Raw genomic sequence first — 46,534 nt, 5'->3', positions numbered from 1 at the left:
TCCTGCTCCACGATTCCGTTCCTGCTTCCTGCTTCCTGCTTCCTGCTTCCTGCTTCCTGCTTCCTGCTTCCTGCTTCCTGCTTCCTGCTTCCTATTTCAGAATAGACAATCCTTGCTCCGTCTGCAACCAAAACATGGAATCCTTCCTACAAGCATTCAGGGATACTTGTTTACAGAAAGTGCTGCCTCAGCCTCCCGCTGCGGACGGGCATTGCGGGACTGCATAGAGACAAGGCCGGAAGGAGCTGCTTCTGGGCGATCTGCACCTGCCCGCAGTCTATGACTCCGGTAGGCGTAATAAACAACACCAAGCCCAACCCATATCATGCCGATCGTCAAGGCGTTGCTGTCGAGCAATGACAACAGCCAGCCAATAAAAGCGGCTCCGACCAGCGGAAACACAAGATACATCAGCGTTCCGTTGAACGAGCGCCGCTTCTCGCGAATATATTTCTCGGCAATAACAGATAAATTAACGAATATAAAGCCTGTCAAAGCACCGAAATTCACGAATTTCACAGCCATATCCAGGCTGATCACCAAGGCCAGGAGCGACACGGCGCTGACCAGAATAATGTTGAGCGCCGGTGTCTTATACTTGGGATGAACATAGGAGAATATGCGCTTCGGGAGAATGGATTCCCGCCCCATCACATACAGCAGACGCGATACGGTGGTCGTCGAGGACAGCCCTTGTGTAAATATGGCCATAATGAGCACAGTGATGAATACCGAGCTCAGTGCGGTCCCGCCAACAAGCTTGACCAGCTCGAAGCCCGCAGAATCCACATCCGTGAAGGTCATACCCGGAAAAGCCATCTGAGTCAGGACGGACGGCCCCATATATAAAGCAATGGCGACGAGAATAATGATCATGATGGCTCTCGGGATATTTTTCTTGGCATTGATCGTTTCTTCCGCCATAGTTGTAACCGAATCGAAGCCGAGGAATGAAAAGCAAATAATCGAAGCTCCCGTCAAAATGACCGGCAAAGGCACATCCGTTTGAAGCACGGACGGCATCGGCCCGCTAGAATCCCAAAGCTGGATCACCAGCACCGTGCAGAATACGGCAATGAATACGATTTGGATAAGCACGAATATTTTGCTGATATGAGCCGAAAAGTTGATCCCTTTAATATTAACCACAGCGAGGATAATGTTCAGCGCAATGATGCATACAGAAGGAGGAACCGCAGGGAATTGGGCGTGAATATAAATACCGAACATGAGACAAGCAATAATGGGTGAGAACAAATAGTCCAGCAGCAGCGCCCATCCGACCAAGAACCCGACATACGGATGGATCGCTTTCTTCGCATAGACGTAGGCCGAGCCCGAGGTCGGATGCGCTTTGGACATCACACCATAGCTGTAAGCCGTAAAAAAGATCGCAACAAAAGCAGTAATGTACGCTTGAGTCAACATACCGTGTGATGTTTCATAGGCGATCCCATAGACCGAGAAATAAATCATCGGCGTCATCCAGGCTAATCCTAAAAACACAACTTGAAATAAGGTTAAAGTTTGGCGGAGCTTCGTCGTTTCCTGCATCTGTAAGCACCCTCTCGTTGGAATGATCTGCAAAAAAAAATGAAGCCCGGGCGATATCAGCAAACGATATCCTCCCGGGCTTTTATCCCTCCGTGAACACAGCTGCAGCTGTGCGTTTTCTCTCGGTCCGGACGGATCCATATCCGCGGAACCCTAGAAAACTTATAAATGAACCCTAACGAATTCAGAACTACCGCCATCAAACACTTAACATCCACAAGACTTTACGGCATGTTATATCCTAGTTATTGTTAGATAATATAACATAAAAGAGGTTTTGTGAAAAGTTTTTATTCATTTCGCCGCTCTCACGTCAGTTATATTGACTTAATCGTTATCAAATAGGCCAGTCAACTCACCCGCAGCGGCAGCGGCAGCGGCCTGGTGTTATTCTCATAAAAATCGCATTTACGTTTTGCATCAAACCGTCTATACTATTTTCAATGCATAGAAAGAGGTGACAACATGGCAACGATTTATGATTTTACAGTACGCAAATCCAATGGCGAACGCATACCGTTATATGCATTCGAAGGTAAACCCCTTGTGATCATCAACACGGCCAGCAAATGTACATATACTCCCCAATTTACCGATCTGCAGCGCCTTTACGATCAGTATCATGCCTCCGGTGTGGAGTTTATAGGTTTTCCATGCAATCAATTCGGTGGGCAGGAGCCTGGCAGCAATGAGGAGGCAGCCGCTTTTTGTCAGATCAATTACGGGGTCAAGTTTCCTATCTTCTCGAAAATCGAAGTCAACGGTCATGACGCCCACCCTTTATTCGACTACTTAAAGAATGCCGCCCCATTCAAAGGCTTCGACGAAGCAAATATTAATGCAAAACTGTTAAAAATGATGATAACCGAGAAAAATCCGGAGTGGCTCCTAGGAAACTCCATCAAATGGAATTTCACCAAATTCCTTATCGATAAACAAGGGCAAGTTGTCGAGCGATTCGAGCCTACCGACGAAATGGACATGCTCTCGAGAAGCCTTGAAGCACAGCTGAAAAGCTAGAGAATGAGAAAAAAGCTGACGCCAATAGGTGTCAGCTTGCTTCGTATTTCGATTAATAAATGTAAGTATTCTTCACTCTTTTTGAATTTATAAAGTAAGGAATCCATATTAAACACGTTATCAACGATTTAACAATATTTCTCCCCTGCTCACTCATAAACTCGTGGGTTGCCATATCCTCAATGGAGTTAGTAATTAAATAAAGGCTAACATTATAAGCAAAGTTAATCAAATATAAATTTATTACCATATTTCTTAATAGTTTCTTTTTTTTCAATGCCAGATAAAAAAGGAATACGGGGAAGATTACAAATAATATATGAATTGCCGTTTCGTATATTATCGCAACGGCATATTTCCAGTTTTCCCCATAAAGTTCGAATAAAAGTCCATTTTGGTAAATGGGCAATAGCGTATCAATCAAATAAAATAAAGAGCTCCCGAAAGTTAATAAGAAGCCTAAAGCAACCAGATAAAGCCAGCCACCAAAACCACAAGGCTTAGCTCGTTCCTCTATCGGAGGCAAAATTTCAGTTGTTGCACTATCCTCCTGTTTTACTGCGAGGTCATTTACTGAATTTGACATGAAGTCCACCAATTTATTTTCTCCATCGGCTGGAGGATTTGCTGTTATGCTGAGCATTATAATTATTCGTCACTCTTGCAAATATTTCCTCTGGCAGTCCTGATGCTCGCAATTCATATGGCAATATTCACTCATTTTCGGTTGGATTCGCTTTAATCCATACACGAAGGGGGCCAAGCGTTGTCCATCCAGATTGGAGCGCGGCCGCGAGCGCTTCGCCTTTTTCATATCCCACCATGGGTACCCCGGGAAAATAGGCCGAAACAATTCGAACAATATCCGGCCAAATCATTTTATTCTCATTTGAAAATACATTGGATATTCCCACAACATGGTCACTAAGATTAGCTACGAAGCCTGATTTCTCACCATGGATCTCGTACATAAAGATTTTTACGTCTTTTTCCTCTAAAAGCGCGGGTTGTAACACTTTCTGCAGCCCGCTGGCAAATGTCCACTGTGCAAAAGCTTCCGCAGTAGATACAACGATCCATCCTCTTAGGTGATCATCAAGGTCAACAACCGGGGGATGATAGATCCATTTCGCATCAAAAAGTACTCTAAAACCAAAGGGCAGCATATCCAGGTTAGCAAAGCTATCTTTTATACCGAATACTTCCCTATTTCCGATAAAATCATTTACTTCATCACTTGTTACTTGCCTTCTGAAGGTGATGATATCAGGGTAATACTCGGGCGCTTTGGAGCAAAGTCCCCATATACCTTCGCCGGAAATTGGGGTCAGTCCGTGCAGCCTACAAACAATCCCGCACCAAGCAATATTATTGAACACCGCATGATCTGCATGAATCAAATAAATCCCCCCATCGCGTACAACATATCTTGTGCTGTTCAACACAGCCTCTATTAGCCCTACTCCTTAAAACTTGGGTTGCTCCAATGTTATTCGTCCGTTTATTCTTGCCATTCCGCAGCCAAAATTCCATAAATAATATGGTCGACAAAATGGTCATATAGCCATTCTGCCTGTCTTATTCTACCTTCATTCACAAAGTTTAGCCTTTCGGGAATTCGCCTGCTTTTCTTATTCCCTGCCGCAGCCCTAATTTCAACTTTATTCAGGCTCAAATCATGAAAAGCATGATCAGTCAGTGCCTTAGCCACCTTGGTCATAATCCCATTTCCTTGAAACTCTTCTGCAAGCCAATATCCTACGTCTGCTGTTTTGGATAAACCCAGAGTATCCTCAAGCATTAAATTATTATTCAGCCAAGGAAGCCATTCTCTTAAATAGCTTCTTGACTTATTCGTTAATTCGAAAATTCTCTCCGCATCCCTTAATTCAATTAACCTTAGAGATAGTTCCTCATCGATTTTATAAATAAACATTACATCTCCTCCGAATGGAAAAAGGTCATCATACAGATAAAAAGTATCGTAGGGCTGGAATTCAGCATTTCGAATCTTAACACTCCAGGCGTCTGCTGTAATTATATGAGGATAGGTTGAAGCCTTTGATGATCAGCCATACTGCAAGGATCATTTCGTTAGCTGCTACGGGCAGCGACAACATTGCTCCCCAAACCGAAAGCTGAGGAATGACACCGAACATTTCCAACAAAGCTGCAATAAAAACAAGGGTTGCTCCTGTTATACCCAAGCTGGAAATAAACCGGGGCACGAGCTTGGTTCTATAAAATATATAACTGTACAGTATCGTATTTATACCTAACATGAAATTGGGCCCCAGCATAAATGTCCAGTCGTGTACTGCTTTTAATAATGTACCTGAGGCACGAAAAGAGGCGGCATCCGGAGCTGTGGCGGTTGTGAAATCCCGACTTAAGGTCAACAGGGACAGCACACTGATGATGCCGACAGTAATAATAACAGCCTCAAGAAACCTAAAGCAAACATGCCCAAGAGCCAGTGTCTCGTTATACTTTCTTAAAAACGGGAACATTGTAATCGATGTACCGACAGCTGAAACGACAAGAATTAACTCCATAAGCGCCCCCAGGATCACCTGGTTAGCGTGAGCCGAGCCTTGAATAAGGTAATCGGGACCGTTCAGGATCGGACCATATAACATAAGACCTATGATCGAGGATATCGCCGCAAGTATGAACAGAACTCCCACAATGGTTGCGGCTATTTTGTTTGAATTCATTCTTTATCTCCCTTCACCTCATCAAGCATCAGCAGCAAAAGGTGATCATCATCCAACCCCTACTCCTTTGGGTGATCCCCGTAAAAAAATACCTCCTCCAGAGGCAAGCCAAAGGCAAGAGCAATGCGAAAAGCCAGTTCTAAAGACGGGGAGTAGTTGCCCTTTTCCAGAGCTACAATAGTTTGCCTTGTTACGCCCACCTTGTCAGCCAATTGCTGCTGTGTCATTTCATGATGGTTGAATCGTAATTTTCGGATGTGGTTGCCGACAAGATTTTTACTCATGTTAAACTCCTTTCCGATAGTGATAAAGTTTCGTAACGGAGCCGGTCACATCGGAAAGGAAGCCGAAGGCAATCAGGATCAAGAACATTACCTGTGATGGCTGATCGATGACCAGCGATCCCATGGCAGCAAGAAAGCCCGCGACAAACACAAAGAAAGAATTTCGGGTCGCTTTCAAATCAATGAGTTTATCCAATTCATCCGCAAATGTCGGTTCTTTTTCTCCGGTCGTAATCCTAAAGACGATGTTAAATACAATGCTGATCACAATATGCGCGACAATGGAAACTAGAGTTAAGCCAAGAACGAAGGAACCCCAATAATGAAAGATTTCCGTCGGCTCCAGACCTCTCGTAGGATACCGCGGGTACTTGTAAGCACAATAAGAGCCAAAAATGAGTATTGCACTGATCAAGGATACGATGCTCTTCTTTTCTTGATAGGTCATCGACTACACCACCTGTAGGTTCATTTTTAAAGTTAAGTTTGATGTACATAATGTAATCAATATCATACATCATGTCAAGTTTATTTTACATTCAAAATCCGAGTGAGAACACGAATTTATTTTGCCCAAAATAGAAAAAAATGGTTGACACATTTGAAGCCTTACAATACTATAATGAATGAATGGTTCATTCATTATTTTTTTAAAAGGGAGGCTCACTATCATGAGTGAAATTAATACGAAATGGTCAGTAAAAGGAAAATGGGTTGTCATTACCGGGGCGACCAGCGGCATTGGTTTGGCGGCGGCGAAGGAGCTTGCCAAGCGCGGAGCCATACTGGGACTCATTGCACGTAATCGTGCAAAGGCCGATGAGGTTGCCGCTCAGCTCGTCACGATAACTGGCGGTAGTGCGATAGTCGATATATTTGAGGCAGATATGTCTTCCCAAAATTCGATCCGGCGGGTTGCCGCGGATATTGGGGAGAAATGGCCTCGAGTGGATATTTTGATTAATAATGCCGGAGCGATGTTTACGGAGAGAGAATTAACGGAAGACGGGATTGAGATGACTTGGGCGGTCAATCATCTGGCTCCTTTCTTGCTAACTTCGCTCCTGCTTGATAAATTAAAGGAAAGCGGACATTCCCGAGTCATTACGACGGCCTCCCACGGCCATAAGATGGCTCGAAACGGAATCCGCTTCGACGATATAAGGGCGGAGCGGTTGTACCGTTTTCCGCAAAAATATATCGGTGGACCTTCCATTCGGTACGGGGAAACGAAGCTAGCCAACATCTTGTTTACCGCTGAGCTGGCGAGGCGGCTTGAGAAGACAGGTGTTACAGCCCACTGCTTCGATCCCGGACTCGTGTCTACGAATTTTAATAGCAACAACAAAGGATTATCGGTCAGCATGACCATGGCCCTGATGAAACTGTTGTCCCGAAGCCCCGAGAAAGGAGCCGAAACGTTGGTATGGCTCGCCGACTCGGATGACATTGCCGCACGAAGTGGAGGTTATTACACCGATATGCAATTGACTCTGCCCACCGTGCATGCTCAGAACATGGATGCAGCCAAGCGATTATGGGATATCAGCGAGAATCAGACCGGGCTTCGATAACTAGTTAAGCATAGCCGAAACACTTAAACGCCTAAACGGGGAGAATGAACGATGTTGAAGAAAGCCAATGAGGAACAAGCCGCACAAAGCTATGATGAACGCCGAGAGCAAATTAAAAAAGCCGCGCTAAAAGTATTTGCGAACCGGGGCATCGCCGGAACGAAAATGAGCATGATCGCTGCCGAAGCCGGCATTAGCCAAGGGCTCTCCTACCGCTATTTCAGTTCCAAAGAAGAGATCTTTACGATCCTTGTCCAGGAAGCGATGGAACAAGCCGAGTCGGCGATCAAGAACGTTGGGCAGCTGCCCGGGACGCCGACGGAACAGCTCCGGGCCCTAACGATCAATATGCTCGATCCTGACCACAAGCTTGTTTTTCTATTGCTTCAGCAGGCGCGAACGTCGGATGACGTGCCGGAGAAAGTACGTCTGCTTTTGGAGCAGTATTCGCCGAAAAGCATTATCGACCAGCTGATTCCTACTTTTGTCCGAGGGCAGCAGGCGGAAGAATTTTGCATAGGCGACCCCTACAAGCTTCTATTCCTTTACTTTACTGTCATTACCGGCCTGATGCTGCAGGACGTGCAAGTCGAGGAAGACTATTGGCGCAAAGAGGTCGACCAGTTAATGAAGTTGATTACGAATTGACCGTGAATTAGCATAAAGCCCCACATTTTATATAATGTGAGGCCCTTCATTTTACTTGATTTTTCTTCAAGCCGTTATAGTTTTACCATGGAAGCCGGTCTTCCATGTAGTAGAATCCGCCCGTCGGACCGTCCTCAGGCAAAGTCGCCAAGCGAACCGCCGTTTGAGCCCCCTCTTCCGCCGAGAGCTCCGCCTTTTCTCCACCCATTTGTGTTTTAACTAAACCGGGGTGCACGGAATTGACTTTCAGGCTGGTCCCTTTCGTTTTTTGCGCCCAGTAGGCGGTCAGCATATTCAAGGCTGCCTTAGAGGCCGAATACGCCGGTGTGGCGATCCGCTGGGCAAGTTCATTGGACAGAATGAACTCGATGGATCCCAACGCACTGCTTTGGTTGACGATCCTGCCTGCCTCGCTCTTTAGCAGCAGCGGCAGCAGCGCTTCCGTTATGAAGAAAGGAGCGAATGTGTTCACTTCGAAAGTATCCCTGAACGCGTCCCCGTCGTAATCCGATTTTTCCGCCCAGACTCCTGCATTGTTTACCAATATATCCAATCGACCGTAGGTGTTCTCGATAAATCGAGACACTTCCGCGATATGTCCGGCATTGGTTACCTCTAATTCCACTCCAATGGCTTGAATGCCCTTCTGCTGCAGCTCACCTGCCACAGCATCCGCAGCCGCTTTCGTGCGTGCAGCCATCAACACGGTTATTCCTTGCTGCCCCAATTGCTTTGCGACTTCAAATCCGATTCCTTTATTTGCACCGGTTACCAACGCTATTTTGTTTGTCATTGTTTGAATTCTCCTCGTTTGGGACTTTTTTGGGAACGATCATTCTAATTGTCTCAAAAAAATTTGGTGTTTCAAGGCTCTAAAATACGTATTGTTAATCCAGCAATCCGCTGAAGCTTTTCTTTTGCAACCGAAGTCCGAGCCATGACCCTCAATCCCGTTAAGGCATTATGAATATATTCGGCCAATTCCTTTGCTTCGTATAACTTCGTGAATTCACCGTTCTCCTGCCCCCATGTAACGATTTCTACAAGAAGCTGCTCCGTCCTTGTAAAAGCCTCCATCGTTTTCGCGTCGACATCCGTATCACGAATCGCTAATTCGACGGTTGAATTTACAAGCATGCAGCCGGGCGGCGCGTCTTCTTCACCGTTGATCATGAAGCTGAAGATAAACTGGAGTGCTTGCACAGCCGTCTGGGATTGCTTGACCCCTGAAGTCAATTTATCGGTAATTCGCTCTTCGAATCGATCCATTGCTTTGAGGAACAAAGTGTGTTTATCCGTAAAAGTATCGTAAAGGCTTCTTCGATGGATCCCCATATTCTCGACAAGATCATTCATCGAGGTTTTCTCGTAACCCTGCTCCCAGAACAGCTTCATTGCCTTTTCAAGTACAACGTTTTCTTCAAATTCTTTGGATCTGGCCATATTATTCCCCTCCAGTACCCATCATAGCACCCTGAGAACGATCAGTAAAGAATAAGATGAATCATCTTCAGCCGATTGTATTTCTCAGCCGATAGCTCGGAGCACCGGTATCGGATCGGCCAGCCATTGTACGGCTTCGTTCCAATCGGTGAAGCTTTCCTGCCGGTACGGCAGCGTGCCGAGACCTGCTACCGTGCGATTCACGCTCAGCTTGGCGACGACGCTGTTCGGCAGCAGCATGGCCAAATGTCGAAGACCGTTTTCAAACGGATTTTGTCCCAGCTCCTTTTGTTTTTGCCTTTTATTTCGAGAACGATCATTCTAATTAAGTGAAAATGTATTGTTTCGTTCTTTCTGAGTTCATCTTATCATATCGGGAACGATCAGTAAAGAATTATTTTTACCAATCGTTCTCAATTCTATAATTGCGCAGGTAAACCCAAAAGATACATATGTATGCAATCCGTATTTTGTTTTAATGTATTAATGGTTTTTGCATTTGGATTCTTATATATTATTGCGTAATCGACTTCGTTGTATTCTTCGCGCACAACAAATGCCAGTCTTTCTTCATCCAGAGAAAATTCAGCATGAACGCCATTTTTATTTCCGCGCGCATCCAAACGAATCCATTTTTGTTGTGATTTCAGAAAAACTGCATTTAAGGCATGGATGCAATAACCTGTGTCAGGTGTGTCGCCTATTGTAAGCTTTTGATAACAAAATCCGGTTGGTATCCCTTTGCTCCTTAATATGGCACACAATAAATTTGACTTGGCATAACAAATACCTTCCTGAAAATAAAGCACCTCCGAGGCCTTGCATGTTATTTTTGTACTTTGAATATCCCATGAATGAGATATTTCATCTCGAACAAATTCATATGCTTTTTGCACAAACTCTTCCTCACTTGCCGACACAGAACTTATCTCCGCTGCTTTGTCCTTAATAGAGGAGTGACTAAAATCAACTTCTTCTGATTCTACCAAATAATCCTCCAAGGAATTTGACTCGCAAATCAACATCATCCTGATCTCCTTCATATGTTAGCTGCCTAGCCTGTATAATTATGCATATTTTTTCATTATTATTCAACTGTGTTATTAAATTGTTTCCGCCATCAAGAGGGGAACTTGACTTCCCGTCTCACTTCCTCGAGGATCGCCTGGACTCCGTCCTCGATTAGCTCCGGCCGCGCCCGTGAGATGCTGATCCGTAAAAACTTCTCCCGCTCCTTATAATCCGATAAATAAAACCGCTTGCCGGAGGCGACCGCAATATCCTTTTCCGAAAGCCGCTTGATGAGACGCTCGAGATTCACGGCTTGCGGAAGCTTGAACTGAACATACACACCGGAGCGGATATCCGGAATTTCAAGTAATCCTGCATCGTTATGCCGTCGCACCGCTTCGTTCAGAGCGTGAATCCGCGCTGCATATTGATTGCATATTTTGCGCTTGTGCCGCTCGTACATACCGTTTTTGATATACACTTCGAGCGCAGCCTGGGTCAGCTGTGAGGCATCCGGGTATCTTTTGTATTTGTCGAACGTCTCCAGCAGCTTTTCCGGCAAAACGGCGGCACCAAGCCGGAGTCCCGGGAAAATGATTTTCGAGAAGCTTTTCAAATAAACGACGTGCGAAGTACGGTTATAGGCATAAATAGGATCCGCGCCCGGTTCTTCGCCCAAATCGGCCATGTAATCGTCTTCTACGATGTATACGTCATATTTGCTCGCCAAACGGGCGATCGCTTTCCTCTCCCCCACGCTGTACGAGGTTCCGAGCGGACTGTGGTACCTCGGCATGGTGTAGAAAAACTTGATTTCGCCATGTTTGAATCTGGCCTCCAGCTCCTGCAAATCGATGCCTGCTGCCGTACGGGCGATTCCGATGACCGGAATTCCCTCCGCCTCGAGAAACCGCAAATAAATATCGTAGCTCGGCTGTTCGACCAGGATGACCGAATTCCCGTTGGGAAACGGCATTTTCGCCAATAGATCGAGCGCCGGCTGGGCACCTGACGTGACGACGATCCTTTCCGCTTTGGCAAAGACCTGGTCACCGGCCAAATGGGAAACGAGTGTATGCCGAAGCGTTACCAGTCCTTTTGAATCGCCGCAGGTGAACAGATCGGATTTATACGTGTCTAAGGCTTTGTTCATACAGTGCCGGAAATCCAAATACGGAAACACACTCGGATCCGGTGACGAAGAAGCGAAATCGACCCCCTTGCTCTGTGTGACATCAAGCTGGGTCCTTGGTTTTCCCACTACGTAATAGCCGCTTTGGGCCATTGAGTAAATCGCGTCGCGCTTCTCCAATTCCGCATATGCCCTTGTAATTGTGCTCACACTGCAGCCATACAGCTTCGCTGCATTGCGAACGGAGGGCAGCTTGTGACCCGAAAGGAATTGGCCCTCATTGATTTTGTGCTCCATATCGGAGAGAATATCCAAATATTTTCTCATTCCGTTCCCCTCACTTCCTTTGGAGCCATTATATTACACAGACCAACTGTATCGATACACTTTTGGAAAATTGCAATTGTTCACGACCGCAGGTCGGCATATCATCAAGTAGTCAGAACCACTTACATTTATACAATCAAAGGAGTCGATTGAGACATGTCAACCGCTGCGCAATCCGAGTTTATCACCCTATTCCGCGAGCGTCATTCCGTTAGACATTTTGATGCATCGCACAAACTCAGCGAACAAGAAATCAAAGAGCTCCTGGACATTGCGGGATACGCCCCGTCATCTTGGAATCTTCAGCATTGGAAGTTCGTAGCGATAACCGGGGCGGCAGCCAAGGAAAAGCTGCTTCCTATTGCAAACGGCCAAAAGCAAGTCCTTGACGCTTCCGTTACCATCGCCGTACTCGGGGACCTCCAGGCCAATCGGAATGCCGAAGCGATATACGGGCCCGTAGTTAAGGAAGGACTCGAGGACGCTTATGCAGGCTATGCTTCCTATCAGGCCATGATCAGTCAAATTGAAGGTGCTTACGCAAACGCTTCTTCCACCTATCGGCGCGATGAAGCGATTCGCAACGCATCGCTGGCCGCCATGCAGCTTATGCTCGCCGCGAAAGCGAAAGGTCTTGACTCGGGCCCGATGGCCGGCTTCGACGCCGAAGCCTTCGTCCAAGCGTTCCATGTCCCGCCGCGTTATATCCCGGTCCTGCTCGTAGCCATTGGCAAAGGTGCAAGACCTGCCCGGCCTACCTCCCGCTTCCCGGTGGAGCAGACGGTCATCTGGAACGGGTTTGAGCCCGATGTCGAAGCTCATTGAAGCCCTTGGAATATCTGCCACCTGCAAAATCTTTTTTTGCTGAAAGCAAGCTTTTTCCCCATGAAAAAACGCAGCCAAATCCGGCTGCGTTTTATTTTAGGCCTGCCTGCAAGCTGTTTTAATGAATATTCGGTGTACCGATGACATAATCGTCCGGCCAGTAGAAGAAATCCCGCCCCAGTGTCAGGCTGGCGGACGTGCGCACCAATGGATTCGTCAGCAGCGAATGCATCAAATCCTCCGTCATAACCAGCTCGTTCTCCCGGTCTCCCGACTTTAAAAATAGCCGGATTCTACGTTCGCGTGCTCCGTCCGTCTCCTTCACCAAATCAAGAAACGGTGCCGAGAGCTGCTCCGGCTTCTCGCCGTATTGGAGCTTACGGTCCACCCTGTACGTCGCCTGATCGTTCTCGATGCGATCCACGATCAAATCAGGCACTCCGTCCGTATCCGACGATAATTTCATCACCAGAACAGGATGGTCCATCGGATGGATCGGCCTTATATCTTTTAACATCGCCGTATAAGAGCCGGGATCCCAGGTGACTTGTATCCCCAGCTTTTCTGCCGTTTCTCGAAGCGGCACAAATACGACTCCGTCGTAGGTAAAAGGCAGATGCTCCGGAGCATATTTCCCGCCGTCCACTCTGGCCTGTACATTGGAGTAAGTCACCGTCGCTTCAAATGGCTCCGTTCCGGCCGGGATCCCCTTGGAATCTGCTTTGAAGGCTGACTGTGCCTGATCCCCTTGTGCTGCAATGCCTGCCCATTCCGAACGCAGCAAGATATCGTACCGGTTTGCTTCCGCATTCCACACTGTAACATAGCCTAAGGTATCCCGGAAAAAGGTGAGCGGGACGTATAAAATATTTTTATAAAATAACGAGCCCGGCTTCACAGGTGCTTGCTGTCCATCCAAAGTAATCGTTGCGTCCGTTCCAGGGTATAGCGTGACCCTCTGCTCCCCCGGTTCGGGGACAGGCACGCTGGCAATCAAGCTTTGGGCTTGCTCGAGACGTCTTGCCGCTTCGTCTCCCGAGAAAACATCAAACACACTGGCTGAAGGCGGGCCCAGCCGATTATTCGCATATACCAGGTAGCTGCGCCCCGCTTCAAAGGCCATTCCGCATTGATCGCTATCCGGCCGCGTAAGCACGGTCCGCACATATTCGCCTTTCAGCTTGGCATCCACGACGAAAGTAGCCATTCGGTACATTTGTCCGTTGAAATATACGTTCTCCACCTTGTTGACCATACCGTAAAATACATGGCTTGCTGTTGAGTAATCATACTCCGGTGTCGTAATCTCTCCCTTGGAACAGGCATAGGCCTGCTGCGGAACAGAAGCCACACCAGCAGGGACAGCGGACAGAGTCATCACGGCGGCAACCGCATAACCCAACCATCTTCTGGTACGCATGAACACACTCCTTTACAATCTTCTCCAACGAGTGAAGGATGTGGAATCTATTCAATAGTATATTAGAAAATCGCAGCTTCTAGAATTCAAACTCAATGAACCGGTCTTTTTCGATGCCTTCCCTTTCTTTGGCGGTTAACACGGTCACGAATACCGTTTGATCGAGGTGCACCACTGCGAATTGATAGCCGGAATCAGCGATCAGCGCATTCAACTCCTGAACGATACCCACGTCGATAAAATCATTCTGATAGAGCGGATGGATTGTCCGCTTCTCCCCGTTCAGCATAAAGGAGACGGTCACAGGCCCTTCCATCGAACCCCATTCCTCCCGAATGTCCGTCGGCATGAAGGCTCCTCTTGAGATTTCGCTCCACCGCTTCAAGGTTTCAACATACACCTCGTTGCCCATACCCACGTCCGCTTCGGTATCCTCCAGCCATACTCTGCTTTTGTCCTCGCCAAGCACGTATAAATCCGCAAAGCTGCCATACCGCATCCAGCAGCCGGTCCGTCGGCTCCATAGCTCCAAACTTCTCCTGGTTCCCCTCAGAGACGGTTTTCAGCTCTTGAAACGATTGGAGCATTTGCTGAAGCTCCGGCTCCAATGCCGGAAATTTATCTTCCTCCACCATGAAAGCGACGCGGAAAAAATTGTATTTGCCTTCAATGATCGTTGCCAAAATTTTAACCGTCTTGCTTGAATGGGATACGGAATAAACAAATTGTCGGGCAGGCATACCGTTGACCGTTATTTTTTTCGGTTCGCTGTAATCCTTGTAGCCTCTGGTGCTCAAATTCCCTAAGACGGCCTGCTCGTAGCTGTCCAAGGATTCAACGCTTGGCAAATACGCTTTCGGGTCGCTGTTGGTCATCAGCATACTGCCATCATACATAGCATAGCTTTGGATGCCACGGACAGGTGCGTTCAACGATCTCCATTTCCCGCTAACATGCATTTGCGCACGACCGTCGGGGCTTTTCAAATCGTAAGGCTGCGCAATATACACCGTTTTGGTTGCCTGCTCCCAAGTGACGTCATATTTGGAGGCTTCTCCTACGAAACGAACAGGAACCAGCGTGCTTCCATTCACAATCTGCGGGGCAGCTTCCAAAGCATACGGTTTCCCATCTACAAAAGCCTGCTTGTCCCCTGCCTTGAGTGTTAGCTTCGTTCCCTTTTTCTCTCCGGTCACCGTCCTCGATGCTTGATCCCATTGGATGGTGTAGCCCAGCTTCTCAAACAAGGGGCGGAACGGCACAAGTGTATTCCCGTCCTCCACAACCGGGGCCTGCTCGAACAAAACACGCTGCCCGTCCAGCATGACGGAAATGCCCGATCCATGCTCCCCATCCTTCTCGAATCGATTCACCATCACACCTGATTGGTCCAATCGGGAGAGCAGCGTCTGTGACGACTCGTTCAGCGGCTTCGTATCTACATTAAGATGCGTCAGCGAATTCATTCGGCCTACAGGCGTTATATCCGTAATGGGATTGCCTTCGAGATTAAGCCACCTGATAGGAAGCTGTGACAAGGCGCTGATATCCTTAATCTGATTATGGTCCGCCAGCAGATCCGTCAAGCCGGTTAATCGGGACAAGCAGTGGATATCACTGATCTGATTATCGTAAATTACAAGCCGGTCGATTTGATTCAACCCGGCAATCGGACATACATTCGTTATTTGGTTGCCGTTCAGCCCAAGAAAACGGAGCCGGTACAAATTTTGCAGCGGCGATAGATCCGTGATTTGTTGATCCGGCACCATCAGCGAGGTCAAGTTCGTGGCCCATTCCAGCCCTTTCAAACTCTTCATTTTCTGTTCCGTCTGCGGGTAAAGCGACGTCAGCTGCTGTAGATCCTGGTACTGCAGCGGTCGATCCTCAATGTTCAGCTCATGACGGATCGCCTGCTCCAGCACAGGATCCTCGATCTTGACCGTGAACGTTGTCACGGCGTCTGCAGCGGACGTCGAGTCGGATTCCCCCGCTTCTGCATACATTCCTGCAGGCCCTAACAGGCTGCACATCAGCAGTAATACAATAAAAGCAACCCCTGTTTTTTTCATTACTTCCTTCCTTTCAACCCTAAGTTTAATCGCGTACGCGTTCTTTTCTGCGCCGTCTCCTTTTCCTTTCTACCTCATTTTGGAATTTCCTTCATGGCTTCGACAAAAACATACAAAAAAAGCCATTGCCCCGTCGGGCAACAGCTTCATTTTCAAATGAAAATTAATCGTCCTCCGCTTTCGCTTTAAACGATCTGGCCATATATAAAACCGGTGTTCCCGCTACGGAAATGACGAATTTCAGCACATAGGTGGTCAGCAAAATCTGCCACCATACATCCAGCGAATAGACGCCGTAGAAGGCAATCGAACAAAATACCAAGGAATCGATGAACTGGCTCAGCCCTGTACTTCCATTAATGCGAAGCCAAAACTGCCCCCGCTCCGGATAGCGCCGCTTTAACACGCTGAACACACGCACGTCCAGAAACTGGCTGACCAAATATGCGCAAATGCTGCCGAGGGCGATCTGTGGCGCCAAACCGAAAATGGTCTTCAGCGCCTCCTGTGAAATATCCGCCTCCTGCGGCACGAAGGCCAGCACCATCTGCATCATGACCGTGGACGCGATAAGACTGAAAAATCCGAACCAAACGGCTTGCTTGGCCGCCTTGGCCCCATACTTTTCGTTCAGCAGGTCGGTGGTCATATAGATCGATGCGTAGATGGAGTTACCAAGCGTCATCACGATTCCGAAGACCTCGATCGTCTTGACGACCTCAATGTTCGCCAGCACGGTGGCGAAGCCGACCCAGGCATAAAGACCCTTGCGGCCAAAGAACCGGTAGCTGATCAGAAACAGCACAAAATTGACGATGACAAACGCAGCGCCCCAAACAAAATTAAACATATGCCTCTCTCCTAGTTTTGATCACGCGGGATGGTTTCGAACCGCGATCGGCGACGGAACGGCCCGCCGATTAAGCCGGATCGGTATAGTTGCATACCGAAGCCCCTATTGTAGCACGCCCTCTCTCATTCGGCAATCATAGGCAATAACTATGAAAATGATAGATTTTCCATCTTGGACGGCAAGCGGCAGGACAGGTAGAGTTAGAATATTCATGAATAGATGAGAGGAATGCCCGTTATGATGCAATCGGTAATAGCCACACTGCTTCAGGTCATCGTACCGTTATCCATCCCGGTCATCGTGGGAGCCCTTCTGGCACGGTACAAAAATTTGGAAACGAAGCCTTTGCTGACACTGTATTTGTACTTCCTAAGCCCGGCGATCATCTTCGAGACGTTGACGACAGCCCAGCTCTCTTTCGATGAAGTGTACAAAACGTTCGTCTTCTCCCTGTTGAATCTGGTAGTCCTCTGGGCCGCTGCCAACGGTTTAGGCAGGCTGCTGAGGCTGCCGGCGACGGAAACCGCAGGGCTGACGCTTGTATCCACTTTTACGAACAGCGTCAATTATGGACTCCCTCTGGTGCTGCTGGCCTTCGGCAAGCTGGGACTGGACAAAGCGTCGGTATATGTCATCGCGCAAATGGTCATTGTCAATACGGTAGGGGTCTATTTCGCCGCCAGATCGCAGTTTTCCATCCGCGGTGCGGTCAAATCCGTCTTTTCGCTTCCGGCGATTTATGCGGCCTTGACGGCCATGCTCCTCCGGGCACTCGATATGCATTTTCCCGCAGGAGTGGAAAAGGGCATCGCCATGATCTCCCAGGCGTATTCGCCCGTCGTGCTTGCGATTCTGGGAGCGCAAATGGCCAGTGTGAAAAAGAGCGATTTCGACCGAAGCATCCAAACCGCGTTCTGGTCAGGTATGTCGGTACGGCTGCTGCTTTCCCCTTTGCTAGCTTGCCTGGTTTTATACGTATTGCAGGTTCAGGGAACCCTGTTCTCCGTATTGCTGATCCTGGCTTCCATGCCCGCGGCTGTCAACGCCGGTATTTTGGCAGAACGGTTTAACGCGTCCCCGCATATGGTGACCAAATGCATTTTGTGGACAACGCTTGCTTCGTTCATCGTGCTGCCCGTTCTTATCGCCATCGTGAAGTAAACTCGGGTCCATGGGCTACAGGCCGTTTAGATCCTTCAGCAGCCATTCGGATGAACCGTCCCGGGACAGAAACCATACATGCGTAAACTTGCCCTGCGGCTTATAAATCAAATGCTTTTCCCGCAAAATCTCCGACATCCCGAACGCCGGTGAGGCGTTGCGAATCAGCAGGGCAATCGGATACTCGGACGAATACGTACTGATCTTCGCCTCCTTCACTTGAATCCGGTTGTTCAGTTCCTTCACCAGCAGCTCAATCAGCTCCATGCTGTGGCTGCTCGCCTTCGAGCGCCCAAGCAGCATCTTGGCTTCTTCCGAATCGTAGAAAAGGTGCGTAATCTCGATCCCGATCGGCCGCAGGGTCGCATCCTGTACCTGAACGACAGCATCAGGACGTTCCCGCTGGTACAGCAGACGGAGCTTGGGATCATGATTGTTGTTGTAAATATCGATAAAAATTTGGGCCGCGGCCCGCTCCAAATCACGTTTTTCCTTATTATTTCTTAGCATCGGTCGCCTCCAGGTCATCCTGTCTCCATTCCATCAGCCAGCAGTCCCGCTTCGCTCCTTCATGCCATTCCTGCTCAGGCAGCAGCTTCACCTTGCGAAAGCCGCTTTTTTCATAACAAGCGATAGCCCGTTCGTTCCAAGCCTGGGGATCCATGACGACCCGGTCCGCTTGATGCTGCTCCGCCAGATGACGAAGCATAGAGCTCATCAGGTGTTGGCCGATCCCCCGATTCCAATACGCCGGCTCCCCGATGAACTGGTCCATGCCGAATATCCGCTCAATGGCAGAGGCATCAGCCAATCCGTAATATTGCATTCCTTCCTCATCCAGCAAATCATATTGGATATAACCGATCGGCTTTCCGTCATACTCTACAATACAACGAAACAACACATCTTCCTCCGGGTAAAATTGCTCCTGCACCCTCTCCATCGTATGGGCTTGATCCCGCCCTCCGTAAAACTGCAGCACCTCGGGCTCGTTCATCCATGTAAAGAGCAGCTTCGCATCCCCCGGGACAAGCTTCCGTACTGTCAGCGGATTACTGCGATACAAAATCCCACTGGTGCCGGTCGCCACATATTCCAGCAAAAAGGGCCGATCCTCAGGATACGTCAGATCCAGCTTCCCAATGTCCTCAGCCGATTTCCATGCGATATCGCAGATCAGTTCGTCCGGATCGTGCAGTGTCGGCGTGCCCCCTATAATATCGATCTCGTAATATTTCACCTTGTACAAAATACCTCGGCTGACGCCGCCCTTCTCATGAAGAAACCGGCCGACCCCCGCTTCGTAGCCTGTTTCCTCCCATACTTCACGCGCACAGCAAGCCTCATAGGTCTCGTCATCATTTGCTTCTCCGGATGGGACGGACCATCGTTTCTCCTCATCAGGTCTCCCTTGCAAAATCATCAGGAGCTCTCGTTTCTCGTTTATGCACATCGCTGCCGCGCCTCTCCACACGCTCATTCTCGTTAGCTCCTTTGGTCCACAGGTTGGGATACTTTTATTATAGCCTTTCATTATTTACCGTTTCCACCTGCATTCTTGGTAAACTGATGATAGAACACGGTAAGCCATACCATCCCGGCGTGTATTCACCCGATTGGTATGGTCCGTAGATTGGGGTGAGGACAATGAGCAGGAATATAACCATCCAGCCGGTGCAGCTGCCGGAGCATTACGAACGAATGGCGCAGCTGTTGAACCTTGTGTACACGGAGCCTACCTCAGCGGCGATTTTAGCCGAGGAAGACGGAAAGCTGTACAAGAAGGGAAGCACTTCACTTGATGAGGAAGGCAGGCTGATCGGATATGATCGCATCCGTTTAGCCGCTCTTTCTGCGGATGGCCATGTGCTTGGGTATGCCAACGGTTGGCGTGCCCCCTGGACCGAACCCGGTACCCTTCACAATACGGTTGTCGTCGATGCGGCATACTGGAACCAAGGTGTCGGGACTCGGCTTGTGCAGGCATTGGAGCAATGGGCACATGATCTGAATGCCTCTGAGATGACCGTCATGGTCTCCGATGAAGACGAAGCGGCCCAAGCCTTTGCCGAAAGACGGGGCTATGTAAAGGATCGGCATACATTCAAATCAACGATCCTGCCGACCCATTTCAACGAGGACACGGGCAAGCGACGTAGAACAACAGCTTCAGGCTGAAGGAATCCGCTTCACCACATGGCTGGAGGAGCAGGGAGAGGTTAACGAATTAAAGCTGCATGAGCTGTACAAGCGGACCAATGAAGACATCCCTGGAAACCGGGAAAGCTATCCGAATCTTTCGGAATGGAAAAAATGGGTGCTTGAGCGGGATGGCTCACGCCCGGAGCTCGTGCTGATTGCCGCCGACGGCGACCGGTATGTTGGTGTCGTTCACCTGCTGCATAACAGCCAAACCGGCGGCATGTACCATGAGTTTACCGGGGTCGACCGGGAATACCGCGGCAGACACATCGCACTCACGCTCAAAATCCAAGCTATCCGTTTGGCGCAGTGCCTGAACGCCCCCTACATGAATACGCATAACGATTCGGCTAACGCTCCCATGCTGACCATTAACCGAAACCGATTAGGTTATGTCGCCTCGCCGGGTCATTATCGGATGATTAAGACGCTGCAGCCCTATTGAAGCCCTGACCGAAAAAAGAAAAACAGAGCCCGCTAACCCTTCGCGCGGCTCTGTTGCTTTGTTTCAATCCCCTATCTGTTCCTTACGGCTTCAGCTTCAGCCAGCTTTCCCATTCATGTACGCCGGTCCCTTTAAAAGAAGGATGGCTCCCTAATACAGCCGGCAGCTCCCCCAAAACCTGTTCCATCCAAGCTTCACCTTCACCGTAGAAGCTGCCTTCCTCCCCGCTGTCTACTGTGTCTACCGCCACAATAGCGGAAGCTCCGGCCCGATCCGCTTCATCCAATTCCGTCTTCACCGAGTCGGTGATGTCATCCGTCTGATCACGGTAAGCCATCAGCGTCACTTCATCCATCCGGCGAATGAACCAATCCGACAACGTCGTTCTGCCTCCCTGGCCGTCCCCTACCTGAAAATATTCCAGCCACACCGGCATATCCATCCCTACCTGGAGGCTGGAATCACTCTTGACCTCTTCCTGGAATCCGCTGACCGTATCCATCCAAAGCCCGATGGTCGTATCCGAATCCTGCCCCCACTCGGGCAGAACATAAGGCTCCACATCCAGATGAATGCCGGAGAACCTTTCTTCAGGCTGCACGGCATTGTTGTACCTCTTGACCCAGTCAATGAATACATACAGCTTCTTGTTATATTCCGGAAGCACCCAGTTCGGCGCCCCGCCTAACGCTTCAACCTGAATACCCATGGCATGGGCTTTACGAATAAATTGACTGTAATAGTTGGCCGGATAAGACAAATCGATAAAAATATACACGCGATTCACCTGCTTATCGGCTAACTGCTGCAGCGTGCTGTCCGCTTCCTTATCTATGATATAGGGATTCCACAGCCATGTGCTTTTTACCGGCGGCTCCCCGGCAGCAGATGCGTAATTGCCGGCTCCGCCGAACAATGAAAACCCGGTCAAAGCCTGACCGGCGATAAAGCACCCTAATACGACTTTGACACAACGGCTTCCGAAAGGTGAAGCTTGCTTTGTAAACCAACGATGTTTTGTCACGTCTGTTCTCCTTCTCTTCAAAGTCCAATGAAGCATTACCCGCTTCGCGGGAGGCCGCTGAAAAAGCTACGGGCTGCATGGACGGATCCTTCTTCCGATCGCTGTTGTCCCCGGATTTTGTTCATTTCAACCCGCTTATAGCGGTTCAAATCCGGGGACAAAGGCGAACGCTTACGCTTCTGCAGACCGATTCCGTCCACTCCGCCCGTTTTTCAGCGGCCTCCTTCGCAGGCGGAGCCTTCTTCTTTTCGGACGGATGGATTTGTCATATTTTGTCGAAGATGAAACCTGTGAACCATGGCAAATGCCCCTTAAGACTGCGTATAATAAAGATATTGTTCATAACCATTCGAACCATAAGGAGGCTCATACGATGGTCGCCATTCTTATAGGGCTTCTGCTCAGCTTACATTCTCTTCCTACCTCCACCCCGGCCTGGCTTCCCGCGCCCTCCAAAGCGACATGGCTGTGGGATACCTCCCTCCTGGAAACAAGCTCAGGACGAGCCGAGATTGTGCAATTTGCCCGGGAGCAGCAGCTCCAGCGCATCTATGTGCAGGTGAACCGCAATCTCGCCCCAGCCGCCTACCGGCAATTGATTCAGGCCGCATCCGACTCTCGTATCGAGGTTCATGCACTGGACGGCGCACCCGCTTGGGCGCTTCCCGAGGAAAGCCGGCGCATCACCGAATTGGTGCAGTGGGTGAAGACCTACAACCGCTCCGCAGCGGAAAACGAAAGGTTCCAAGGAATCCAGGTTGACATCGAGCCGTACCTGCTTCCGGCATGGACAACCGATGATCAGAGCCGCCTTGCGAAGGCGTGGCTGCAAAGCGTCACTTTGCTCCACAACGAAGTGAAGAAGGATTCTTCCCTGACCACCTCAGCCGTCCTGCCCTTCTGGCTCGACCAGATCAAGCTGCCGGATCGTGAGATGAGCTTGTTCGAGGCTATCATGACAAAGCTGGACGAAGCTGCGCTCATGTCTTATCGGGATCAAGCGCAGGACGTGATCGACCTGTCGGCTGCGGAAATGAATATTGCAGAACGGCTCGGCAAAAAGGTATGGATCGGGCTCGAAACGAACCCTTCTCCTGATACGCCGTACATTACTTTCTTTGACAAGGGCCAGGAAGCGATGATGTTTCAGCTGGCCGTCATGGACGGCGTGCTAAGGCTGAATCCCTCCTATGCCGGAATCGTGATCCACGACTATACCGGCTGGCGCGCCCTGCGCGATTAATTCGAAGCTGCCGGGACAGCGTTCTGCTGCCCTTTCGGCGGCTTGTTCCCTTGCTCTCCGAAGGCGGCCTGCAGGATCGGATAGCTTTTTTTCAGACGCTCATGATAAGCAACCTTGTCCCAGTCATCCCACTTGTAGACGAGCGGCTCCTGCTTCTCCACCCCTCCCGGCGCCGTCCCCCCATGAGGCTCCACGCGAATCGCCTTGACCTCATCGAATTTCAGCGCCCCTGCTTCATAAGGATAACGCCAAGCCTTGTGCTGGCTCGGGTCTGTGAAGCCAAGCATCATCCAGGGCACCCGAATTTCAATGACAGACCCGGACACATACCAATCAGCCAAATTATTGAATTCGTCACGGGACGGGTCTGTGGTGCCTTGATGCAGCAAACCAATTTCGACATCCTCGAAAGGCACCTTCTCCTGTGTCTGCGGCAGTGTAAAGCCTTTATTAACGGGCAGCTTCCATGGCAAAAAGATGCCATTCTCCGCACGGGCCCAGCTGTCCTGCCAAGGCAGCTGCTTCTTCTTGGAGCCATACAGCCATGTATGGTAGTCATAGGCGCTGCCGACATAGAGGGCTGAATTTTTTTGCCCCTGAAGCTTCATCACGAACTCCTGCCCGCTGCTGAAGCTGACGCCCGGTGCTTTGTCCGCCGTCGTACTGCCTCCATTCAGCGTATCGAAGCCCAAATACATCGGATTGTCGTCCAGCTTCCAATCTCCTTTCGTATTTTTCAGCAGCATATACACATAAGCCTCGTCATGGGATGTGGTTAGGGTATAATTCGGGTACGCCTTCGTGACCGTGTGCTTCCTGCGATCCCAATCGTCTGTTTGGCCATCCAGGACTATCGTATCCTCCGGTGATTTCCCGGGCTCTACGGCCAGCACACCGAAATGCTCCTCATTGGTAAGCATATTGCGCCAATAAGGCCGCCTGCTGCTGGGCGTATCCAGCTCCAATGTGTTCCACGTAATTTTGAACCATTCATCCTGCCACGAAAACAGCATGGCGCCATCGTAGCTCTCATTGTAGATGCTTTGATACAGCGATGCGTTGATTTCGCCCTGCTCCTGCTCCGTATGAAGACCCTGATTGCGATTGACGGGACCGTAATGCGCGAGCCCCCTTGAGCTTGGAACTCCGTACTCTGCGACTATTAACGGAATCCCCTGATGATGCTCTCTCAGATCGCGAAGATAGCCTGCATAAGGATTGACTTGTCCGGTACGATCCTTGTACGTCTGGTACTTATCCTCATAGCTCAGCAGGTCCGGGTAATACGGATAAATATGATAGGAAGCAAAATAGCCTGCCTTCCACGTTTCCAGAGGACGGATATGCATCGGATCGACCGAAACCATGTCTTCATTCTCCGCCGGCTCGTTCGGATGGTTCAAAGGATCGGTTGTGACCCAGTTGGTAAAAGAGACCGGATGCTGCCATCCGTATTTCATCTCCTCCTTCGCTGCCGTCTCGAGCATTTGTGCCAGCCAGCTTTCGAACGGATTCGCTTCAGCCTTTGCCTGAAAATACGTCCCTTGGAACGGCTTCAGGCCCGCATTCGCATCATTGGTTGCTTGGACTGCATAAGGATCCCATTCCGTCCCTATAACCCAGCCGAGCAAATAAGGCGATATGTCCGCATCATAAGTGCCGGAAGCATGCCCCGGCATTTCTTTGCGCTTCAAATTCCCATGCACGGCATGAACCGCATCGGTAATTTCCTGCTTGAATGCGTCTACGGTATCCCTCTGATAGGCATCCCTCCCTTCTCCGCCGTTTCCGACCAGCTGATCCTCGGGCGCCCAGATCCCGTGCAAAATATACAGCGGGTCTTTTCGCCCGCCGTTAAATTCAGCCAGCGCCTCATAGAAATACGGCGGCAATATGGTATACACGCGTATCACATCCGCATGCATATCCTTAATTTGTTGAAACCAGCGCAAATAATCCTCCTTGGTCGGACTGAGTTCGCCGGGAGCATGACCAGGGGTGGTTGCCCCCAGGTTCACCCCCGTCCAAAATTGAGGGGTCCAATCCTTGCCGTTATATACTTCCAAATGTCCGTCACGGACCGAGGACGTTTGTTTGATCCCCTGTTCCTCATACACCGGCATCACTGATTGCGGGAGGCTTTTGCTTCCCCCGGCAAACCAGCCCCGCAGTCCCCCTCCGTAGAACAACGCAAGTGCGATAACCGCAAGCGCCGCAATAACGGTGAGGCCCAGCACCCATGTTTTGTTAACCGAATTAGCTTGCATGATATCCTCCTTCGATCAGGCACTCTTCTCTCGTCTCTACTTCAAGCATAAGGAGGTCCCCGAGCTGACCAGCGTCAGCTTCCCGGCCGTGCAGGCCAGCGGGCTTTCTTCTTTAAAAGCGATGCCCAGCGATTTCAACCGCTCCTGATTCGACCAGCTGTAAGTAAATTCGGCCTTCACCGGCTGCCCGGCGGCTTGCAGCTCTGCGAGCTGCGCCTTCAGCTCCTGAGTCAGGGCCAGCTGCTTCTGCGTATACGTCCCGCCGACCAGCAGCGTATTGACCATGATGACAAGCGCAAGGGTCCATCCGGCAGCGTTCAGCACGCGGTGCCCCTTCAAGCTCAGCGCCAGCCAGACGCAAATGAGCGGCACGAACCACAGCTGAGGCACATAGCGTGCCCACCACGCCGCCGGATTGACGAAGGCCGAGGCCGCCAGCAGCACGATAATACCCAGGGCTGCCAAGGTTAAGCCGCTGCGCCGGCGGAATGCGAGCACCAGCACCGCGAGCGAGAGAAGCAGTATGCCGCTGAACAGCGGCCCGAAGCCGGATACGGCTACATCGGGCTCTCCGTAGACGGCAAGCTCCCGGTCCGTAAACGTGAACGGCCATTTGAACTCGGTCGGTCTTTTCTCCGAGCTGTTGCCGACCGTTTTGGCAAAATAAGAGGCACCCGCCTGCTCGAAGCGGTTCATCCGCTCCAGATTGCGCGGGATGAAGTTTTTCACCACATCGATGGCTTCGTCTCCGGCCAACGGATACAACGGGTGACCGTCGCGTACGGTATTGGTGACATAAGGGTTATAGCCCACTAACAGAACCCCTGCGATACCGCCAATGGCAGCGATGCGAAACACCCGCTTCAGCAGGCCGAACTGCTCGCTCATGTACAATACGATCAGCAGGCCGATCGTCAGCAAGCCGGCATAAGCGATGGCCGTGAATTTGATGTTCATCATCATCATCATCGTCAAGGTATAGATAAGAAGCAGCATGCGGCTCGCCTGCACATAGATCAGGCAGCCTATAGCTGCCAGGCACAGCAGCAGCGAGGCCAGCAGACCATCCACGTAAAAGCTGAACGCCTGATACACGCTGACAGGATTCAGCGCCAAGAGCAGGGCGACAACCCAGCCTTGCAGCTGCTGATGAGGACGCAGCGCCAGCAGGGCGGACAGACTGAGCAGCCCGGAAGCGAGAATCAATAGCAGGTTGATCGCTTTGCCCGCTTCCAGCACCCCGGTAGCCATGAAGATCGAAGCGGAAGCCAGCTCCGCCGCTTTGGCATAATGATTGACCCAGATGCTGTTGCCTGTAGGCATGGATAACGGCGCATCATAGACCGGGTTCCACCCTTCCGCAAGCTGGATGATCGCCTCCTGATGGTAGGCTTGTCCATCGTAGGATACATCGTAAAAATAACTGCTGATCAAGAAGCAGCAAACAAAAAGCAATGCCGCTCCCGACAAAGCTACTGCCGGCAGCCAAGCGGGCTGTTGTTCCCCCATCGAGTGATACAACAGCCACACTATAGCGCCGGAAGCCGCAGCTGCCAGCCAAAAATGCAGCGGAAGCAGCGGAACCTTCACTAAAAACAGCAGGGACGGAATGACGAAAGCAGCGACAACCAGCATCAAGAGCGCTGTTCCCGTCATGAAACTAATTGTTGCCAGTCGGTTTTTCATAAGGCCACTCCTCACATCCGTAGTTTCCATATCTGTCGTATGTATTTTATGGTTTCGGCTATGCGAGCCATGGTGAGGCCGCCCATGCCAGCAGCATACCTACGGCAAGCCCCCCAAGGAGCTCAAGACGGGTGTGCCCCTGTCTTTCGCGCAGCCCCGCTTCAACGGCGGCAGCACTTTCGCGGGTGAGCGCATTGATCCACTTCGCGTTCTCCCCAACGGCCCGGCGGATCCCCACCGCATCGATCATCACGATGTAGGTCAAGGCCACCCCGAGGCCGAACATCGGCGTTCCCCAGCCTTGATCGAAGCCGATAAGCATGGTCACCGACGAGACTACCGAAGTATGTGTACTGGGAAAGCCGCCGTTGCCGATCAGCTTGTTCGCTTCTCGGCCGTGACGGATGCGGTTGACCATATATTTCAAAGTCCCCGATACGAGCCATGCGATAAACGGCATTGCCGGGTATAAGAATCGGGCGCTGATTTCCATGTTTGCTTTCTCACCTCCTGGTCCGGTCATTACCCTGCCCGTGCGATAACCAGCACTCCCGCTGAAATCAAGGCGGCGCCGGCCCATTTTTGCATAGATAACGATTCTTGAAACAAATAGAAGCTGAGCACCATGACCACGATATAGCTCACGCTGACCATGGGGTAAGCGGTGCTGAGCGGAAACCTTTTTAAAGCCAGGAGCCAAAAGATCGAGCTGAGCCCATAGCTCCCGATTCCCGCCATGACGGGCCAATACGCCTTCACGCCTGCCCAGGTAAGTAAGGCCGCTCCGGCGGGCTTTGCGGCACTGACGCCCCATTTCATGAGAACCTGCCCCGCTGCTCCCAGCAGAATCGAGGCGATCAACCATATGTATTTGATCACACGCTTGTTCACTCCCTACATTATTTATTGAAGAACAGCAGGATGCAGCCTACGGAAAACCCGTACAATACGACCGTGAGCAGGATGTGCTTGTCCTCCAGCAGCAGCTTTTCGGGACGGCCGCCCTTGTCCTCCATATGAATCAAATACAAATACCGAAACATACCGTACAAAACAAAAACGAGCGTCCACATCAAATGAATCGAACGGCCCGAGGTGAAGGTGAATAAGGCATAGCTCATGATCGTTGCCGTTGTGGCGATCGCCGACATTTGGTCAAGCATCCCCATAGAATACGACTCCAGCACTTTACGGTGCGCTCCCTTGCCCCCTTCAAGAAGCGACAGCTCATGTCTCCGTTTCCCGATGGCCAGGAACAAGGCAAGCAGCATCGTACAAATCAAGAACCAAGGCGTTAGTGAGACGCCGATGACCAATCCCCCGCCGACGGCACGCAGGACGAATCCGGACGCAATAATAAGAAGATCCAGAATGACCACATGCTTAAGCCTCAATGAATACAGCACATTCAGGGAAAAATAAGCGGACAGCACGCAGCCGAACAGCACGTGGAACCGGAACGCCGCCAGGATACAGCACGTCAGCAAAATAAACCCAAACGCCAGCGCCGTCTGCGGATGAATTGCGCCGGAGGCGAGCGGGCGAAATTTTTTCTCCGGATGCATCCGGTCCCTCTCCCGGTCAACATAGTCATTGAGAATGTACACACAGCTGGAGACAAGACTGAACAGAATAAAACCGGTAAAGGCCCGGATCAGCATATTCAGGTCCGCCTGTTGAATGGAAAAAATAAGGGCGGCGAACACCAGCAGGTTTTTGGTCCACTGCCTGGGGCGCATCAAAATAAGGTATTGAATCGGCAGCGCGCGATCTCCCCCCCTTTTCAGCTTGATGTGAGCTTTGGTTTGAGCCATTCCCCATTCTCCTTTACATTAGGATTTTGTGGTGCTTCCGGGCAGATGGGTGCATAGGCTTCCTTCTGTTCCGGCATTCATTATATCGAACAAATCATTCTATATAAAGAACAGAATCATGCCGGTTTTTGGAGAATAACGGAGGTATTTAAAGGATTTTGTTCGCTAAAACGAAATTATCCGCATTTTTCGATTTTTATTTTCTGTTTCTTTGCGCTATACTGCACTTATCGTTCTGTATATGGAACATTCCCTCCGTTCTGTATATAGAACGTCCTCTGGGACACCTGCACTTACAAGGAAGCTACAACTAAGGATCGATGGCACATCGACGCATTGAATGCCGGAATCAGCCGGGAAGAGCTCAAACGTATGATTGAAATGAAAAAAAGATCAATCCCATCAAAATGATCATGAGGAGGAGTAACTGATGTGCGGTATTGTAGGTTACATCGGCAACAGAGATTCACAATCTATTCTTTTGGAAGGATTGAAAAAATTGGAGTACCGGGGGTATGACTCGGCCGGCGTGGCCATTTATACCGAAAACGGTCTTCAATTAAGCAAAGCGAAGGGAAGAATTACGGAGCTGGAGCATCGTCTGCAAAACGAGCCCCTGACCGGATCGGCCGGCATCGGCCATACGCGCTGGGCGACTCATGGGAAGCCTTCGGATGAAAATTCCCATCCCCATACCGATCAAGACCGAACGATTTCCGTTGTACATAACGGCATTATAGAAAATCACTTGCAGCTTAAAGAGGAGCTGGAAGCGCTAGGCTACCGGTTCGTCTCGGAAACCGACACCGAGGTGCTGTCCCATCTCATTGCGCATCATTATGAAGGAAGCTTGATTCAAGCCGTTCGCCATGCGATCGGCCGAATCCGCGGGGCCTATGCTATCGCCGTTCTGTCCGAGCATGAACCGGACAAGCTGGTCGCCGTCCGCCATGCAAGCCCGTTAATTATCGGCGTCGGCCACGGGGAGAACTTTATCGGGTCCGACATTCCGGCGATTCTGGAATATACGCGGGATGTCTACATTTTGAATGACGGAGAAATGGCCGTACTGACCCGTGAGGGCGTAGACCTGATGACGCTGGAAGGCAATTTTATCGCGACCCAGCTGTTTCATATCGATTGGGACCTCCTGATGGCGGAAAAGAACGGCTTTGATACCTTCATGCTGAAGGAAATCCACGAACAGCCGCGTGCCTACCGCGATACGATGCGGGGACGGATCGACGAAGCCAATCAGAGCGTCGTTTTACCCGGGATGCATTTGACCGACGAACAGGCTCGGGACGTACGCCATATTCAAATGGTCGCATGCGGAACAGCCTATCACGCAGCCCTTGTCGGGAAAACGGTCATCGAACGGCTGACACGAATTCCGGTCGAGGTCGATCTGGCCTCCGAGTACAGATACCGGATGCCTGTCGTTCCGGACCATACCCTTGTGATTGCCGTCAGCCAATCCGGTGAAACGGCGGATACGTTGGCCGCCATGAAAGAAGCCAAGGAGCGCGGAGCCCGCGTGATGGCTATTACCAATGTGGTCGGGAGCTCTGTCGCCCGGGAGGCGGAGGATGTGCTCTTCACCCTTGCAGGACCCGAAATCGCGGTCGCCTCAACCAAAGCCTATACTTCCCAGCTTATCGCGTTCTATCTGCTGGCCTTACGCATGGCTGAAGCCCGGGGAACGATCGATAAGGTAATGCTAGTCGAAATGCTGGCCCTGCTGGAGCGGCTGCCTGTGCAGGTAGAAGAGATGCTGCAGCGGCTGCAGCCGATTGAACAGCTGGCTCATCAAATCACACGGCATGAGCACCTGTTTTTTATCGGCCGCGGCCTGGATTACAGTGTCGCTATGGAGGCCTCCCTCAAGCTCAAAGAAATTTCCTACATCCATTCGGAAGCTTACGCCGCTGGCGAATTGAAGCATGGGTCTCTTGCTCTGATTGAGGAGGGAACGCCGGTCATCGCCCTGGCTACGGACGAGCGGCTGCTGGAGAAAACGATCAGCAACATAAAAGAAGTGAAAGCACGCGGAGCGTACGTCATCGGGATTGCCCTCGAGGGCAATATGGAGCTGGCCAAAACCGCGGATCACGTGATTTACGTACCGCATACCCACGCCCTGCTGACGCCTGCCGTAGCGGTGATCCCGCTCCAGCTGCTTGCCTATTACACGGCGACGCTTCGCGGCAATGATGTAGACAAGCCGCGTAATTTAGCCAAAAGCGTAACGGTCGAATAAGAGACCTATTGTTGCGGAAGGAGAGAAACGTATGGAGATGGAGCCATTACAAGAAGCGGCTTCCGTGTTGTACGTCCTGGGAGCCGCAATAGCGGGCGGGTTCACCGTCTTGGGGCTGCTGCGATTCCGCAATCAAAGGACCGCCGAGCAAATGAAGCAAAGCCTTGCCAAGCATCAGGACTATTTCACTTATTTGAGCATCCAGATGGATGACCACGATGCCCTTCAGCCTCCGCCCGGCCCTTTAACCGGGATGGAGCTCAGAGCGGTGCAATCCAAGCTGCTTGAATGGATCGAAACGATCCACGGACGGCACAGGGATAAGCTTACGGCGCTGTGCCGGGATATCGGCCTCGTTGAGGCCGAGCGAAAGCGGCTGAGCAGCCCATGGCATTGGGTCCGCGTCGAGGCGGCCCATCTTCTGGGTGTGATGAGGGCCGCTGAATGCACAGAAACGCTGCTCGCGCTGCTGGAGCGCGAGACGGCTGAATCGACCGCCTTCGTCATCGGGCGGGCTGCCGCCAAATGCGCGCAAAAGCCGGAGGAGCTGCACAAGCTCATCGCGCTGCTCGCGAAGCAGCACCCGCAGGCCCGGCAGCTCATTGCCGACATCATCTCGTCTTCGTCCGTGGATGCCGTACCCGTCTATCATGAAATGCTGGATACGGAGAGTGATGAGACACTGCTTCTGCTGGCGCTGACCGGCTTATCCGGCAGCAATCGGCCCAGCAGCGTGACATCGCTGGAGCGGCTAATTTCATCCGATGCCAAGGAGGTCCGCGTTCGTGCGGCCAAGCTGCTGCTGAACGACCCCCATCTTCTCCTGCCCGGGCGTGTCAGCGAGCTGCTGGCACACCCCGACTGGGAGATCCGGGCTGCCGCCGCCAAAGCCATCGGTGCGCATCAGCTGCTATTCGATATGGAGCCGTTGAAAGCCTCCTTAACCGATGAACAATGGTGGGTTCGCTACAACAGCGCGCAAAGCCTGGCCCGTCTCGGGCTCGAAGGCTTCAAAGCGCTATGCGAAACGGCCCACGCCGCCCCATCGGAATCGCTCTTGGACGCAACATGGGATGCCATTCATGAGAAAATGGATCAAGCCATCGCGGCCGCAGCCGAAGAAGTGCGGCACATTCCTTTTCTGAACGAAATGTCCCATATGTATCGGACGATTTTTCAACAAAACTACACGAGCCTTCAAAATGAGTTCAGTCCCCATCGGTTCGTAGAAAGAGGAGCCGGATGAGACCATTTTTACTGGATTATGGCGTCGTCGCCACTTACTTGATTATCGGGTCCAGCATCCTATATTTTTTCATTCTGGCTGTGTCCCATCAAAAAATGCTGTCCTTGGTCAAAAGCACCATGTATTCCCGCTTCCGCGAGCTCGCAGGCTCGGAGCATGTTCCGCCCGTATCGATTCTGGTTCCCTCACACAATGAGGAGCTGACCATTATTGAAAGCGTCCGTTCCTTAATGCTGCTGGAATTTCCCGTCTATGAGGTCGTCGTGATCAATGACGGCTCCAAGGATCGTACCCTTCAAGTGCTGGTGGAAGCCTTTGACCTGAAGCCCTGCCGGTTCACTGCGTTCCGGTCGTTGGTGCCTTCAAAGCAGATCAAGCAAATGTATCACAACCCGCAGTATCCGAAGCTTATTGTTATCGATAAGGCGAACGGAGGTAAGGCGGATGCGTTGAATGCCGGCATTAATGTAGCCAAATACCCGCTTGTCGCAACCATTGACGCAGACAGCTTATTGGAAAAAGACGCACTGATCCGCTTGGTGAAGGTATATATGGAAAACCCTGAGGAGCATATCGCCATCGGCGGCAATGTCCGCATTGCCAACGGAAGTACTGTAGAGGATGGACGGGTTACCTCCATTCGCTTATCGAACAAGTGGCTCCCTGCCATTCAATATGTAGAGTATATGAAGGCCTTTCTCGGCGGACGGATCGGCTGGAGCTCCATGAATGGATTACTGATCGTGTCCGGCGCCTTCGGGCTGTTCCGCAAGGACTACTTGATCGAGGTCGGCGGCTACGAGGAAGATTGCCCCGGCGAAGATATGAATATCGTCATGAAGCTGCACCGGTATATGCTCGCCAGAAATTTGCCTTACAAAATCATCTTCTGCCCCGATGCGGTCTGCTGGACGCAGGCTCCCGATACGCTAAGTATTCTGGGGTCCCAACGACGCCGTTGGATCCGGGGAACCTTGTGGAATGTGATCCGATTCCGCTCCATGCTGTTTATTCCGAAATATAAGGTGATCGGCTGGCTATCGCTGCCTTACACCATTTTGTACGAAACGGTCAGCCCCTACATCCGGTTATCCGGCTTGGCTGCGCTGGCTGGCTATGTGCTGATGGATATGACTCAGCTGCCTGTGCTGCTCGTCTTCCTGCTGGCCAACCTGCTGATCGGGCTCGTATTCACGCTCGGGTCGCTTATCATTGAGGAAATAGCCATGGGACGCCGGGTCAGCGGTCCAAGCCTGCTGCGCATTCTCGGTATTTCTATCGTCATTTCCGTTTATTATGATCAATTAAACGCCTTTTGGAAGCTGCTTGGCCACTGGGATTACGTTCGGCGCAATAACGGCTGGGGGAACATGGTACGGCGCAGCTGGAAGGAAGATACTGCCGCGAACACCGGATCCGCCGCAACCGGCACCAATGCTTCCAAGGCTCAAGCGATCTCATAAGAACAACGGCACAGGTTACACAAACGAATCGAAATGGAGTGATTACACAGATGAATTCTTCGCTGCTATCCGAATCCCTATTGTCAGAGCGTTTGTACCATCAAATTCAACAGGTGCTTCAATCACCCGCAGGATGGCAGAGCTGCGGCATGATTGCCGCGCGAACAGGGGTTTTGCGCTCCATCGTGCTTCAGGATCTGGAAACCAGATTAAAAATGGAAGACTTGAATCTGAAGGTGATTGGCGCTTATGATGCTGACGATGCCGTCTTGACGGTACTGCTGCCGGGACAATCCCTGTCGTTTACCCACTTTCTGTCTTTAACGGTAAAAGCATTCCTGCAGGACGCCGGCTTCCTCTCCGGAGGCATTGCCGTCGCAAGCTTTCCAGAAAGCGCGCCGGTCGCGCCGGAAGCGCTGAACGATTTCATGTCCCATCTCGGGCCATCGGAGGGAACGGAGCATGAGATAGCTATTTATTCCGGTCAGCCGCGTACAATTTCCGCGCCGAGCATCGTTATGGTCGAACCGAATGCGGATTTGCAGGAATTTCTCCACATTCGTCTTGGCCATCAAGGCTACGACGTCCATCCCGCCCAAGACGGCTTGGAGGGGCTGCGGCTTATTGAAGCCGTGAAGCCGGACCTCGTCCTTACGGAGCTGATGCTCCCTGCGATGGACGGGTACCAATTGATCCACCGCGTGGCCCGGTCTGAGCAAGCTCCTGACTGCCAGGTTGTCGTTCTGACGGACCTTAGCGTCGAGCAGGATATATATAAGTGCTTTGAGCTCGGCGTCGCCGATATTATCAAAAAGCCGTTCTCTCCCGTGGAGCTGGAGGCTCGCCTGCGGAGGCTGCTCGCATAAGCCGGACGCCGGTTTTCTCCGAAAACGTTTAAGGAGTTCATGCCATGAAAAGGGCCCATCTATCCGTTACCTGGATCGTGCGGCTGCTGGCCGTTGCGCTCGTCGGCTTGCTCCTGTGGCATTATTGGCCTGCCAAGAAGGTTGAGAGCATGCAAAGCTCCGACGGGTCGCACATCAAGTTCCGCACCCAGGGCGATCACCTGGAAATATACAACAAGCAACAATGGTCTCCCTTCTTCGTCAAGGGGGTCAATGTAGGCGCAGCGCTGCCGGGACATGACCCCGGTGAGCTGCCTATCGATAAGGAAACGTACCTGAAATGGTTCCAGCAAATTCAAGAGCTCGGAGCTAACACTATCCGCGTCTATACCATTCTTTCCCCGGTCTTTTATGAAGCCTTGGTGGAATACAATCAGAAGCATGCGGAGCAGCCGCTTTATTTTATCCAAGGCGTGTGGACTCCTGAGGAAGAATTGATTGAGAAAAAAGACGCCTATCTCGATGAAATCTACAAGCAGTTTGAAAATGAAATTACACTGGCCGTAGGCGCAGTATATGGCGCTGTTGAAATCCCCGAACGCTTCGGCAAAGCCAGCGGCGCGTACCGCTTTAACGCAGGCCCCTACCTTCTGGCTTGGCATCTGGGCACAGAATGGGAGCCCAATATGGTGAAGAACACCAATGAAAAGCATAAAGACAAAACCGGCTTCAAAGGCTCGTATATTTCAGCAAAGCCTGAAGCGAGCCCGTTCGAGAACTGGCTTGCCCGGCTGCTGGACCATCTCGCGGTGCAGGAGGAGCAGAACGGCTGGAAGCATCCGTTAACCTTCACCAACTGGGTTACAACGGATCCTTTGAACCATCCGGGTGAAATTCTCATTCAAGAGGATATGGTCAGCGTTGATGCCACGCATCTGGACGCAGCCGGCTGGCAGGGCGGGTATTTCGCCTCGTTTCATGCTTATCCGTATTATCCCGATTTTTTCCGGCTGGATACTTCGCTTCAGCATGTGAAGGACGCGGATGGTACTCCTAACACGTACCGCAGCTACTTGCGCAGCCTGAAAGCCTATCACAAGGATTTGCCTGTTATGATTACCGAATTCGGCGTTCCCTCCTCTTTCGGTGTCGGTCATGTAGCGAACAAAAACCGGAATCAAGGCGGTCACGATGAAGCGGAGCAAGGCCGGATTAACGCCTCCCTGCTTCAGGACATTCACTCGGAAGGCATGGCCGGAGGCATTGTTTTTTCTTGGCAGGATGAATGGTTCAAACGCACCTGGAATACAATGCAGTTCGAAATTCCTCAAGCACGGCGCAAATACTGGCATAATGTGCTGACGAACGAGCAGTATTTCGGGTTGGTGGCGGAGCTGTCAGGTAAGGACGGCATCCTCCGCATGGATGGAGAGGACAACGACTGGAATGCGCTCCCGGCAAACAATAAGCAAGTGCTTCAAGGGACTTATCCCGGCTGGAAGTCGATCACCATGACACACGATGAATCTTATGTCTACATCCTGGCCGAGCTCGATAAGCCCTTCAATCCCGAGCAGGAGCTGCTGAATCTGGGCGTCGATACCGTTCCAGGAGGAAATAAGCATGCGAGCGAGCTCGGCGGCCGTCAGCTGGACGAAGGCTTGGAAACGCTGATTACTCTGGGGAAAGATAATGAAAGCGAAGTGAAAATCGCGTCCAATTACGATTTTCATACCCGGTTGTATGGAAAGCAATACGGGATGCTTGAAGAGAAGCCTGAGGAAATGAAGGACGATTCCGGCTTATTTAAACCATGGAAGCTGGCTGTCGGCTTGGAGATGATTCCTCCCGATTCGACCCAATATTATCCGTTCGAGGACGTCCCGGCAGGCCGCTTGCTGCGCGGGACGACCGACCGCTCCTCTGCCGATTTCAATTCGCTCGCGATGTGGCAGGCCAAGGGCAATAAGGTCGAGATGCGCATCCCTTGGATGCTGCTTGGATTTACCGATCCCAGCTCTCTGCAGGTCATGAGTTACGGCGACAAGGACGGCAAGCTCGCAGCCATGACGACCAAAGGCATCCGGCTGGTCCCATGGATAACGGAACGCGGCAGCACCGTCTCGGCAAGCGGCAAAGCAGCCGACGCCCGGTCCATAGCCGTATCCAAGCTGCCTGTTTACAGCTGGCCTGCTTGGAACAAGGTCCAGTACCACGAAACGTTGAAGCAAAGCTACAACCTGATGAAGGAAGCGTTTCAAAAGCTAAAAAGCCCTTCCTGATCCTTACGGGAGGAAGAGCTTTCAGAAAAGCGTGAGAAACCAAGCGGCAGCACCGTTGTTACTTTTGGCTGTTGCGGCTATTACGCCACTTATTGAACTCCAGGAATTCCGCAAATTGCTCCTTGCTGATGCCGGAAGCCATCGCTTCCCGCACCAGCTGCAACCACTCCTCATCAAGCTGTTCTTGAGGGGTGGTTGTGTTATGTAGGAAGGTTTCTACCGGAACCCCCAGCACATGACTTATTTTTTCGAGAAAATGGATGGACGGATTCGATCTCAAATCTCTTTCCATGGAGCTCAAATAAGATTTGGCAACCCCCGCCTTCTCCGCCAGCTCGGATAGAGAAAGACCTTGCGCCAAACGCAATTCCTTGACTTTTTTGCCAATCATGGTAGTGACCCCTTTTATGTGCCATCTGTTTGTATCCATTTGTATAGTATAAATTCTATTTTAACAAACAATTAGCTGTCTGTGCATGGTTATTTACATGTAAGCGCTACCATTTTTTCCAAAAAAAGAAGAATCCGCAGATTCCAATAAAAATGCCTATTCTTCTTCTTTCTTGCGAGTCGCTTTTAATGGTATGTTTGTTTTTTTACATTCGTGGAAAAATTGCCGGACTTCCTCAGTAGAAAGCCCCGAATCGCGGGCGGCGATCATCAGGTGGATCCAATTCTCATCCAGGTTGTTATTATGTACCGTTGTGAACAATGACATAGCCCAATCCCTCCTGGCTCCGGAAATTTGGCACACTATACTCTTCGTGCTTTTACCCCGGTTTGGGTCGGTATGAATCAGAGGTTTGGGATATTTTACCTTTCCATTCCACTTGGGCGGATCTTGTTTACAGGTTGTATGACGGGCTTACCTGTTGATTCTTTGTACCCGGTCCTGTCCGCCCTACCAGCCGTTGCGCGCCGCCAGTCTGAACGTTTGGGTCGCCACAAGCGACATCGCATACACCAATAAAGAAACAACGATGGAAACGGCCGCCACCCAAGGCATCGAATAGCCGGCATGATTCATGAATACAAAAGCACCCTGTCCGCATATGGCCATGATGAGCAGGCACAGCACGGTTTTCATATATTTGCGGCTGTCCAAAGAAAAGCCGATATGCGTCGCAATCGCCAAAAAGTTAAGCACAGTAATCATACAGATCCCAAAGTTGATCCCCGTTGCTACCCCGTAAATCCCCCACTCCGAGCCCATGATGAAGATCGCCGCCGCCTGCAGCACGGTGCTAATGATGAAATTCCACATCACCGTCTTTACCCTGCCGACACCAAGCAGAATGGCATGAAGCGGCTCCTCGAAATAATGCAGCAGGAAAAACGGCGCCAGCAGCTTGAGCAGGTGCCCGGCCTCCGGGGCATGGTACAGTACGGTCGTCAGCGGAATCGCCCACATATATAAGATCAAGGTGCATGGGGCCCCCACGATAAAAGCAAGCTGAATCGCCTGATCGATTCGCTGATGGATCAGCCTGCGGTTGTTGCCCGCATTCGCTTCACTGATCGAGGGAATAAGTGCAGTGGACAGCGAGCTCATAATGAACGTAGGGAATACGAGCAGCGGGAACGCGTAACCCATCAGCAGCCCGTACTGCTTCGTAGCCATTGCGGTCCCGATCCCGGCTATGGCCAGACTTTTAATGACAAGCGCGGGCTTGAACGCTCTGTAGATCGAATGAATAAACCCCTGTCCCGTGGATGGAAGTCCTATGTGAAGCAGCTCGTATAAAATATGCTTTTTGTTAGGCAATGCCGCTGCGTTAGCCTGAGATCCCGCAGGGGCACTCGTCTTCTTATGCAGCATATACATGAACAGCAAATACAAGAGCCCGCTTCCTTCCCCGATGACCGAGCAAGCCATCGCCCCTGCAGCCGCATATTCGATGCCATACGGGAGCAGCACCTGCACCAGCATCACGATAACGGCGATTTGTACGATATTCTCAATGACATCGGAGATGGCGATCGGCTTCATATTTTGCTTACCGCGAAAATACCCCTTCAGCACGGACGAAATGGCTACGAGTGGAGCAATAGGAATGATGGCGAGCATCGCATAATACGCCCTCGAATCCGCCAAAATGACAGAGGCAATAGACTTGGATCCGATGAAGACACCAAGCGTGAGAATGACGCTGATCGAGACGGTTAAGGTTAAGGACACCTGCAGAATCCTTTTTACCTTGCCTGTATCTCCCTGGGCTTCCGCTTCCGCCACCAGCTTGGAAATAGCGACAGGCAGCCCCAGGCTCGTTAACGTAATCATCATGGGGACCAGCGGGTGCGCCATCATCAGCAGGCCAATCCCCTCGGGACCTAAGTAGCGAGCTAATAAAATGCTGGTTAAAAACCCGATCATTCTTGTAATAAACGCCGCCGCAGTCAAAATAAAGGTGCCCCGTACAAAAGAAGATTGTGGTTTAGGCATGTCGCGTACATCTCCATATCTTTAGGCTTAACTCTATACATATTCGAAACGGCTGCATTGTATGCGAACAAGCTTAAAAGGCTTGCCAAACTCCCAACTCCTCAAGGCATCCAGACCAAAAACCACTCCCGCCGCTTTCGCTTCAGGAGTGGTTCGTTGGTTCAATCTTTAGGAAATATGCGCCACATGGCCGCCTGACCGGCGAATTTTATCCACCACTTCAAGATAATCCTCTTCCCTCACCCGCACGCTAAGCGAGTACAGAAGCGCCCGGTCGTCGATACCGTCACGGTTGCGGTCATGCTCTTCGGCGTCCAGCGACGTAAGGCCGAAGAAAGCCCCGGCCGAAGCCGTTTCGCTGGAGCCGGAGCCGACCGCGTAGCCGCCTCCTACCGGACCGGATGACGATCCGGCGGCGAAGGCGAACGGGAGCAGCAATGGGGTGCCCCGATCCAGCGCCTCAGGCAGGGCACCTATTTCTAGCTGCTCATGCTTGTATAGCTCCAGCTTCAAACGTACATCCTCCGCCTCGTTTTCCGTATAAAAATAAGCTAGTACCTGTCTCATCCTATCAGCACTCTCCTTTGTAAGGAAATAGAAGGCCGTCTCTTCCGTTATTACCCTAAATGGAGCAGGCTAAACCTGAGGCAGCGAATTAGCTCTTATCATCAATCAGCGCAGCCTTCATCAACAATCGCTGCACGATGGCCGCCGTTTCCGCCCGGGTGATTTCGCCCGCCGGGACAAGTCCGGCTTCCGAACCGTTTGCTAGCCCCTTCTTCACCACAGCGGCAACCGCCTGCTTGGCCCAAGCATTTACCGCTTTGCCGTCTGCAAATTCGGACAAAACCGATTCCGCTTCTGTGCCGCTGATTGCTGGTTCCAACCCCGCCAGTTTCATGGCGCGTGCAATGATAACCATCGCTTCCTCGCGGGTGATCGTCTTATTCGGGCAGAACGTTCCGTCCTCGTAACCGTTTATGATGCCGTACTCCTGTGCTTTCGCCACTGCACCGACATACCAGTCACCCGGCCTTACATCCGTAAAAGCAGAGGTTTTGTCGTTGTCGGCAAGACCGAGCGCACGCACGATGAGCCCCGCAAACTCAGCACGGGTGATCGCAGCATCCGGCTTGAAATGCATCTCGTCAACCCCGTTAATCACCATCCGTGATGCGATGTCATTTACCGCAGCTTTGGACCAATGCCCTTCTACATCCGCGAACGTCCCCGGATGCCAAATGACAGCGTACGTACTGTTGGTCAAGCTGCTCACAACGGCATAGCGCTTTCCTTCACGAACCTTCATGTACGTCGGAACATGGCGGACGGCTCCATCGTTTTCAATCACAATTGCCGTCGTGATCTGGTTTACGCCATCCGCCAGCGGAATTTCCCGGTTCACGTAAGAGGCGAACTTGTCCACTTCCGCTGTTTTTCCGTTGTAAACAGCGGTTATCGTATAATCAACGGGCTGGGCCACAACCTTGTAATGACCTTTCAACGCGCTTGTTTCCAACTGCTGTCGTTTGGCTGCATCGCTCTTCGCAATATCCACGTGCACCATAATATCCGCGAGCTTCGCCTGTCCGTCGAGCTGCTGTGCCAAACGGTCGATCGACACTTCTGCCGCCGGCAGGCTGTAGTTGCCGTTCGGTGTCCGGATGTCCAGTGTGGCTTGCTTGCCTTCAAGCGCCTTCACAGCATCCCCTGTTAATACCACCGACACTTGATCCGCCGTCGATGTTACCGGAATGACGATGACCGGCTTGCCTCCTGCTTTAGCGAGCTGCGCCGACAATAGAGCCGCATCCATTTTTACAGTAAAACCGATTTTCCCATTCTCATTGGTTTCTTCGCCTAGGGCGATCTGCTCAAATGGTTCGCCGTCAACGATGATTTTAAAGTCTTGCGATGGCCTGCTGGCCGGAGCCGAGGTTCCGCCCGTCGAACTTTTGCTTCCATTAGACGAAGCAGCTCGCGTAACCGTCACCTTGTACGTCTGCGATGTACCTTTTTCTCCGGTCACATTAAGCCAGATTCCATTATTCCCCACACGAAGCGGCAATGCATTAGACGGCATTCCGCTCACCAAATCAACAGGTCCCAAAACCTTCGCGCCCGTATTGTCATAAACGCTTGCCGTCACGGTATGCTGTTCGGCTTTGTACACAACCGCCGTTACGGTCAGAGCATCCACCCCATTCGGTACAACCACCGAATAATCCGTGATCCCGCTGGCAAACGCTGGACTGAGCGTACCGGTTGATAGTGTCAGGCCGGTTAAATAAGACGGATAAGCGAATGGGTCGTCCGAATTGATCTCCGCTGCAGTCAGCGCGATCAGCTTGAACGAGATCACCCGGCCGTAGCCGTTCACTTCATACACGCCAACATATTTGTTCGTCACCGCGTCAACTCCGGCGATGCTCGTTCCGGAAATGTACGGCGCCAAGATACCCGTACCTGTCGGCACCTCGTCACCAACCGACGGCGTTGCAATACGGGCGGGGGATACTTGAACAATCAGGTGATTGCCTTCATAAACGGAAGCCGTTACTGCCGTTGTTCCGAAGGCGCTCCCAGCTGCAGCAGATGCGCTCAGCGCCCCTGCAGGTATGGCCGGCACGTCTACCTTGCGGATGTTGGCGTTGCCCGGGTCCGCGATATAAATATCGCCGCTCAGGTCCACGGCGACCCCGGTAGGGTTATACAATGGAGCCTTCGTCGCAGGCCCTCCGTCACCGATTAATTCGTTAGCCCCAGGTATGCCGGCAACCGTGGTGACCGTCCCGCTCGGATCTACTTGGAGGACCCTTCTGCCCGACGTCTCGGCGACGTAGAGATTGTCGTTCCGATCGATAGCCAGTCCTCTGGGCCCAATGAATCCGGTCGCATAGACACTAATATTTCCGTTCACATCCACTTTCGAAACTGCATCAGATCTGCCGGAGTCAATAAAGTAAATGCTGCCCTTGCTGTCTACGGCAATGCCGTAGGCAGAGTAAATCTGCGCATCATCCGAATGAAGAATGAAGTCAATGTTTCCCGTAGTGAGATTCAGCTTGCCGATCCCCTCCGAGGTCGAAATGTAGAGATTTCCTTTGTTGTCCACAGCGATCCCTGTGAGGCTGCTTTCTTCCAGCTCCTTTACCGTGCTGATTTTCTTGGTAACAGCGTCTATTTTACGAATCCGGTTGTCTCCCGTACCCATGATATAAACATTGCCCGCTCCGTCTACGGCCACTCCCTCGGGACCGCTTAATTGAGCTTCCGTTGCCGGAATATCGTCACCGTTATTGCCAAAAATCCCGGTTCCCGCGATCGTATGAATAATTCCGGTGGCTGCGTCCACCTTACGGACCCGTTGATTAGCCGTATCCGCAATATAAACATTGCCTGCTCCGTCAACGGCTGTCGAAATAGGCTCGCTTAATTGAGCATTGACAGCCCGTTCCCCATCGCCGCTATAATTGCTTTCTCCATTGCCTCCGATGGTGCTGACATTTCCCGTTGCATCTACCTTGCGAATCAGATGGCTGCCCGTATCCGCAATAAATAAATCCCCGTTGGTGTCTACGGCCACACTTAATGGGTTTGCCAAAGCGACGCTGCCGGTCGCCACAGTGCTGATGTTCCCGCTCGTATCCATTTTTCGAATAACGTTATTGGATTGATCTGCAATATAAAGGTTATGACTGCTGTCAATGGCTAATCCGTGAGGGAATTTCAACGGAGTAGGGAGAGCAGCCGCTCCATTGACGCCCAATGTGGTTGTTCCCGCTTCTCCGATTACCGTGCTGACGGTTCCATCCGAAGTGACGGCGAGAATCGTATGATTGTTCGTATCCGCAACATAAAGGACCGGCTCTCCATTGTTATTATAGTCTACCACCAATCCTTTGGGCTGATGAAGGCCAGCAGCCAGAGCCAAGACTTTCCCTTGAGCCTCGACTTTGAGAATCCGGCTATGGCCTGAATCCGCAATATAAAGAGCGCCGTACTTATCAAACGCGACATCGGTTGGGCGAGACAACGTATAGTCTTGGCCCATATCCACCGTACTAATCGTGCCGCCTGCGTCCACCTTGCGGATCGTTGAGCTGAAATTATCGGTGATATACATATTGTCGTTGTTGTCTAGAGCCACTCCCCAGGGAAGCAATTGTGCGGCGGTAGCCGCTCCCCCGTCTCCGGTATTACCTCGGATGCCATTGCCCGCTACGACGACTTCCTCCGAAGTGGCTTTGTCAATACGTCGTATGACACTGTTTGCCGGGTCCGACACGTAAATAAAATGGCTCGTAACAAATAGATCGAACGGCATCTGGCCCACACTTGTAGCTTTCCCGGCTCCGGGACCTCCAGCAAAAGTGCTGATGATACCCGTGCCGCTGCCGTCAAGCGCTTCTGCAGAGGCCGAGCCTCCATTAGGCAAGACTGGCGCCAGACATCCAACCCCCGCCATCAGCAGTGCCAGGACAGTATGAAGTCTCTTCTTCACAAACTTATAATTCATTGTCTCCTTCTCCTTTAGCTAGTTCGCAAGTTATGACCCGTGTGAAGCAGCTGAGATAAGTTCCTTCACACGGGCCCTTCGTTATTCTTTAACATTTCTTGAACCAAGTCTCATTCTTCAATCCGCGGTCTAAGAGCAGCAAGAGCGGTTCGAGTGATGACAATCTGATACCTTTTCGTATTGGTGCGATCTTCTGAAGTGACTTCCAGTATGATTTCGTTTTGCCCTTCCCTTAATGTCATTGGCGGGCTCGGCTGACCGCTCATCATCGGAGCAGGCTGGCTTCCGTATACACTGAACGTAACAGTGGCATGTTGATCTGCCGTCGTTGGCACGAGCGTGATTGAATTGACCCCACCGTCCACCGTTACAGCGTATTTGTTAATCGTTGAGGAAAAGCCCGGTTGCAGCGTTCCCGCAGATAAAGTGAGTGCACTTAAATTGGCATCCGATGAGGACAATTTTACTTTTACAGGGAATCTGGACATGTTGACCGTTCCGTCTCCCAACTGCCCTCCGTCATTCAGACCCATGGCCCAGACGGAGCCATCCTGACGGGTGAATACACCGAAACCATCCCCGCCTTCCGCTTCAGCCGCCCCGTCGAAGGGACGACCGTCCTGCCATTTGACTTGGACAGGGGTATAACGGTTCGTGGTCGTTCCGTCACCCAATTGCCCTCTGCCGTTTTCTCCCCAGGCAACGACCGTTCCGTCTTTTTTAATTGCATAGGAATGGTCCCAGCCGGCTCCAATAGCGATCACGTTCGACAGCTGGCCGGACGGGTCGTTCGGATCCGCAACCGGCATAGGATAGCCCGCGAACTGAATTTGCGGATTGCCATTTCCCAATGCGCCGTATAGATTGCTCCCCCATGCGTATACTTTGCCATCCTTCAGCGCCAATACATGCGTAATTCCCGGAGCCATGGCCTGAACACCCGTCCAGCCGGCAGCCGCATTATTCGGGGCATGGACCTTCACGGGTACATACGATCTTTCGAGAACATCGCTTGCGGGTCTTGTTCCGATTCCGAGCTGACCGAAGCTTTCCTCACCCCACGCCCAAAGCAAGCCCGTTGTATCGATTGCCATCGTGTATCCATTTCGGACAAAAATGTTCTTAATGGGCGGGAGGTTCGGAACCTTCACCGGAACCGGACTTCCCGGAACCTCGTTCCCGATTCCCAGCTCTCCGTTTTGATTGTTCCCCCAGGTATAAACGCTGCCGTCTTCCTTGAGGGCAACGCCAAATGAGCTGCCTGCCTGAATCTTTTTCACACCGGTTAAATGGCCTGACGGATCGGTTGAGTCTTTTACTTGAACCGGCGTATAACGGCGTGTTGTCGTTTCGTCTCCCAATTCGCCGTTGTTATTTTGTCCCCATCCCCATACGGTTTTGTCTGCCGCCAGGGCAAGCGTGAACTGGATCCCGGCATCGACTTGCTTGAAGCGGATGCCTTCAATCGCTCCTTTCACCTCGGTCGGAACTTTTCTGTAGGTAGAGTCACCAAGCCCTAACTGACCGGATCCATTGTATCCCCACGTCCAAACCGAGCCGTCCTGCTTTAAGGCAACGTTGTGCGTTTGGGATTGAACCTGCGGGAAAACGCTTGGTTCCGGTTGATCAGTCGGTTTGTCAGCATCGACGATGATCGTCAGCGTAGCAATGTTCGAATAGCTTACGCCATCCGTGAGCTGAAAATGAATCGTTCTTGTCCCCGTAAATCCAGTCCTGGGCGTATAAGTGTACGTGTCTCCATTTTTCTCGACTTCGCCGTCATCCAACCAGCTAAGATAAACAATGCCCCATGATGTGTTATCAGGATCAGTACCTTTTACAGTAAAGCTTACCGGGGTATTTAAAGATGTTTGCAAATGAAGATCCTCAGCCGCAGGCGGCTGATTCGGTCCATCGTCAATCTGGATCCGCACAGCCAAAGGAGCAGCCGAGTAGCTTATACCATCATAAAGGTGAACCCAAACGAGCTCACTGCCGACAGCGTCCTGCCTTGGTGTGAAGGTAAAAAAGCCTGTCGAATCATCGATATCCAGCGTCCCCAGCGTCGGCTGGTTCAACACGACGAAGCGGACCGGATCCTTATCCAAATCCTCGGCCAAGATTCGGCTCTTTACTGGGCGGTTTTTCTTTGTAAAGGCACCTCCGATATCCCCGTATGGGGACCTGTTCGAACCCGATTTGATTTGAATGGCTACAACTGCATCCCCTGAATCACGGGTCCCGTCGGATGCCCGGTATTTGAATTGATCCGCCCCGGTGTAACCGTCCTCCGGTGTATACAAGAAAGTCAAACTATTGTCCAATACTACCCTTCCATGCTTCGTCTGCTCTGTCACTTGGTAAGTCAAGGCATCCCCATTCGGGTCATGCCCTAACAAAGGACTTCGAATATACTGACCCGCCATCGTGATCAGGCTGCTGTCCTGCACCGTCGGCACGTTCGCGTTGTCTCCCTCAACGATAAATGTCAATATTGCGATGTTCGAGAGAGTTACCCCGTCGTTCACCTGGAAGGGAACCTTCGCCGTTCCGCTAAATCCGGGATTCGGCATGTAGGTCAGCTCATTACCTACCACGTTGATCGTACCGTACAAGTATTCGCGACCGTACTGGACTGACCACTGACTGTTATCCGGGTCGTTCGGCTTGACGATAAACGTCACCGCCGTATTCACCTGCGTGTGCACCGTCATATTTTCTATTACCGGAGGTTGATTCGGCCCGTCGTCGATG

43 protein-coding genes and 1 riboswitch are annotated in these 46,534 nt (G+C 51.3%); of the genes, 13 read left to right on the top strand and 30 right to left on the bottom strand.

Translation table 11 applies throughout. From position 1 onward, the window contains the following. Window positions 1–156 precede the first annotated feature (156 nt). Window positions 157–1,554 (bottom strand): APC family permease, encoded by a 1,398-nt coding sequence (locus CF651_RS28940; protein WP_094018342.1) that lies wholly within the window; start codon window positions 1,552–1,554, stop codon window positions 157–159. Window positions 1,555–1,623: 69 nt separating this feature from the next. Beyond that, a riboswitch (guanidine-I (ykkC/yxkD leader) is annotated at window positions 1,624–1,722 on the bottom strand. Window positions 1,723–2,019: 297 nt separating this feature from the next. Between CF651_RS28940 and CF651_RS28935 the strand changes: the two genes are divergently transcribed. Continuing rightward, on the top strand, window positions 2,020–2,574 hold the full coding sequence (locus CF651_RS28935; protein WP_094018339.1) for a glutathione peroxidase: 555 nt from the start codon (window positions 2,020–2,022) through the stop codon (window positions 2,572–2,574). Window positions 2,575–2,626: 52 nt separating this feature from the next. Here the strand turns inward: CF651_RS28935 and CF651_RS28930 are convergent, their stop codons facing one another. The 6 genes from CF651_RS28930 to CF651_RS28905 all read right to left on the bottom strand — a co-directional run bounded on the left by CF651_RS28930 (window position 2,627) and on the right by CF651_RS28905 (window position 6,023). Next, window positions 2,627–3,217: a DUF2569 domain-containing protein gene (locus CF651_RS28930; protein WP_094018338.1), complete on the bottom strand. Its 591-nt coding sequence runs from the start codon at window positions 3,215–3,217 to the stop codon at window positions 2,627–2,629. Between the two features lie 70 nt (window positions 3,218–3,287). Continuing rightward, complete coding sequence (locus CF651_RS28925; RefSeq protein ID WP_094018337.1) at window positions 3,288–3,974, bottom strand: hypothetical protein; 687 nt, start codon at window positions 3,972–3,974, stop codon at window positions 3,288–3,290. A 101-nt stretch (window positions 3,975–4,075) separates the two neighbouring features. Then, window positions 4,076–4,510 (bottom strand): GNAT family N-acetyltransferase, encoded by a 435-nt coding sequence (locus tag CF651_RS28920; protein WP_094018336.1) that lies wholly within the window; start codon window positions 4,508–4,510, stop codon window positions 4,076–4,078. A 76-nt stretch (window positions 4,511–4,586) separates the two neighbouring features. Then, window positions 4,587–5,291 carry a DUF4386 domain-containing protein gene (locus tag CF651_RS28915; RefSeq protein WP_094018335.1) on the bottom strand — a complete coding sequence of 235 codons (705 nt, stop codon included), beginning with the start codon at window positions 5,289–5,291 and terminating at the stop codon, window positions 4,587–4,589. A gap of 59 nt (window positions 5,292–5,350) precedes the next feature. Continuing rightward, complete coding sequence (locus CF651_RS28910; RefSeq protein WP_094018334.1) at window positions 5,351–5,575, bottom strand: helix-turn-helix transcriptional regulator; 225 nt, start codon at window positions 5,573–5,575, stop codon at window positions 5,351–5,353. Window position 5,576: 1 nt separating this feature from the next. Further along, window positions 5,577–6,023 carry a hypothetical protein gene (locus CF651_RS28905; protein ID WP_094018333.1) on the bottom strand — a complete coding sequence of 149 codons (447 nt, stop codon included), beginning with the start codon at window positions 6,021–6,023 and terminating at the stop codon, window positions 5,577–5,579. Between the two features lie 223 nt (window positions 6,024–6,246). On the opposite strand from CF651_RS28905, the gene CF651_RS28900 reads away from it, so the two are divergent. After that, complete coding sequence (locus tag CF651_RS28900) at window positions 6,247–7,149, top strand: SDR family NAD(P)-dependent oxidoreductase (protein WP_094018332.1); 903 nt, start codon at window positions 6,247–6,249, stop codon at window positions 7,147–7,149. 51 nt (window positions 7,150–7,200) lie between these two features. After that, window positions 7,201–7,797 carry a TetR/AcrR family transcriptional regulator gene (locus tag CF651_RS28895; RefSeq protein WP_179233045.1) on the top strand — a complete coding sequence of 199 codons (597 nt, stop codon included), beginning with the start codon at window positions 7,201–7,203 and terminating at the stop codon, window positions 7,795–7,797. Window positions 7,798–7,879: 82 nt separating this feature from the next. Here the strand turns inward: CF651_RS28895 and CF651_RS28890 are convergent, their stop codons facing one another. From CF651_RS28890 to CF651_RS28875, 5 genes are all read right to left on the bottom strand, one after another. Then, the gene (locus tag CF651_RS28890; protein ID WP_094018331.1) at window positions 7,880–8,590 is read right to left on the bottom strand and encodes an SDR family oxidoreductase; all 711 of its coding nucleotides are present in this window, start codon (window positions 8,588–8,590) and stop codon (window positions 7,880–7,882) included. A gap of 71 nt (window positions 8,591–8,661) precedes the next feature. Beyond that, window positions 8,662–9,240 carry a TetR/AcrR family transcriptional regulator gene (locus tag CF651_RS28885; RefSeq protein ID WP_094018330.1) on the bottom strand — a complete coding sequence of 193 codons (579 nt, stop codon included), beginning with the start codon at window positions 9,238–9,240 and terminating at the stop codon, window positions 8,662–8,664. Between the two features lie 84 nt (window positions 9,241–9,324). Next, complete coding sequence (locus tag CF651_RS32540; protein WP_179233044.1) at window positions 9,325–9,486, bottom strand: hypothetical protein; 162 nt, start codon at window positions 9,484–9,486, stop codon at window positions 9,325–9,327. 173 nt (window positions 9,487–9,659) lie between these two features. Further along, a complete protein-coding gene (locus CF651_RS28880) occupies window positions 9,660–10,268 on the bottom strand; it encodes a transglutaminase-like domain-containing protein (protein WP_094018329.1) in 609 nt (202 codons plus the stop codon). 92 nt (window positions 10,269–10,360) lie between these two features. Next, a complete protein-coding gene (locus CF651_RS28875) occupies window positions 10,361–11,710 on the bottom strand; it encodes an aminotransferase-like domain-containing protein (RefSeq protein WP_094018328.1) in 1,350 nt (449 codons plus the stop codon). A 156-nt stretch (window positions 11,711–11,866) separates the two neighbouring features. Between CF651_RS28875 and CF651_RS28870 the strand changes: the two genes are divergently transcribed. Next, a complete protein-coding gene (locus CF651_RS28870; RefSeq protein ID WP_094018327.1) occupies window positions 11,867–12,535 on the top strand; it encodes a nitroreductase family protein in 669 nt (222 codons plus the stop codon). A 118-nt stretch (window positions 12,536–12,653) separates the two neighbouring features. Here the strand turns inward: CF651_RS28870 and CF651_RS28865 are convergent, their stop codons facing one another. The 4 genes from CF651_RS28865 to CF651_RS28850 all read right to left on the bottom strand — a co-directional run bounded on the left by CF651_RS28865 (window position 12,654) and on the right by CF651_RS28850 (window position 16,877). Then, the gene (locus CF651_RS28865; RefSeq protein WP_094018326.1) at window positions 12,654–13,955 is read right to left on the bottom strand and encodes a stalk domain-containing protein; all 1,302 of its coding nucleotides are present in this window, start codon (window positions 13,953–13,955) and stop codon (window positions 12,654–12,656) included. A gap of 79 nt (window positions 13,956–14,034) precedes the next feature. Then, window positions 14,035–14,304: a hypothetical protein gene (locus tag CF651_RS32535; protein WP_179233043.1), complete on the bottom strand. Its 270-nt coding sequence runs from the start codon at window positions 14,302–14,304 to the stop codon at window positions 14,035–14,037. Window positions 14,305–14,344: 40 nt separating this feature from the next. Beyond that, window positions 14,345–16,027 carry a stalk domain-containing protein gene (locus CF651_RS28855; protein WP_094018324.1) on the bottom strand — a complete coding sequence of 561 codons (1,683 nt, stop codon included), beginning with the start codon at window positions 16,025–16,027 and terminating at the stop codon, window positions 14,345–14,347. Between the two features lie 163 nt (window positions 16,028–16,190). Continuing rightward, window positions 16,191–16,877 carry a queuosine precursor transporter gene (locus CF651_RS28850; RefSeq protein WP_094018323.1) on the bottom strand — a complete coding sequence of 229 codons (687 nt, stop codon included), beginning with the start codon at window positions 16,875–16,877 and terminating at the stop codon, window positions 16,191–16,193. A gap of 240 nt (window positions 16,878–17,117) precedes the next feature. Between CF651_RS28850 and CF651_RS28845 the strand changes: the two genes are divergently transcribed. Then, window positions 17,118–18,041 (top strand): AEC family transporter, encoded by a 924-nt coding sequence (locus CF651_RS28845; RefSeq protein ID WP_094018322.1) that lies wholly within the window; start codon window positions 17,118–17,120, stop codon window positions 18,039–18,041. 15 nt (window positions 18,042–18,056) lie between these two features. Here the strand turns inward: CF651_RS28845 and CF651_RS28840 are convergent, their stop codons facing one another. Next, window positions 18,057–18,551, bottom strand: coding sequence for a hypothetical protein (locus CF651_RS28840; RefSeq protein WP_094018321.1), 495 nt, complete (start codon window positions 18,549–18,551; stop codon window positions 18,057–18,059). Then, window positions 18,538–19,521 (bottom strand): GNAT family N-acetyltransferase, encoded by a 984-nt coding sequence (locus CF651_RS33310; protein ID WP_342746627.1) that lies wholly within the window; start codon window positions 19,519–19,521, stop codon window positions 18,538–18,540. The genes CF651_RS28840 and CF651_RS33310 overlap by 14 nt, the downstream gene beginning before the upstream one ends. Window positions 19,522–19,688: 167 nt before the next feature. Here CF651_RS33310 and CF651_RS28830 point away from each other — a divergent pair, with 167 nt between their 5' ends. Beyond that, window positions 19,689–20,219, top strand: coding sequence for a GNAT family N-acetyltransferase (locus CF651_RS28830; protein WP_094018320.1), 531 nt, complete (start codon window positions 19,689–19,691; stop codon window positions 20,217–20,219). After that, the gene (locus tag CF651_RS33465) at window positions 20,134–20,688 is read left to right on the top strand and encodes a GNAT family N-acetyltransferase (protein WP_094018319.1); all 555 of its coding nucleotides are present in this window, start codon (window positions 20,134–20,136) and stop codon (window positions 20,686–20,688) included. The genes CF651_RS28830 and CF651_RS33465 overlap by 86 nt, the downstream gene beginning before the upstream one ends. A gap of 82 nt (window positions 20,689–20,770) precedes the next feature. Here CF651_RS33465 and CF651_RS28820 read toward each other — a convergent pair whose 3' ends face one another. Continuing rightward, window positions 20,771–21,712 carry a hypothetical protein gene (locus CF651_RS28820; protein WP_094018318.1) on the bottom strand — a complete coding sequence of 314 codons (942 nt, stop codon included), beginning with the start codon at window positions 21,710–21,712 and terminating at the stop codon, window positions 20,771–20,773. Between the two features lie 373 nt (window positions 21,713–22,085). Between CF651_RS28820 and CF651_RS28815 the strand changes: the two genes are divergently transcribed. After that, window positions 22,086–22,955: a hypothetical protein gene (locus CF651_RS28815; protein WP_094018317.1), complete on the top strand. Its 870-nt coding sequence runs from the start codon at window positions 22,086–22,088 to the stop codon at window positions 22,953–22,955. On the opposite strand, the gene CF651_RS28810 is transcribed toward CF651_RS28815, so the two are convergent. From CF651_RS28810 to CF651_RS28790, 5 genes are read right to left on the bottom strand one after another with little or no spacing between them, the layout of a single operon-like run. Further along, window positions 22,952–25,222, bottom strand: coding sequence for a hypothetical protein (locus CF651_RS28810; RefSeq protein WP_094018316.1), 2,271 nt, complete (start codon window positions 25,220–25,222; stop codon window positions 22,952–22,954). The genes CF651_RS28815 and CF651_RS28810 overlap by 4 nt on opposite strands. Before the next feature lie 36 nt (window positions 25,223–25,258). Continuing rightward, window positions 25,259–26,908, bottom strand: coding sequence for a hypothetical protein (locus CF651_RS28805; protein WP_094018315.1), 1,650 nt, complete (start codon window positions 26,906–26,908; stop codon window positions 25,259–25,261). 58 nt (window positions 26,909–26,966) lie between these two features. Then, window positions 26,967–27,431: a divergent PAP2 family protein gene (locus tag CF651_RS28800; protein WP_245856199.1), complete on the bottom strand. Its 465-nt coding sequence runs from the start codon at window positions 27,429–27,431 to the stop codon at window positions 26,967–26,969. Next, on the bottom strand, window positions 27,431–27,787 hold the full coding sequence (locus CF651_RS28795; protein WP_179233042.1) for an EamA family transporter: 357 nt from the start codon (window positions 27,785–27,787) through the stop codon (window positions 27,431–27,433). The genes CF651_RS28800 and CF651_RS28795 overlap by 1 nt, the downstream gene beginning before the upstream one ends. Before the next feature lie 20 nt (window positions 27,788–27,807). After that, window positions 27,808–28,647, bottom strand: a complete 840-nt coding sequence (locus CF651_RS28790) for a decaprenyl-phosphate phosphoribosyltransferase (RefSeq protein WP_245856201.1) — start codon at window positions 28,645–28,647, stop codon at window positions 27,808–27,810. Between the two features lie 505 nt (window positions 28,648–29,152). Here CF651_RS28790 and glmS point away from each other — a divergent pair. Genes glmS through CF651_RS28765 form a run of 5 tightly spaced genes read left to right on the top strand, consistent with a single transcriptional unit; the run spans window position 29,153 to window position 36,818 of the window. Continuing rightward, the gene (glmS, locus tag CF651_RS28785; RefSeq protein WP_094018311.1) at window positions 29,153–30,982 is read left to right on the top strand and encodes a glutamine--fructose-6-phosphate transaminase (isomerizing); all 1,830 of its coding nucleotides are present in this window, start codon (window positions 29,153–29,155) and stop codon (window positions 30,980–30,982) included. 31 nt (window positions 30,983–31,013) lie between these two features. Then, entirely contained in the window at window positions 31,014–32,228 is a 1,215-nt protein-coding gene (locus CF651_RS28780) for a HEAT repeat domain-containing protein (RefSeq protein ID WP_094018310.1), read from the top strand. Beyond that, window positions 32,225–33,691 (top strand): glycosyltransferase family 2 protein, encoded by a 1,467-nt coding sequence (locus tag CF651_RS28775; protein WP_094018309.1) that lies wholly within the window; start codon window positions 32,225–32,227, stop codon window positions 33,689–33,691. Before CF651_RS28780 ends, CF651_RS28775 begins: the two co-directional genes overlap by 4 nt. A 50-nt stretch (window positions 33,692–33,741) precedes the next feature. Then, window positions 33,742–34,557, top strand: coding sequence for a response regulator transcription factor (locus CF651_RS28770; protein ID WP_094018308.1), 816 nt, complete (start codon window positions 33,742–33,744; stop codon window positions 34,555–34,557). A gap of 44 nt (window positions 34,558–34,601) precedes the next feature. Continuing rightward, a complete protein-coding gene (locus tag CF651_RS28765; RefSeq protein ID WP_094018307.1) occupies window positions 34,602–36,818 on the top strand; it encodes a hypothetical protein in 2,217 nt (738 codons plus the stop codon). 58 nt (window positions 36,819–36,876) lie between these two features. On the opposite strand, the gene CF651_RS28760 is transcribed toward CF651_RS28765, so the two are convergent. The 6 genes from CF651_RS28760 to CF651_RS28740 form a co-directional block, all read right to left on the bottom strand. After that, on the bottom strand, window positions 36,877–37,209 hold the full coding sequence (locus CF651_RS28760; protein WP_094018306.1) for a helix-turn-helix domain-containing protein: 333 nt from the start codon (window positions 37,207–37,209) through the stop codon (window positions 36,877–36,879). 156 nt (window positions 37,210–37,365) lie between these two features. After that, on the bottom strand, window positions 37,366–37,536 hold the full coding sequence (locus CF651_RS32060) for an anti-repressor SinI family protein (RefSeq protein WP_144029125.1): 171 nt from the start codon (window positions 37,534–37,536) through the stop codon (window positions 37,366–37,368). Window positions 37,537–37,719: 183 nt separating this feature from the next. Beyond that, window positions 37,720–39,261, bottom strand: a complete 1,542-nt coding sequence (gene spoVB, locus CF651_RS28755; RefSeq protein WP_094018305.1) for a stage V sporulation protein B — start codon at window positions 39,259–39,261, stop codon at window positions 37,720–37,722. Between the two features lie 168 nt (window positions 39,262–39,429). Next, on the bottom strand, window positions 39,430–39,828 hold the full coding sequence (locus tag CF651_RS28750) for a hypothetical protein (RefSeq protein WP_094018304.1): 399 nt from the start codon (window positions 39,826–39,828) through the stop codon (window positions 39,430–39,432). Window positions 39,829–39,916: 88 nt separating this feature from the next. Then, window positions 39,917–43,780, bottom strand: a complete 3,864-nt coding sequence (locus CF651_RS28745; protein ID WP_094018303.1) for an NHL domain-containing protein — start codon at window positions 43,778–43,780, stop codon at window positions 39,917–39,919. Window positions 43,781–43,890: 110 nt separating this feature from the next. After that, on the bottom strand, window positions 43,891–46,534 hold a 2,644-nt coding region (locus tag CF651_RS28740; protein WP_179233041.1), incomplete at its 5' end, for an RCC1 domain-containing protein.

This window comes from Paenibacillus rigui (assembly GCF_002234615.1).
GTDB classification, from domain to species: Bacteria; Bacillota; Bacilli; order Paenibacillales; family NBRC-103111; genus Paenibacillus_S; species Paenibacillus_S rigui.
The sequence above is the reverse complement of the archived record's forward strand: the minus strand, read 5'-3'. Positions and strand labels throughout refer to the sequence as shown.

Excerpts from the sequence above, each read along its gene's own strand:
- CF651_RS32060 (WP_144029125.1), bottom strand. The coding sequence starts at position 37,536 with ATGTCATTGTTCACAACGGTACATAATAACAACCTGGATGAGAATTGG.
- CF651_RS28790 (WP_245856201.1), bottom strand. The coding sequence starts at position 28,647 with ATGCGCCCCAGGCAGTGGACCAAAAACCTGCTGGTGTTCGCCGCCCTT.
- CF651_RS28830 (WP_094018320.1), top strand. The coding sequence starts at position 19,689 with ATGAGCAGGAATATAACCATCCAGCCGGTGCAGCTGCCGGAGCATTAC.
- CF651_RS28895 (WP_179233045.1), top strand. The coding sequence starts at position 7,201 with ATGTTGAAGAAAGCCAATGAGGAACAAGCCGCACAAAGCTATGATGAA.
- CF651_RS28905 (WP_094018333.1), bottom strand. The coding sequence starts at position 6,023 with ATGACCTATCAAGAAAAGAAGAGCATCGTATCCTTGATCAGTGCAATA.
- CF651_RS28815 (WP_094018317.1), top strand. The coding sequence starts at position 22,086 with ATGGTCGCCATTCTTATAGGGCTTCTGCTCAGCTTACATTCTCTTCCT.
- CF651_RS28760 (WP_094018306.1), bottom strand. The coding sequence starts at position 37,209 with ATGATTGGCAAAAAAGTCAAGGAATTGCGTTTGGCGCAAGGTCTTTCT.
- CF651_RS28855 (WP_094018324.1), bottom strand. The coding sequence starts at position 16,027 with ATGAAAAAAACAGGGGTTGCTTTTATTGTATTACTGCTGATGTGCAGC.
- CF651_RS28885 (WP_094018330.1), bottom strand. The coding sequence starts at position 9,240 with ATGGCCAGATCCAAAGAATTTGAAGAAAACGTTGTACTTGAAAAGGCA.
- CF651_RS28750 (WP_094018304.1), bottom strand. The coding sequence starts at position 39,828 with ATGAGACAGGTACTAGCTTATTTTTATACGGAAAACGAGGCGGAGGAT.
- CF651_RS28845 (WP_094018322.1), top strand. The coding sequence starts at position 17,118 with ATGATGCAATCGGTAATAGCCACACTGCTTCAGGTCATCGTACCGTTA.
- CF651_RS28840 (WP_094018321.1), bottom strand. The coding sequence starts at position 18,551 with ATGCTAAGAAATAATAAGGAAAAACGTGATTTGGAGCGGGCCGCGGCC.
- CF651_RS33310 (WP_342746627.1), bottom strand. The coding sequence starts at position 19,521 with ATGAGCGTGTGGAGAGGCGCGGCAGCGATGTGCATAAACGAGAAACGA.
- CF651_RS28880 (WP_094018329.1), bottom strand. The coding sequence starts at position 10,268 with ATGATGTTGATTTGCGAGTCAAATTCCTTGGAGGATTATTTGGTAGAA.
- CF651_RS28775 (WP_094018309.1), top strand. The coding sequence starts at position 32,225 with ATGAGACCATTTTTACTGGATTATGGCGTCGTCGCCACTTACTTGATT.
- CF651_RS28930 (WP_094018338.1), bottom strand. The coding sequence starts at position 3,217 with ATGCTCAGCATAACAGCAAATCCTCCAGCCGATGGAGAAAATAAATTG.
- CF651_RS28770 (WP_094018308.1), top strand. The coding sequence starts at position 33,742 with ATGAATTCTTCGCTGCTATCCGAATCCCTATTGTCAGAGCGTTTGTAC.
- glmS (WP_094018311.1), top strand. The coding sequence starts at position 29,153 with ATGTGCGGTATTGTAGGTTACATCGGCAACAGAGATTCACAATCTATT.
- CF651_RS28920 (WP_094018336.1), bottom strand. The coding sequence starts at position 4,510 with ATGTTTATTTATAAAATCGATGAGGAACTATCTCTAAGGTTAATTGAA.
- CF651_RS28890 (WP_094018331.1), bottom strand. The coding sequence starts at position 8,590 with ATGACAAACAAAATAGCGTTGGTAACCGGTGCAAATAAAGGAATCGGA.
- CF651_RS28850 (WP_094018323.1), bottom strand. The coding sequence starts at position 16,877 with ATGTTTAATTTTGTTTGGGGCGCTGCGTTTGTCATCGTCAATTTTGTG.
- CF651_RS28940 (WP_094018342.1), bottom strand. The coding sequence starts at position 1,554 with ATGCAGGAAACGACGAAGCTCCGCCAAACTTTAACCTTATTTCAAGTT.
- CF651_RS28810 (WP_094018316.1), bottom strand. The coding sequence starts at position 25,222 with ATGCAAGCTAATTCGGTTAACAAAACATGGGTGCTGGGCCTCACCGTT.
- CF651_RS28765 (WP_094018307.1), top strand. The coding sequence starts at position 34,602 with ATGAAAAGGGCCCATCTATCCGTTACCTGGATCGTGCGGCTGCTGGCC.
- CF651_RS28935 (WP_094018339.1), top strand. The coding sequence starts at position 2,020 with ATGGCAACGATTTATGATTTTACAGTACGCAAATCCAATGGCGAACGC.
- CF651_RS28745 (WP_094018303.1), bottom strand. The coding sequence starts at position 43,780 with ATGAATTATAAGTTTGTGAAGAAGAGACTTCATACTGTCCTGGCACTG.
- CF651_RS28910 (WP_094018334.1), bottom strand. The coding sequence starts at position 5,575 with ATGAGTAAAAATCTTGTCGGCAACCACATCCGAAAATTACGATTCAAC.
- CF651_RS28780 (WP_094018310.1), top strand. The coding sequence starts at position 31,014 with ATGGAGATGGAGCCATTACAAGAAGCGGCTTCCGTGTTGTACGTCCTG.
- spoVB (WP_094018305.1), bottom strand. The coding sequence starts at position 39,261 with ATGCCTAAACCACAATCTTCTTTTGTACGGGGCACCTTTATTTTGACT.
- CF651_RS28800 (WP_245856199.1), bottom strand. The coding sequence starts at position 27,431 with ATGACCGGACCAGGAGGTGAGAAAGCAAACATGGAAATCAGCGCCCGA.
- CF651_RS28865 (WP_094018326.1), bottom strand. The coding sequence starts at position 13,955 with ATGCGTACCAGAAGATGGTTGGGTTATGCGGTTGCCGCCGTGATGACT.
- CF651_RS32535 (WP_179233043.1), bottom strand. The coding sequence starts at position 14,304 with ATGCCGACGGACATTCGGGAGGAATGGGGTTCGATGGAAGGGCCTGTG.
- CF651_RS28915 (WP_094018335.1), bottom strand. The coding sequence starts at position 5,291 with ATGAATTCAAACAAAATAGCCGCAACCATTGTGGGAGTTCTGTTCATA.
- CF651_RS28805 (WP_094018315.1), bottom strand. The coding sequence starts at position 26,908 with ATGAAAAACCGACTGGCAACAATTAGTTTCATGACGGGAACAGCGCTC.
- CF651_RS28875 (WP_094018328.1), bottom strand. The coding sequence starts at position 11,710 with ATGAGAAAATATTTGGATATTCTCTCCGATATGGAGCACAAAATCAAT.
- CF651_RS28900 (WP_094018332.1), top strand. The coding sequence starts at position 6,247 with ATGAGTGAAATTAATACGAAATGGTCAGTAAAAGGAAAATGGGTTGTC.
- CF651_RS28870 (WP_094018327.1), top strand. The coding sequence starts at position 11,867 with ATGTCAACCGCTGCGCAATCCGAGTTTATCACCCTATTCCGCGAGCGT.